The following is a 57,671-nucleotide window of genomic DNA, read 5'->3' on the forward strand; positions in this document are numbered from 1 at the left end:
CACTTCCTGATCGGACTTGAAGTCCTTCATGGTCTGCTTGCCCTCGGCCCTGGGGACGAGCTGGAGCAGTGCGTTGCCGTCAGCCATCGTTGGCCTCCTTCAGGACCGTGGCGAGCTGTTCCGCCTTGAACGGCATGCCGTTGACCTGGTTGTACGACGCCGCGTCGACCAGGTACTTCGCCCGGATCAGGGTGGCGAGCTGCCCGAGGTTCATCTCGGGGATCACCACCTTGTCGTACCTCTCCAGCACCGCGCCGAGATTGGACGGGAAGGGGTTGAGATGGCGCAGGTGGGCCTGCGCGATCCGGCCGCCCTCCTTGCGGATCCGGCGCACGGCGGCGGTGATGGGGCCGTACGTCGAGCCCCAGCCCAGCACCAGCGTCTTCGCGCCGTCCGGGTCGTCGACCTCCAGGTCGGGGACGTCGATGCCGTCGATCTTGGCCTGCCGGGTGCGGACCATGAAGTCGTGGTTGGCGGGGTCGTAGGAGATGTTCCCGGTGCCGTCCTGCTTCTCGATGCCGCCGATGCGGTGCTCCAGGCCCGGCGTGCCCGGCACCGCCCAGGGCCGGGCGAGGGTGTGCGGGTCGCGCTTGAACGGCCAGAAGACGTCGGTGCCGTCGTCCAGCGTGTGGTTCGGACCCTGCGCGAACCGCACCGCGAGATCCGGCAGCCCGTCCACCTCGGGGATCCGCCAGGGCTCCGAGCCGTTGGCCAGATAGCCGTCGGACAGGAGGAAGACCGGGGTGCGGTAGGTGAGCGCGATCCGTGCCGCCTCCAACGCCGCCTCGAAGCAGTCCGCCGGGGTGCGCGGGGCGATGACCGGGACCGGTGCCTCACCATTGCGCCCGTACATGGCCTGCAGCAGGTCGGCCTGCTCCGTCTTGGTCGGCAGACCGGTGGAGGGACCACCGCGCTGGATGTCCACGACCAGCAGCGGCAGCTCCAGGGAGACCGCCAGGCCGATCGTCTCGCTCTTGAGCGCCACACCGGGACCGGACGTCGTCGTCACCGCGAACGAACCGCCGAACGCCGCGCCCAGCGCCGCACCGATCCCGGCGATCTCGTCCTCGGCCTGGAAGGTCCGCACCCCGAAGTTCTTGTGCCGGCTCAGCTCGTGCAGGATGTCCGAGGCCGGGGTGATCGGGTACGAGCCCAGGAAGAGCGGCAGGTCCGCCCGCCGGGACGAGGCGATCAGGCCGTAGGCCAGCGCCAGGTTCCCGGAGATGTTGCGGTAGGTGCCGGGCGGGAACGCCGTCGCCGCCGGTGCCACCTCGTAGGAGACCGCGAAGTCCTCCGTCGTCTCACCGAAGTTCCAGCCCGCGCGGTAGGCCGCGATGTTGGCCGCGGCGATGTCGGGCTTCTTCGCGAACTTCGACTTCAGGAACTTCTCCGTGCCCTCCGTGGGCCGGTGGTACATCCAGCTCAGCAGCCCGAGCGCGAACATGTTCTTGCTGCGCTCGGCCTCCTTGCGGCTGAGGTCGAACTCCTTGAGGGCCTCGACGGTCAGCGTGGTCAGCGGCACCGGATGCAGGTGGTACCCGTCCAGCGAGCCGTCCTCCAGCGGAGAGGTGTCGTAGCCCACCTTCTGCATCGCGCGCTTGGTGAACTCGTCCGTGTTGACGATGATCTCCGCGCCGCGCGGCAGGTCTCCCACGTTCGCCTTCAGCGCGGCCGGGTTCATTGCGACCAGCACGTTGGGGGCGTCGCCCGGCGTCAGGATGTCGTGGTCCGCGAAGTGCAACTGGAACGACGAGACGCCCGGCAGGGTGCCGGCGGGTGCCCGGATCTCGGCCGGGAAGTTCGGCAGCGTCGACAGGTCGTTGCCGAACAACGCCGTCTCCGAGGTGAAACGGTCCCCGGTGAGCTGCATCCCGTCGCCCGAGTCCCCCGCGAACCTGATGATCACCCGGTCCAGCCGACGGACGTCCTTCGCCCCGACCGGTTTGCGCTGCGCTCCCACGACGGTCTCGTCGGTTCCGTCGGCCTGCTCCGCTGGGCTGCTGACCTGGCTGGTCACTGAACTGGACCTCCCTCGGGACGGCTGTCCGGGGACTGGTCTCCCACCGACCGTCCCGGGATCAACCCTACGTCCGCACGCCGTGACTTCCGGTGGACATTCGCATGATGGACATGACTTCGAGATGGCCCGCAGCCCTGGAATCCCAAGGATTTCCCGCCTCCCGACACTGGTGGGGACGCCGCCTGTCCGCGCTTCGGTTTCTCATTCGTCCGGATGAGTACCCGACCCGCCGAGCCGGTCAACCGCTTCCGGTACGTGAGCCACTCGTGTCAGGAATTGAGATAGGTGAGCACAGCGAGCACCCGCCGGTGATCACCGTCGCTCGGGGACAGACCCAGCTTCATGAAGATGTTGCTGACGTGCTTCTCCACGGCACCGTCGCTCACGACCAACTGCCGGGCGATCGCGGAGTTGGTCCGGCCCTCGGCCATCAGCCCCAGCACCTCGCGCTCCCGCGGAGTGAGCCCCGCCAGCACGTCCTGCTTGCGGCTGCGCCCGAGGAGCTGCGCGACCACCTCCGGGTCCAGCGCCGTACCCCCCTCCGCCACACGGACCACCGCGTCCACGAACTCCCGCACCTCGGCCACCCGGTCCTTGAGCAGATAACCGACGCCCCGACTGGAACCGGCCAGCAGCTCCGTGGCGTAGCGCTCCTCCACGTACTGGGACAGCACCAGCACGCCGAGGCCGGGATGCGCCTTGCGCAGCCGTACCGACGCGCGCACCCCCTCGTCGGTGTGCGTGGGCGGCATCCGTACGTCCGCCACCACGACGTCCGGCAGCTCGCCCTGCGCGTCCAGCTCGGTGATGGTCTTGATCAGTGCCTCACCGTCGCCGACACCGGCGACGACGTCGTGCCCACGGTCGGTCAGCAACCGGGTCAGCCCCTCTCTGAGCAGCACTGAATCCTCGGCGATGACCACCCGCACCCTGTCCTCCACGATCCTCGGTCCCCCACAGCCTGTGCACCTCACGATCCGCGCGGCACACGCCGCGTCCACGAACCGTCCGTGCGACAGGTCCAGCATTCCAGCATCGGAGGCCGAACGCCCTCGGGCAACGGGAAGAGAACGGGAAGTCCGGGGTGTCAGTCCGGGTTCGGCCGCTCGGTGGCCGATTTTCGCCTGCGCACCCCTGCGCACCCCTGCGCACCCCTGCACACGCCGCCGCACGCCGCCCGCCCCCGCGGGCGCGTGCAGGATCCGGGTCCGGCTCGGTCCGGGTCCAGGTCCGGATCCGGGTCCAGGTCCAGGTCCAGGTCCGGGTCGGTCTACCTGGTGACCGGCTCGGTCCGCCACGGCAGCTCCGCCGTGACCCGCGTCGGCCCTCCGGCCGGGGAGTCCACCACGAGGATCCCGTCCACCGCGTCGAGCCGCTCCGCCAGTCCGGCCAGCCCGGACCCGGCGGACGCGTCCGCACCGCCCATGCCGTTGTCCACGACCTGGAGCATCAGCCGGTTCTCCACCCGCCACACCTCCACGGCGGCCGACGTGGCCCGCGCGTGCTTGCTTATGTTCTGGAGCAGCTCCGAGACGGTGAAGTAGGCGATGCCCTCGATCGCCGACACCGGCCGCTCCGCCAGGTCCACCTCCACCCGCACCGGCACGGCGCAGCGCGAGGCGACCGCCGACAGCGCCGCGTCCAGACCGCGGTCGGTCAGTACGGCGGGGTGGATGCCCCGGGCCAGGTCCCGCAGCTCCTGGAGGGCCGTCTTCACCTCGCCGTGCGCCTCGTCGACCATGACGGCCGCGGCCCGGGGGTCTTCCCTCAGCTTCTCCTTGGCCAGGCCCAGCCCCATGGCCAGGTTGACCAGGCGGGCCTGCGCCCCGTCGTGCAGGTCGCGCTCGATGCGCCGCAGGTCGGCCGCGGCCGTGTCGACCACGGCCCCCCGGTCCGACTCCAGCTCCACGACGCGCGTCGCCAGCCGCGACGGTCCGAGCAGCCCGTGCACCATGACCCGGTCCACCATCGTCAGCGCCCGCACGAGCCACGGCGTCGCCAGGGTGAACAGCAGCCCGACCAGCGCGGTCACGGTGATCTCGAAGGGGTTGTCCAGGTAGACCTGGTGCGTCTCGTCGCCGTATAGCTGGAGCCCGTCCTGGCCGGCGTACATCGGGAACACCCAGAACCACAGCGGATACGTCAGCATCGTCCAGCCGGTCGTCCAGACGGCCACGGAGACGACGAAGGAGAACACGGCCCAGGGAAACTGCAGCAGCGCGTACAACAGGCTCCGCCAGGAGGTGCCGCTCTTGAGCACGGCCCCCATCCAGCCCATCGCGCCCTGCTTCTTCAGCCGCAGCGGTTCCGGGTCGGACACCTGGAGCCCCAGCAGGGCGCGCGCCCGCACCCGCTCCATCGCGCCAAAGCCCCGGCACCCGGCGAGTGCGGCCGCCAGCACCGGCACACCCAGGAACGTCACCAGCAGGCCCGCTCCCAGCGACATCATCGTGACGGCGTACGTGAAGAGCAGGATGCCGACCGGCAGACCCACCAGGACATAGCCGAACTCTCGCCAACTGCGTGCTTCGAACGGTGCCCGCAGTCCCGCCGGCAGCCGGTGGCGACGCGCCCCGGTGTCCCCGGGAATGCCGGACCCGCCCCCGAGCCCGTAACTCTGTCCGTATTCCGTGGCCATCGGTGCCGTCCTTCTCCTCGTCCTAAGGCTGTGCTGTCGTAACTCCACCCTCGTCGACCGCGCCGTTCCGGCCAATGGAGCTCGTCGGCGTCTGGAGAGGGGGGTTTTCCCTACCCCTGGGCCTGGGACGTGGACCCGGGACCCGGACCCGGGGGTACGGAGTGGTTCGGGGCTTCAGCTACTTCGTGGCGGAGGTACGGGAGGTGCCCGAGGACGCGTCGGCTTCCGTGCGGTCCCGCCACGGCAGCTCGGCCGTGATGGAAGTCGGGCCGCCCTGCGGCGAGTCGACGACGAAGAGACCGTCGACGGCGGACAGCCGGTCGGCGAGGCCCTTCATCCCCGTACCGCCCTCGAGGCTCGCACCCCCGTGGCCGTCGTCTCCCACCTGTATGAGCAGTCGGTCGGACGACCGCCACACCTCCACGGAGGCGGACCTCGCCCCACTGTGCTTGCTGACGTTCTGGAGCAGCTCCGAGACGGTGAAGTAGGCGATGCCCTCGATGGCCGCCGCGGGGCGCTCCGTCAGGTCGACGGTCACCCTGACCGGCACGGTGCAGCGGGAGGAGACCGAGGAGAGCGCCGCGTCCAGGCCGCGGTCGGTGAGGACGGCCGGATGGATGCCGCGGGCCAGGTCCCGCAACTCCTGCAGGGCCAGCTTCACCTCGCCGTGCGCCTCGTCGACCATGGTCGCCGCCGCGTCGGGATCCTCCAGGAGCTTCTCCTTGGCCAGGCCCAGCCCCATGGCCAGGTTGACCAGGCGGGCCTGCGCCCCGTCGTGCAGGTCGCGCTCGATGCGCCGCAGGTCGGCCGCGGCCGTGTCGACCACGACCCCCCGGTCCGACTCCAGCTCGGCGATCCGCCGCTCCAGCTCGTCGGAGGGGGACAGCAGCGCGCGCACCATCGCCCGGTCGGCGTTGGCCAGGCCCCGCGCGATGAACGGCAGGACCGGCCACAGCAGGAACAACGACGTCAGCGTGACGACGAAGGTGAGAACCCCCCAGGGGAACCGGATGAAGTCGTACAGAACGGTGCGCCAGCCCACCGGGTCCTTCAAGGACATCCACAACTGCGAGAAGAAGCCGCCATTCCCCCGCAAGGGCAGCGGGCTCGGCTCGTCCACCCGTACTCCGAGCAGCGCCCGGGCCCGCGCCCGCTCCAGCTTGCCCAACTGCCTGGCGCCCAGCAGGCCGGCCGCCAGCAGCGGGAGCCCGATCACCGTGAGCGTCAACCCGACGCCCACGGCCAGCATCGTCACGACGTAGGTGAATCCGATCAGCGCCGCCGGGAGATTCGCCAGCAGGTGGGCGATCTCCTTCCAGGTGTGCCGGTCGTAGGCGAACCGGGCCGGCGGCAGGTGGCCACCGGTCGCCCCACCGGCGAGCCCGGTGGGGGTCGAAGTCGAGACGTGTTCGGTCATACGAGCCAGCGTGCCGTGCGGCGAGACGCCGCGCCATGAGGCGGACCGCCGGGATGAACTGAGGAAAACCCCACCCCCGCGTCCCAAGGTACGACGGGCTGCTTACCGTCTCTTTATCAGGCCCTAGACTCCCGTCCGTACAGATCGTCGAACAGCAGCGTTCACGACAGGGAGCGAGGAACGCACGTGCCGGAACCGACCGTCGGGCTCGCCGCGGACTATTTCCAGTCCTACTCGGTCGTCGGCCTGCTCGCCGTCGTGGGGGTGCTCTTCGTCGCCGTCGCCTTCGGTGCCGGGCGCCTGCTGCGGCCGGTGGTCCCGACGCCCGAGAAGCTGCTGACGTACGAATGCGGCGTCGACCCCGTCGGCGAGGGCTGGGCACACACCCAGGTCCGCTACTACGTGTACGCGTTCCTCTACGTCATCTTCGCGGTCGACTCGATCTTCCTCTTCCCCTGGGCGACGGTCTTCGCCGACCCTGGTTACGGCGCGACGACCCTCGTGGAGATGTTCATCTTCCTCGGCTTCCTCGCCGTGGGTCTGTTGTACGCATACAAGAAGGGCGTCCTGTCGTGGACGTGAACCCCGCCGCACCCGTCCCCGCACCCGTCCCCGCACCCGTGCCGCTCCCCGAGCCCAAGCGGCTGGGCACCCTCGCACGCCTCGCCCCGGAGCCGATGAAGGTCGTCCTGAACTGGGGCCGCCGCTACTCCCTGTGGGTCTTCAACTTCGGCCTCGCCTGCTGCGCGATCGAGTTCATCGCCGCGTCGATGGCCCGCCACGACTTCATCCGGCTCGGCGTCATCCCGTTCGCGCCGGGCCCCCGCCAGGCCGACCTGATGGTCGTCTCGGGCACGGTGACCGACAAGATGGCCCCTGCCGTCAAGCGGCTGTACGAGCAGATGCCCGAGCCGAAGTACGTCATCTCCTTCGGGGCCTGCTCCAACTGCGGCGGCCCCTACTGGGACTCCTACTCCGTGACGAAGGGCGTCGACCAGATCATCCCCGTCGACGTCTACGTTCCCGGCTGCCCGCCGCGCCCCGAGGCGCTGCTCCAGGGGATCCTCAAGCTCCAGGAGAAGATCGCGCGGGAGTCGCTGGGGGAGCGGTACGGCACCCCGCCCCGGCCGTCGACGGCCGCGCTGCAGAGCGGCCTGGTGCGACCGCCGGCCTCAGACACGACCCCGGATACGACCCCGGATACGGCCCCAGACACGGACACGGACACGGACTCGGGAGAGGGCCGATGACCGCGGTCGGCTGGCTGCCCGCCGACGTCGGGGAACTGTTCGGTACGGAGGCCACGGCCGAGGAGTCGTACGACGTCCTGACCGTGGACGTGCCGCCGGCGTCCTGGATCTCCGCCCTGGAGACCGCGCGTGACCGCCTGGGCTGCACGTACTTCGACTGGCTGAGCGCGGTCGACGAACCGGGCACCGGGTTCCGCGTCGCGGCCCATGTCGTGGCGCTGGGACCGGTCCGCCGGCTGCTGCTGCGTACGACGGTCCCGCACGAGGCCCCGGTCCTGCCCACCGCCGTCGCGGTGTACGCGGGCGCGGCCTGGCACGAGCGCGAGACCCACGAGATGTTCGGCGTCGCCTTCGAGGACCACCCCGCGCTGGAGCATCTGCTCCTGCCGGAGGGTTTCGAGGGTCACCCGCTGCGCAAGGACTTCGTCCTCGCCGCCCGCGTCGCCAAGGCCTGGCCGGGTGCCAAGGAGCCCGGCGAGTCCGATCACGGCGGCCCCCGTCGCCGCCAGATGCTGCCGCCGGGCGTCCCCGACCCCAACGAGTGGGGTCCGCTGAAGGGCCAGCTACCCCCCGCTCCGGCCCGCCCGGCACGCGGTGCGGGGCGGGCGGCGGGGGAGCGTCCGGCCCGCGCGGCAGGCGAACGTCCGGCCCGCCGTGCCCGCACGGCCGCCGAGGGCTCCGTCGGCCAGACGGCGCCCGGCACCGAACCCCCGGCCACTCCGCGCCGTACCCGCACGGCCGCCGAGGGCTCGGCCAGCCAGACCTCCCCGGGCGGCCAGGACTCCCCGGCCGCCCCGCCCCCGGCGGCACCGGCGCCCCGGCGGTCGCGCAGTGCGAGCCAGGGTTCCGCGTCCCAGCGAGCGTCCGGCCCGGCGGACGAACCCACCGCCGAGTCGGACGCCGGGCAGCAGCAGGGCGTCGCCGACTCCGGTGCCCCGGCGGGTCGGCCGGACGTCTCCGGCGGCGGGCCGTCGGACCACGTGGGCTCCGGCCCAACCCCCCGGGGCGACGACGACACCGCCCCCTCCTCGCCCGCCGGGGAACCGGCCCCGGAGCCGACGCCCTCGACACCGCGCGGCATGGACGCGCCGTGGCACCACGCCCGCCCGGCGTTCGACGAGCCTGCCGAAACCGGGCCCGGAAGCGAGCCCGGCCCCTCCGAAGAGCCGGACGCTCCCAAGGACCGTGCCGTACCCGACGAGCCGGACGCTCCTGCCGAGCCGGACGTTTCCGCCGGGCCGGACGCTCCCCAGGAATCCGACACCTCCGACGAGACCGACACCCCCAGGAAACCCCCGAACTCCCCAGGAGGCCCGCAGTGAACGACGCGCTCGACGTCACGCTGCGGCTCCTGGTCGTCTTCGTCGTCTTCCTCGCCTTCCCCCTGATCGTCGGTCAGACCGAGCACAAGGTGATGGCCCACATGCAGGGCCGCCTGGGTCCGATGTACGCGGGCGGCTTCCACGGCTGGGCCCAGCTCGTCGCGGACGGCGTGAAGTTCGCGCAGAAGGAGGACGTGGTCCCCGCCGACGCGGACCGCCGCATCTTCCAGCTCGCCCCCGCCGTGGCCCTGTTGCCGTACCTCCTGGTGCTCCTGGCCATTCCCGTCGGGCCCGGAGAGGGCGCGGTCGGTCAGGTCGTCGACGCGGGCGTCTTCTTCGTCCTCGCCGTCATGGGCGTGGGAGTCCTCGGCTCGCTCATGGCCGGCTGGTCCTCCGCCAACAAGTTCTCCCTCCTCGGCGGCCTGCGTACCGCCGCCCAGCTCCTCGCGTACGAACTCCCGATGCTGCTGACCGCCGCCTCCGTGGCGATGGCGGCCGGCACCGTCTCGCTCGTCGGTATCCTCGACGCCTTCGAGTGGTGGTGGCTGCCCTGGCAGATCGTCGGCGCGATCGTCTTCTTCGTCGCGGGGCTGGCCGAACTCCAGCGGCCCCCCTTCGACATGCCGGTCGCCGACTCGGAGATCATCTTCGGTGCCTACACCGAGTACACCGGCCTGCGCTTCGCTCTGTTCCTCCTCGCCGAGTACGCCGGAATCGTCGTCCTGTGCGGCCTGACCACCGTCCTCTTCCTGGGCGGCTGGCACGGCCCCTGGGGTGCCGACGGCCTCGGCTGGGTGTGGACCCTGCTGAAGGCGGCCGTCCTCGCCTTCGTCGTGATCTGGCTGCGCGTGACCTACCCGCGCCTGCGTGAGGACCAGCTCCAGAAACTGTCCTGGACGGTCCTTGTCCCCCTCTCCCTCGCCCAGATCGCCCTCACCGGCATCGTCAAGGTGGTGATCGCGTAATGGCCCCCGTCCCCGGCAGCGGCCTGGCCAAGGGCCTGGCCGTCACCCTGCGCACGATGACGCGGAAGACCGTCACCCAGCAGTACCCGGACGCCCAGCCGGAACTCCCGCCCCGCAGCCGCGGCGTGATCGGCCTGTTCGAGGAGAACTGCACGGTCTGCATGCTGTGCGCCCGCGAGTGTCCCGACTGGTGCATCTACATCGACTCCCACAAGGAGACGGTCCCGGCGTCCACGCCCGGGGGCCGCGACCGCAGCCGCAACGTCCTCGACCGTTTCGCCATCGACTTCGCCCTGTGCATGTACTGCGGTATCTGCATCGAGGTCTGTCCTTTCGACGCCCTGTTCTGGTCCCCGGAGTTCGAGTACTCCGAGACCGACATCCGTGAACTCACCCACGAACGCGACAAGCTCCGCGAGTGGATGTGGACGGTCCCGGCCCCGCCCGCCCTCGACCCCGGCGCGGAGGAACCCAAGGAACTCGCCGCCGCCCGCAAGAGCGCCGACAAACTGGCCGCGCAGCAGGAGGCGGCCGGGGAGACCGCGTCCCTCGCCGACGAGCAGGCCCGTGCCGCCGAGCAGCCCACCCGCCCGGCGGGCGACTCCAAGCAGCAGACGGACCAGCCCGAGCAGGAGGGCCCGGAATGACCCTCGCAGTGACCGTCGGCCACCTCGCCGCGGACTCGACGACCGCGGCTGGCGCATCGCACGGCTTCCTCTCCCCGACCGGTGTCGAGATCGTCTTCCTCCTCGTCGGTCTGGTCACCCTCGGAGCCGCCGTCGTCACCGTCACCACCCGCCAGCTCGTACACGCCGCGCTGTGGCTGGTGGTGGCCCTCGGCGGCCTCGCCGTCGAATACCTCCTGCTCACCGCCGAGTTCATCGCCTGGGTCCAGGTCCTCATCTATGTCGGTGCCGTCGTCGTCCTCATCCTTTTCGGTCTGATGCTGACCAGAGCCCCCATCGGCCGTTCCCCGGACGCCGACTCCGGCAACCGCTGGGCCGCCCTCACCGTCGCCGTGGCTTCCGCCGCGGCGCTGGTATGGGTCGTCGTCGACGCCTTCCGCACCACGTGGATCGACTTGGACGGCCCCGCCGCCGGCTCCACCGCAGTCACCGGAGCGAGCCTCTTCCAGAACTGGGTCCTTCCCTTCGAGGCCCTCTCCGTCCTCCTCCTCGCCGCCCTGGTCGGCGCCATCGTGCTGTCCCGCAAGGCCAAGGCGGACCGGGCGGCCGACGGCGCCCGGACCGGCACGGCACGGACAGCCCACGCCGACCGGCAGCCGGACGCCGACCGGCAGCCGGACGCCGACCGGCAGCCGGACGCCGACCGGCAGCCGGACGCCGACCGGCAGTCCGACGCGGACCCCGGTACCGACGCGGACCCCGGTACCGACGCGGACCGGGGTACCGACGCGGACCGCGGTACCGACGCCGACGGTGCCGACAAGGATGGTGTCCGCTGATGCACCTCGCCTATCCGGCCGTCCTCTCCGCCCTCCTCTTCTGCACGGGCCTCTACGGCGTCCTCGCCCGCCGCAACGCGATCCTGGTCCTGATGTCGGTCGAGCTGATGCTCAACGCCGTCAACCTCAACCTGGTCGCCTTCGACGTCTGGCTCAGCAAGGCCGCGGAAGAGACCCTGCACTCCGGCCAGGCCCTGACCCTGTTCACGATCGCCATCGCGGCCGCCGAGATCGGCATCGGCCTGGCGATCGTCCTCGCCGTCCACCGCAACAGCGGCACCTCGGACATCGACAAGCTTCGCGACACCGCCGAGGGTCACGAACCGGACGGACCCGACACCGAGACCCCCGCGACCGGGACGGCCGAGAAGGCTGAGGCCACCGCGTGACCACGACCACCCTCGCCGTACTCGTCCCCCTCCTTCCCTTCCTCGGGGCAGCCGCCGGCCTTCTGCTGGGCCGGTCGGCGCCCGGGTTCGTCCGCCCCCTCGCCGTCCTGCCGACGCTGGCGGCCCTCGTCCTCGCCGTACTCGTCGCGGCCCGCCAGGGCGGTGACCGGGCCGTCGACGCCGCCACCGAACTGACACCCACCGGTTCGGTCCCCGTCGAACTCGCCCTGCACATCGACGGCTTCGCCGCCCTCGCCGCGGTCCTGGTCGGCTGCGTCGCCGGCTGCGTGCAGATCTACTCCATGGGCTACCTGCGCGACGACCCGCGCTACGCCTCGTACGCCGCTCTCGTCTCGCTGTTCACCTCCGCCATGTTCCTCGTCGTCTACTCCGGCGACCTGATGGTGCTGCTGGTCGGCTGGGAGATCATGGGCATCTGCTCGTACTTCCTGGTCGGCCACTACTGGGAGACCCCGGAGGCGCGCGCCGCCTCCCTCAAGGCCTTCCTGGTGACCAAGCTCGGTGACGTCCCCTTCCTGATCGGTCTGCTGGCGCTGGCCACCGAGGCCGGCTCCTTTCGCATCACCGAGATCCTGCGTGCGGTGGCGAGCGGATCGCTCGACCACCCGACGCTGATCGTGCTACTGCTCCTGGCCGGTGTGGCGGGCAAGTCGGCGCAGTTCCCGCTGCACACCTGGCTCCCCGACGCGATGGCGGGCCCGACGCCCGTCTCCGCGCTGATCCACGCCGCGACAATGGTCGCCGCCGGTGTCTACTTCGTCGCCCGGCTCCTCCCGCTCTTCGAGGCCTCACGGGCCGCGATGGTCGTCCTCGCCGTCATGGCCGCCGTCACGATGGTCGGCTCGGCGCTCGCCGCACTCGCCCAGGACGACATCAAGCGCGTCCTCGCCTACTCGACGATCGGACAACTCGGCTACATGACCGGCGCCCTCGCCGCGGGAGACCGCGGTGCCGCCGTCTTCCACCTCCTTACGCACGGCGCCTTCAAGGCGCTGCTGTTCCTCGCCGCCGGCGTGATCATCCACGCCGCCGGCACCAATTCGCTGGCCGCCATGTCCCGCATGCACAACCTGCGCGAACGCGTCCCCGACGCCTACTGGACGATGACCGTGGCGCTGCTCGCCCTCGCCGCGATCCCGCCCTTCAGCGGCTTCTTCTCCAAGGAGTCCGTCCTCGGTGTCGCGGAGCACGTCGCCACCGGCCACACCGAGCACGCGCCCGGCGCCGCCGGCTGGACCGTCCTCGTCGCTGGACTGATCACGGCCCTGCTCACCGCCGCCTACGCGACCCGTCTGTGGCTGCTGGCCTTCCGCGGACGCGGCGCCGAGGCCCCCGACCACGGGAGGCAACCGGTGGTCATGAACGCCGTGCTCTGGGTGCTCGCCCTCCCCTCACTCGCGCTGGGCGGGCTCGCCTTCCGCCTGCTGCCCGACTGGTTCGACGGCCACGACCTCACCCCGACCCTCACCACCTCCGTGCTCGGCACGGGAGTGGCCCTGGTCGGCGGCATCGTCACCTATGCCGCCTGGCGTCACACCACGGCGCTCGCGGCCGGCACCCCGCTCGGCGCGGTCGCGGCCCACCCCGAGGGCGACGCCGCCCTGGTGGAGTCCGAGGCCATCGCCAGCCACAGGCCCGCCTACGGAGACCTCGCCTCCGCGCCCGACCCCTCGGATCCGGGACGGCTCCTGCTGGGCCCGATGCACCGGCACGCGGCCGTCGGCTTCCACCTCGACGCGGTGTACACGACCCTCTTCGTCCGCCCGGTCCAGGCCGGCGCGAGCCTCGTCCGGTTCCTCGACCGCGAGGTCGTCGACACCTACGTACGCGCTGCGGGCACCCTGCCCCGGCTGCTCGGGTCCGCCGTGCGACGCGCCCAGACCGGCAATGTGCAGACCTATGTGAGCGCGCTGCTCGCCGGCACCGTCGTCCTCGCGGTCGCCGCCGTCCTCGTCGCCACGGGAGCGTGAGCAGGCGTGATCGATATCAACGAGTCCGTGATGCAGTTCCTTCTCGCGTTCGTCGTCGTCGGCCCGCTTCTCGGCGCCGCCGCCGCTCTTGTGCCGGCCCCGCCCGGGCTGAAGGGGAAGTCCCCCGAGCAGGCCGTACTCCGGCACGGCCTGACCGTCACCGGCGCCGTCCTCATCGCCGCGGTCGTCCTCGTGCTCGGCTTCGACCACGACCATCCGTCGAAGATGCAGGCCAGCACCGACATCAGTTGGATCCCGGCACTCGACGTGCGCATCCACCTCGGCATCGACGGCATCTCCCTCCCCCTGCTGGTCCTGACCGCGCTGCTGACCTTCCTCTGCGCGCTCTACTCGTACTTCAAGCAGCCCCGGGTCCCCAGCCCCAAGGCCTTCGTCGCGCTCCTGCTCGTCCTGGAGTCCGGCACCCTCGCGACCTTCGCCGTCCTCGATCTGATCCTGTTCTTCCTGGCCTTCGAGATGGTCCTCATCCCGATGTACTTCCTCATCGCCCGCTGGGGCGGCGAGGGACGGGCCGCGGCCGCCTGGAAGTTCATCCTCTTCACGCTCCTCGGCTCCGTCGTCATGCTGCTCGGCCTGCTCCTGATCGGAATCACGGCGGGCACATTCGACATGGTGGCACTCGCCACTGACAACGGCCGGTCGCTGACCACATCCGTGCAGGTCATCGCGGTCCTGGCGATCGGGATCGGGCTCGCGGTGAAGACGCCGATGTGGCCGCTGCACAGTTGGCTGCCCGACGCCCACACCGCCGCGCCGACCGTCGGTTCGGTCCTGCTGGCCGGCGTCCTGTTGAAGATGGGGACGTACGGGTTCGTCCGGATCCTGCTCCCGGCCGCGCCGGACGGCTTCCGCGTCTTCGCGCCCTACCTCGCCGCGCTCGCCGTGGTCGGCATCATCTACGGCTCGCTGGCCTGCCTGGCCCTCGCCAAACGGGGCGCGAAGGGCGACCTCAAACGCCTCATCGCCTACTCCTCCGTCGGCCACATGGGCTTCGTCCTGCTCGGCATCGCCACGATGACCCCGACCGGCGTGAACGGTGCCCTGTTCGCCAACATCGCCCACGGCCTCATCACCGGCCTGCTCTTCTTCGTGGTCGGTGCCCTCAAGGACCGCACCGGCACGACCGACCTCGACACCCTCGCCGAGGAGACCGGAGCGGCCCTGTACGGCAAGGCACCGCGCCTCGGCGGCCTGCTCGCCTTCGCCGCGGTCGCCTCGCTCGGCCTGCCGGGCCTGGCCGGATTCTGGGGCGAGATGCTCGCCCTGTTCGGCGCCTTCGACCCGCACGCCGACCTCAGCCGCCCCGCCTTCCTCACCTTCATGGCGATCGCGGCGTTCGGCACGCTGCTGACCGCCGCGTACATGCTGATCGTGGTCCGTCGTGTCTGCATGGGCGCCGTACCGCGGGACGCCCCGGCCCTCACCGACGTACGCACGTACGAGTTCGCCGCCTGGACCCCGCTCGTCGCCCTCACCGTCGTCGCCGGACTGTGGCCCAAAACCCTCCTCGGGCTGACCGACCCGGCCGTGCAGCAGCTCCTCTCAGGAGGCACCCGATGAGCGTCCAGGCCCAGACCCTCGCCGAGCCGTTGTCGCAGCCCCTGGCCCAGAACCTCGTCCAGTCCGTCGACTGGCTCGCCATCGCGCCGCCCACCATCACGGCGCTCGTCGGACTCGTCGTCCTCGTCGCCGACCTCTTCGTCAAGGACGCCCGCAAGTCGCTGCTCGGCTGGATCTCGCTCGCCGGACTCGCCGCCTCCGCCCTCATGCTGCTGCCCCTGGTGAACGACGACCGCTCGACGTTCTGCCTGACCGGCGAGCCCGGCGTCTGCAGCTACACCGCGGACACGTTCACCCTCGCCATCCAGTTCCTGGTCCTCGGCGGCGCGCTCCTGACCGCCCTCCTGTCCGTCACCGCCGTGAAGGACGCCGACCGGGGGCTCCCCGAGGGCGAGTTCTGGTTCCTGCTGCTCTCCTCCGCGGCCGGCGCCGCCCTCCTGCCCGCCTCCCGCGACCTGGCGACCCTCATCGTCGCCCTGGAGGTCGCCTCCCTGCCCGCCTTCGCCCTCGTCGGCCTGCGGCAGGGCGACCGCAGATCCTCCGAAGCGGCCCTGAAGTTCTTCCTGTCCTCGGTCACCGCGACCGCGGTCAGCCTCATGGGCATCAGCTTCGTCTACGCCACCACGGGCACCCTCTATCTCACCCAGGTGGCCGACCGCATCCAGCACGTCGACGGACAGTTCACCACGCTCGCCCAGACCGGCGTCGTCCTCACCCTCGTCGGCTTCGCCTTCAAGACGGCCGCCGTGCCCTTCCACTTCTGGGTGCCCGACACCTACGTGGGCGCCCCCCTGCCGATCGCGGCCTACCTGTCCGTCGTGGGCAAGGCGGTCGGCTTCTCGGGCCTGATCCTCGTCACGGTCGTCGCCCTCCCCTCCTATGCCGACGTCTGGGGCCCGGCCCTCGCGGCTCTGGCCGCGCTCACCATGACCGTCGGCAACGTCGGAGCCCTCCGCCAGCAGGCCACGCGCGCGTACAGCGCGGTACGCCTGCTCGCCTGGTCGTCCGTCAGCCAGGCCGGCTACCTCCTGGTGCCGATCGCCGCCGCCGCGTACTCCGACAACCCCGAGCGCTCGATCGGCTCCACCGTCGCCTACGCCCTCATGTACGCCGTGGTGAACCTCGGCGCCTTCGCGGTCGCCGCACTCGTGGGCCGCACGAGGTCCCAGAACCGCGTGGCCGACTACCGCGGCCTGTACGCGTCCAACCCGCTCACCGCCCTGCTCCTGGCGTTCTTCCTGCTCTGCCTCGCCGGACTGCCGCCCGGCATCATCGGACTCTTCGCCAAGGTCACGGTGTTCTCCGCGGCCGTGGACGCCGGACTCGGCTGGCTGGCCGTCGTCATGGCCGTCAACGTCGTGATCGCGCTCTTCTATTACCTCCGATGGACGGCTCTGCTGTTCCACACGCCCGAGGACGCGACCGTCAGGCACCGCGTCCCCGCCCCCCTCACGGCCGCGATCACCGTGACCGCGGTCCTCGCCGTCGCCCTCTCCGGAGCACCCCAGTTGATCCTGCGCTTCGCCGACACCGGGCTCTTCTGAACGCAGGCGTTCCGGCACGCGCGTGCGGCACCCGGCCTCCACGCGCGCGTGCCGCCCGATGCGGCCGTCACCCGTACGGACCACGTGCGCCGCGCCGGGCGCCGGGGAACTGGTGACCCTCGCCTGGCGTTGACCAGTACGGAAGGGTCCACTGGACGTGTCGCCACGGCACCGGTGGCATCGGAGACCAGCAAGCAACCACAGCGAGCGAGACCAGCAAGCGAAGGGTTCCCCTGCTGCACCACTTGGAGGGCGTACCGTGCACCGCCGGCACAACGGGCTCAGGACCGCAGTCCTCCTCGGAGGACTGTCCGCGCTCATCATCGTCATCGGCAGTTTCTTCGGCCGAGCGGGCCTCGTCGTCGCCGTCCTCGTCGCCCTGGGTACCAACGCGTACGCGTACTGGAACAGCGACAGGCTGGCGCTGCGCGCGATGCGTGCCCGTCCGGTGAGCGAGTTCGAGGCCCCGGCGCTGTACCGCATGGTGCGCGAGCTCTCCACCCAGGCCCGCCAGCCGATGCCCCGCCTGTACATCTCGCCCACGGAGGCGCCGAACGCCTTCGCGACGGGCCGCAACCCGCGCAACGCGGCCGTGTGCTGTACCGAGGGCATCATGCGCCTGCTCGACGAGCGCGAGCTGCGCGGTGTCATCGGGCACGAGCTCAGCCACGTCTACAACCGCGACATCCTGATCTCCTCCGTCGCCGGCGCCCTCGCCTCCGTGATCATGTTCCTGGTCAACTTCGCCTGGCTGATCCCTGTCGGACGGTCCAACGACGACGACGGGCCAGGTCTGCTGGGCATGCTCCTCATCATGCTTCTCGGACCGCTCGCCGCCACCGTCATCCAACTGGCGATCAGTCGCTCGCGGGAGTACGAGGCCGACGTCTCCGGTGCCCAGCTCACCGGCGACCCGCTCGCCCTCGCCGGCGCCCTGCGCAAACTGGAGGTGGGCACGAAGCAGCTCCCGCTGCCCCCGGAACCCCGGATCGAGACCGCCAGCCACATGATGATTGCCAACCCCTTCCGTCCGGGGCAGGGTCTCTCGAAGATGTTCTCCACCCACCCGCCGATGGCGGAGCGAATCGCCCGGCTCGAAAAGATGGCAGGTCGTCAGCAGTGAAGACCATCCTCAACGTCATTTGGCTCGTGCTCAGCGGCTTCTGGCTGTTCCTCGGCTACCTGCTCGCCGGCGCGCTGCTCTGCATCACGATTATCGGAATCCCGTTTGGCATCGCGGCGTTCCGTATCGGTGTCTACGCCCTGTGGCCCTTCGGGTACACGGCGGTCGAGCGCCGCGACGCCGGAGCACCGTCCTGCATCGGAAACGTGCTGTGGCTTGTCCTCGCCGGCTGGTGGCTGGCCATCGGCCACATCGTCACCGGCATCGCGCTGTGCGTCACGATCATCGGCATCCCGCTCGGCATCGCCAACTTCAAGCTGATCCCCGTCTCGCTGCTTCCGATGGGCCGCGAGATCGTGCGCACGGACCAGCCGTTCACGGCCGCCGGCCCCACCCAGCGAACCGGCTGGTAAGAGTCGTCGTTGTCCACAACTTCCGGGTTGTCCACAGGCCCGCTCGGATGTCAGTGACGCCCTGCATCATGAACACATGACCGAGAACGAGCAGTTGCTGGAACGGGTGGCCGCCAAAGCGCGGAACACCCGGCCGTGGGGCTAGGCTTCCCTGCCCGAGCCCGTGGACGGGGCGACGCGGGCCCGCGCCGAGGCCGCGCTGGGCTTCCCACTCCCCTCGCTGCTCACCGAGCTGTACCCGCGCATAGGGGACGGCGGATTCGGCCCGGACTACGGTCTGTTGCCCCTGCTCGACAACCCGCCCTCCGGCGAGCCCGCCGCCGTCGCCCAGTACCTCGCCAACCGCGAGAGCGCCGTGAAGGACCCGGACTGGCCGTGGCCCGAGGGCGTCCTGCCGATATCCCACTGGGGTTGCGCGATGTACGCGTGCGTCGACTGCCGCTCCCCGCAGGCCACCGTTCTCCTCTTCGAGCCCAACGCCGGCGACGCCGACCACGCCTGGTACGTCGACGCCCCGAGCCTCACCGACTGGCTGCGCGCCTGGGTCGACGGCACGGGCTGGTACGAGGAGGCCAACGAAGGTCCGGAGCCGACCCCGTGGACCGACTTCCCCATATGTACCGGGAGACGGCCCGGTACGACGGACAAGGCGCCCGCACGGGCCTCCTGAGACAACCGGCCGGGCCCGCTCCCACCGAGAGACGAGGCGCCGTCGGGCGGTGGACGGCGGGCGCCGGGCGGCAGGCCGTGGGCGCCGCCACGCCACGTCCCCGCCCGCCGCCGCGCCCAACCCCACGCCCGTCGGCGCGCCCCGCCCAGGCCGCCGCCTACCGCGAAACCTGCTGCCCCCGCACCCCGTACGCCACCAAACCCACCGCCAGCACACCCACACCTACGACGACCGACACCACCGGAAGCGAGCACGCGAGCACCACACACCCGATCAGCCCCAGCGCCGGTAGGACCCGCGACGCCCTGGACGGCTCGAGCGTCCAGGCCGAGGCGTTGGCCACGGTGTAGTACGCCAGCACACCGAAGGAGGAGAACCCGATCGCCCCACGTACGTCCACCGTGGCGGCCAGGACCGTGACCACCGCGCCCACCGCCAATTCCGCCCGGTGCGGCACCTGGGAACGCGGGTGCACCGCGGCCAGCGCCTGGGGCAGGTGACGGTCCCGGGCCATGGCCAGCATCGTCCGTGAGACGCCCAGGATCAGCGCCAGCAGAGAGCCCAGCGCGGCCACGGCGGCGCCCACCCGCACGACCGGCGCCAGCCCCGGCAGGCCGGCCGCCCGCACCGCGTCGGCCAGCGGCGCCGTCGCCTGCCCCAGACCGCCCGAGCCCAGTACAGAGAGGACAGCCACCGCGACACACCCGTACACCGCCAGCGTGATGCCCAGGGCCAGCGGGATCGCGCGGGGAATCGTGCGCCGCGGGTCCCGCACCTCCTCACCGAGGGTCGCGACGCGCGCGTACCCCGCGAACGCGAAGAACAGCAGGCCGGCCGCTTGGAGGAGTCCGCCGGTGCCTCCTGACAAGCCGACGTCCAGCCGCCCGGAGTCGGCCCGTCCCGACCCCAGACACACCGCCACCACGGAAGCGAGGACAGCGAGGACCACGGCCACGATCACCCGCGTCACCCAGGCGGACTTCTGAATCCCGCCATAGTTCACCGCGGTCAGCGCCACCACGGCCGCGACCGCCACCACGTGCGCCCGCTCCGGCCAGACGTATGCGCCCACGGTGAGCGCCATGGCGGCACAGGAGGCCGTCTTCCCGACGATGAACGACCAGCCTGCGAGATAGCCCCAGAAATCGCCGAGCCGCTCACGCCCGTAGACATACGTGCCGCCCGAGGCCGGATACCGGGCGGCCAGCCGTGCCGAGGACATGGCGTTGCAGTAGGCGACGACGGCTGCCACGGCGAGGGCCGGGAGCAGCCCCGACCCGGCGGCGCGCGCCGCGGGCGCCAGGGCGGCGAAGACCCCGGCGCCGATCATCGAACCGAGACCCACGACGACGGCGTCGCCCACACCGAGGGTGCGACGCAGCTCCGAACCCGCAGGTGTCATGGCTCGCACCATACTGATCAGCGCAACCACCGGGCGCGGTCGGAACGTCTTGCCCATCAAGAGGACAGAGGACAGAGGACATGAACACCGGGGGAAGAGGCCCACAGCACTGGGACAGTGCGGGCACAGCGAGAAAGGGCAGGATCACGGCATGACCGTCATCGGCTGGATCATCCTCGGACTGTTGGCCGGAGCCATCGCCAAGTTCCTGCTGCCGGGCCGCGACCCGGGAGGTTTCATAGGCACCACTCTCATCGGCGTCGCGGGCGCGTTCATCGGCGGCTGGATATCGGCGCGCTGGCTGGACCACCCGATCAGCAAGGACTTCTACGACGGTGCCACCTGGGCGTCGGCGATCGGCGGTTCCCTGGTGCTCCTGGTCGCCTACCGTCTGCTGTTCGGCAACTCGCGCAACTGAACGCGCGCGGACCGCAGACGAGGGAAGGGTGGGCACCGTCGGGTGCCCACCCTTCCCTCGTCGTCATCCGCTCAACAGGTCACCGGTAGTTCACGAACTGCAGTGCGAACTCGAAGTCCTGGCCCTTGAGCAGGGCGATCACGGTCTGCAGGTCGTCCCGGTTCTTCGAGGAGACCCGCAGCTCCTCGCCCTGCACCTGAGCCTTCACGCCCTTGGGGCCCTCGTCGCGGATGAGCTTGGCCACCTTCTTCGCGTTCTCCTGGGAAATGCCCTCCTCGATCGACGCGAAGATCTTGTACTCCTTGCCGGAGAGCTGGGGCTCGCCCGCGTCCAGAGCCTTCAGCGAAATGCCCCGCTTGATCAGCTTGGACTGGAAGACGTCGAGGACAGCGCTCACCCGGTCTTCGGAGTTGGCCTCCATGAGGATCTTCTCCCCGGACCACGAGATCGAGGCCCCCACGCCCTTGAAGTCGTAGCGCTGCGAGATCTCCTTGGCGGCCTGGTTGAGGGCGTTGTCGACCTCCTGCCGCTCGACCTTCGAGACGATGTCGAAACTGGAGTCGGCCATGTCCTGTGGCTCCTTGTATCTGGGTGCGTGTCGGGCCGCGTATCGGGTCCGTACCGGCGTACATCGGCGGCCGCCGAGCCCGGCGGGGTCCTCGGCCGCGTCCGGACAAGCCTAGTCACCCGCCACGCCCCGAGCGGCGATCAATCGGGTGGCGAAGCACCCCTCCACATCAGGTATCGTTTACGTCGTTGCCACAGAGCACCGCCCAAAAGCGGTTCGACGGGCAGCGAACCCCGGCGGTGTGCCCGAGCGGCCAAAGGGAGCAGACTGTAAATCTGCCGGCTCAGCCTTCCCAGGTTCGAATCCTGGCGCCGCCACACGGGAACGAAAGGGCCCTGTGACCTGCCTGAACAGCAGGTCGCAGGGCCCTTCGTCATGCGTCGGCCGCCCAGCGGGCAGACTGGTGCCATGGCCTCGTCCTCCCGTCGCAGAAACTGCCCCGAGTGCCGTCGCGAGATCGCGGTCGTCGCGGGGCGTTACGCGCGCCATGATCCGCCCGGTGCGCGGGGGAGCGGGGAGCTCGTCTCCTGCCCCGGTTCGCGTCGATCGGCGCAACTCGGTGCGGCGCAGCCGTCCTTGGACGGGTACGTCGTCCCCGAGTTCCCCGGACAGTTGCCCCTGTTCTGACCGTTCGGGCCCAGCGCCGCCCTCAGTTCCCGGCCACCGACTTCACCGCTACCGAAGCGGGCGTCGAACCGCTGATCAGCTCCAGCGTCAGGCCGTTCGTGGCCGGGGTGTCGACCAGTTCCGCCAGGACGGCGGCGACGTCGTCGCGCGGAACGGGGCCGCGGCCGGTGCGCGCCTCCAGGCGGACGAGGCCCGTGCCCGCTTCGTCCGTCAGGGCGCCGGGACGTAGGATCGTCCAGTCCAACGCGTCCAGCGAACCCACGTACGCGTCGGCCTCGCCCTTGGCACGCAGGTAGACGTCGAAGATCTCGTCCCCCTGGTGCCGGGGGTCGGCGCCCATGGACGACACGATCACGAAGCGCCGTACGCCCGCCCGGACCGCCGCGTCCGCGAAGAGGACCGCCGCCGCCTTGTCCACCGTGTCCTTGCGTCCCGCCCCGCTTCCGGGGCCGGCCCCCGCGGCGAAGACCGCCGCGTCCGCGCCCCGCAGCCGTTCCGCCACCTGCTCGACCGGGACCGACTCCAGGTCCAGCACGATCGGTTCGGCGCCGGCCGCCCGCAGATCGTCGGCCTGCTCGGCCTTGCGGATGATGCCCGCCACCTCGTCACCGCGCGCGGCGAGCAACCGCTCGAGCCGCAGCGCGATCTGACCATGACCACCAGCGATGACAATGCGCATGTCTTCGACCGTACGCCCCGACGGCCGCCCGCGCCGCACGACTTCGGCCGCCCGCGCCGCACCATTATTCGCCGTTCGCCGTCGGCGCGACCCGTCCCCCGCCCTGTCCCGTCCTGCGGTTCTCGCCGCCCGCCCCGGCTCGCCTCAGGCCGTGTTCCCGTGCCCGTCCCGCCCGTCGCGTCGCCCTTGCCCGCCGCGCCCCTGCCGGGGCAGCCCCAGGTCCGACGCGGTGGTCGAGTCGCCGTACTCCCGTACCGCGCTGGTCCGTGCAACCACACGCCCCCGGTGCACCACGATCCTGCTGTACGCCAGGGACAGCGCGCCCGCCAGCCGGTCCCCGCGTACGGCGACGAGTTCCGCCGGGAAACCCGCCTCCACCCGTACCTCGGGCAGACCCATGGCCGCCCGCGCCGCCGCGCTCACCGCGTCGTAGGCCTCCTCGGGGCGCAGCCCGTGACGGGAGGCCAGCAGGTACGCCGCCTCCAGGGGGTCCCCGCGCCCGACCGGGTTGGACACGTCCCGCAGCGCACCGCTCCCCGCGGCGACCCGCACCCCGGCCGCCCGCAGCAGCCGTACCGGAGCGGTGCCGTCGGGAAGCTCCACGGCGCCGCAGGCGCCCTGCGGCAGGCAGACCACCGTCACCCCGGCCGCCGCGAGCTGGTCCGCGGCCCGGGAGACCACCTCGGCGGGCAGCTTGCCCAGGCCGTCGCAGGGGCCGAGGGCCACGCCGGGACGCAGCCCGCCCGCCATCGCCGCCAGGCGGGCCAGCCGCGCCGGGTCGGCGGCGTCCGTGTGCAGGTCGACCGGGCAGCCGTGCTCGGCGGCGACCTCCAGGACCGCCTCCACGTACCCCGTCGGATCGGGGTCCAGGTCCGGACACCCGCCCACCACGTCCGCGCCCATCTTGAGCGCGTCCCGCAGCATCGCCAGCCCGTCGGCCCCGGCCACCCCGGTCAGGACCCTCGGCATGGCCACCGCGGTCAGTTCGGCGAGCCCGCGCAGCGAGCGCCGGGCCCGCAGTACGGCGGTCAGCGCGCCCAGCCCCGGAACGTCGCCCACCCGCACGTGCGCCCGTAGCGCGGTGGCCCCGTGTCCCAGTTGGAGCAGGGCGGCCTCAGTGGCCCGGCGCTGGACGTCCTCGGGGTCGTAGGAGACGGGCCCGGGGGCGTCGGCCGTCAGGGCCGTGTCGGCGTGGACGTGGGGATCGACGGGGGCGGGGAGGAGCAGGTAACCGCCGAGGTCCAGGCGGGTGCCGGGACCGGACGCGCGCCCCGGGGTCAGGCTGCCGGCCGTGCCGACCGCCTCGATACGGCCGCCGCAGAGCCGTACGTCCACGGTCCGGCCGTCGGTGAGCCGCGCCCCGCACAGCAGGAGCGAACCGCGGTCGGCGGGGCCCGAGGGGGAGGGCGAGTGGGGCGGCTGCGGCTGACTGTCGGGCATCGCGCTCCTCTGGGCTCGGGGCTGCGCAGTGGGGGACGCAAGATCACGCAGAGTGAGTCGAGCCTAGGACGGTGATCAGCCCGTGGCGCGGAGGAGCGAAATAGTCGTACCGGTGCGGTCTGCCCTCCCGCGGCGGGCGGGACGAGACCGGGGCAGGGGCGGCGAAACGGATTTGGGCGAACGGTGGGCGACCGTGTAATGTCTTCATCGCTCGCCCCAATAGCTCAGTCGGCAGAGCGTCTCCATGGTAAGGAGAAGGTCAACGGTTCGATTCCGTTTTGGGGCTCTGGTGTGAGAGGTTCCCCGTCGCGAGGCGGGGTCCGATCGCATCACAGCGGTGTAGCTCAGTCGGTAGAGCAAGCGGCTCATAATCGCTGTGTCACCGGTTCAAGTCCGGTCACCGCTACTCTCAGTAGCCGATTGCGGGGTCGGTCCTTCAATCGGCTACTCTTTCCTGCGTTAATACAATCAACCCGTCCGTCAAGGAGCACTCACGTGGCTGCCACCGACGTCCGCCCGAAGATCACGCTGGCCTGCGTGGAGTGCAAGGAGCGGAACTACATCACCAAGAAGAACCGGCGTAACAACCCGGACCGACTGGAGATGAAGAAGCACTGCCCGCGTTGCAACGCGCACACCGCGCACCGCGAAACGCGATAGACACAGGCTCGTACACGAGGCCGTCCCCGAGGCTTGGGGGCGGCCTCGTGTCGTTGTCACCGCCACTCGTTGGCCAAGACACCCGTTGGTCGAGCCACTCGTTGGTAAGGCCACTCGTCGGCACAGCCGCGAAGAGCAGCAGCAGGAGGTTGCCAGCCCATGGCGCTCGACCAGACGTTCGTGGGGCGGACCTATCCGCCGACCGCGCCCTACGAGGTGGGCCGGGAGAAGATCCGTGAGTTCGCGGAGGCGGTGGGGGACACCAACCCGGCGTACACCGACGCGCAGGCCGCGAAGGTGCTCGGCCACTCCGATGTGATCGCTCCGCCGACGTTCGTGTTCTCGATCACGTTCAAGGCGGCCGGTCAGGTCATCGAGGACCCGCAGCTCGGCCTGGACTACGGCCGGGTGGTGCACGGCGACCAGAAGTTCGCCTACGCCCGTCCGGTGCGTGCCGGCGACCGACTCACGGTCACCTCCACCATCGAGGCGATCAAGTCGATGGCGGGCAACGACATCCTGGACATCCGCGGCGAGGTCCACGACGAGGCCGGCGAGCACGTCGTGACCGCCTGGACCAAGCTCGTGGCCCGCGCGGCCGAGGAGGCGTGAGCATTCCATGACGCATCCCACGAATCCCACGACGCATCCCATGACGCGCCCCGCGACGGCGAAGATCGCGTGCAGCGACGTCGAGGTCGGCACCGAACTGCCCGCGCAGAGCTTCCCCGTGGACCGCGCCACGCTCGTGCGGTACGCGGGTGCCTCCGGCGACTTCAACCCGATCCACTGGAACGAGAAGTTCGCCAAGGAGGTCGGCCTGCCGGACGTCATCGCGCACGGCATGTTCACCATGGCCGAGGCGATCCGCGTCGTCACCGACTGGACCGGGGACCCGGGCGCGGTCGTGGAGTACGGCGTCCGCTTCACCAGGCCCGTCGTCGTCCCGAACGACGACCGGGGTGCCGTGATCGAGGTCAGCGGCAAGGTGGCGGCCAAGCTCGACGACAACACCGTCCGCGTCGACCTCACGGCCACCAGCGCCGGCCAGAAGGTTCTCGGCATGTCCCGGGCGGTCGTGCGACTGGGCTGACCGGCCTGTTCGGTCCCGCCTGCTCCGCTCACGAGAGGCCGCAGGGGTAAGGGGCGTTCTGTATGGAGGACGCCCCTTACCGCTTCGCGATCCCGTCCCGCCGCCGTACCGACGGCGCGGCCGCCCTCGTACTGACCGAACGAGACAGAACGCTGCACAGGACACGAGAGGAGGATCCTCCCTTGGGCCGTGCCGAACCGGCCCCCGCAGGCACCGCAGGCACCGAGGCACCGAGGCCCTCAAGGACTTCGTCTCACTTCGTCCCGCTCCGGCACCCGCATTGACCGAAGAACGCCCGGCCGTCCGGTCGGGGCGTTTCCCGCTGCCCGGCGCTGTCAGTGGCGTCTCGTAGTCTTGAGCGCGTGCAGGAACTCCACGACGCTCCCCTCGCCCCGCTGACCACCTTCCGACTAGGAGGACCGGCGACCCGGCTGGTCACGGCCACGACCGACGCCGAAGTGATCGCCGCCGTCCGCGAGGCCGACGACACCGGCACCCCCCTGCTGCTCATCGGCGGCGGATCCAACCTGGTCATCGGCGACAAGGGCTTCGAGGGCACCGCCCTGCACATCGCCACCCGAGGCCTCCTGCTCGACGGCACCACGCTGGAGCTGGCGGCCGGCGAGATCTGGACCGACGCCGTCGCTCGCACCGTCGAGGCCGGCCTGGCGGGTGTCGAGTGCCTGGCCGGCATCCCCGGCTCGGCGGGCGCCACGCCCATCCAGAACGTCGGCGCGTACGGCCAGGAGGTGTCCTCCACGATCACCGAGGTGATCGCCTACGACCGTAGGTCCCGCGAAACGGTCGCCCTCTCCACCACCGACTGCGGCTTCTCCTACCGCCACAGCCGCTTCAAGGCCGAGCCCGAGCGGTACGTCGTCCTGCGGGTCCGCTTCGAGCTGGAGGACGCCGGCGGCCTCTCCGCGCCGTTGCGCTACGCCGAGACGGCCCGCGCCCTCGGCGTCGGGGCGGGCGACCGGGTGCCGCTGACGACCGCCCGGGAAACCGTGCTGAAGCTGCGCGCGGGGAAGGGGATGGTGCTGGACCCCGAGGACCACGACACCTGGTCGGCCGGGTCGTTCTTCACCAACCCGATCCTCACGGACGAGGAGTTCGCCGCGTTCCGCTCGCGCGCGGCCATGCTCCTCGGGGACGCCGTGGAGCCGCCCGCCTTCCCGGCCGGTGAGGGCCGCGTCAAGACCTCCGCGGCCTGGCTGATCGACAGAGCGGGCTTCACCAAGGGCTACGGCACCGGCCCCGCCCGCATCTCCACCAAGCACACCCTCGCCCTCACCAACCGCGGCGAGGCGACCGCGGAGGACCTGCTCGCCCTGGCCCGCGAGGTCGTCGCCGGGGTCCAGGACGCCTTCGGCGTCACGCTGGTCAACGAACCGGTGACGGTCGGCGTGAGCCTGTGACCGCAGGCGGCAGCGCAGGCAGTACCGGCAGTACGGGCACTACTGGCAGTACTGGCAGTACAGGCCCTCAGTAGGCCACCCCTACGCCCTGCTTCACCGTCCCCGTGTCCTCGGTCATGGCGAGCATCGCGTGGGCGACGTCGGCGCGGCCGATGAAGCGCCCCTTGGACGGAAAACCGCCGATCACCGTCCGGTACCGGCCCGAGAGCGGTTTGTCCTGCAGCCGCGGCGGCCGGACGGCGGTCCAGTCCGTGGCGCTGCGCGCGATCTCCGCCTCCATGGCACGCAGGTCGGCGTAGATGTCCTTGAGGACGGCGGATACGACGCCGCGCGCGGCCCGGTCCAGCAGTCCCGCGTCCTGCGCCTCCGGCCCGACCGGAGCGGCACTGACCACCACCAGCCGGCGCACACCCTCCGCCTCCATCGCGCCGAGGACCGTACGGGTCAGCCTGGTCCCGACCCCGGCGTCGGCGCGGCTGCGGGCGCCGAGCCCGGACAGCACGGCGTCCCGGCCGGCCACCGCGGACTGCACCGCCGCCGGATCGCCCAGGTCCGCCCGGAACACCTCCAGGCGCTCCCCGTCCACGTGCAGCCGCGCGGGATCCCGTACGACGGCCGTGACCCGATGCCCGGCGCCGAGCGCCTGCCGGACGATCTCCTGACCGATGCCCCCGGTGGCACCGAACACGGTGAGTTCCATGACGTACTCCCTTCCACGCGGCGCGGTGTGGCCGCCCAGGGTGGGTGAGTACTCACTCACCCCCATCTCCTCTAGAGTGAGTAAGTACTCACCCACTAGTCAAGCCCCGACTGGAGCAGCCATGCCGCCCGCCAAGCCGGCCCGGGAGCGCATCCTGGACGCCGCCCATGAGCTGATGCTGACCGTCGGGCTCGCCCGCGCCACCACCAAGGAGATCGCAAGGGTGGCCGACTGCTCCGAGGCCGCGCTGTACAAGCACTTCGCGAGCAAGGAGGAGCTGTTCATCCGGGTCCTCTCCGAACGGCTCCCGAGGCTGACCCCCTTGCTCCGGGGCCTCACGGCCGAGCCCGGACGGGCCCCGCTCGAAGAGAACCTCACGGAGATCGCCCACCAGGCCGCGCTCTTCTACGAACAGAGCTTCCCGATCGCCGCGTCGCTGTACGCCCAGACGCAGCTCAAGCGCCGCCACGACGAGGCGATGCGCGAGCTGGGCACCGGCCCGCACCTGCCGATCGAGGGCCTCGACACGTATCTGCGGGCGGAGCAGGCCGCGGGCCGCGTCAGCGCCGACGCGGACACCTTCGCGGCCGCGTCGCTCCTGCTGGGGGCCTGCGCGCAGCGGGCGTTCGCGTACGACGCGACCCCGACCGGCGTACGCCCGCCGGCCGACGCCTTCGCACGCCGCCTGTCCCGAACGCTCCTCGCCGGGCTCCGCTGACCACCGAACCCCAAGCCCGAACTCCAGGCCGGACCCCAAGCCCGAACCCCACGCCCGAACCCCACGCCCGAACCCCCGCACCCCCGTGCGCCCCGCCCGCCTACGCCGTCAGCCAGTCGTCCACCCCCGCCAGCAGCTTCCCCTTGACCTCCTGCGGCGCGGCCGACCCCCGCACCGACTGACGCGCCAGTTCCGCCAGCTCCGCGTCGGTGAACCCGTGGTGCTCCCGCGCGATCCCGTACTGGGCCGCCAGCCGGGCCCCGAACAGCAGCGGATCGTCCGCGCCCAGCGCCATCGGCACCCCCGCATCGAACAGCCTCCGCAGCGGCACGTCCTCCGGCTTCTCGTACACACCGAGGGCGACATTCGACGCCGGACACACCTCGCACGTCACCTGCCGGTCGGCGAGCCGCTTCAGCAGTCGCGGATCCTCCGCCGCGCGTACGCCGTGCCCGATCCGGTCGGCCTCCAGGTCGTCCAGACAGTCCCGCACCGACGCAGGACCCGTCAGCTCACCCCCGTGCGGCGCGGACAGCAGCCCGCCCTCCCGCGCGATCGCGAACGCCCGGTCGAAGTCACGGGCCATCCCCCGGCGTTCGTCGTTCGACAGCCCGAAGCCGACCACGCCCCGCTCCGCGTACCGCACCGCCAGCCGCGCCAGCGTCCGCGCGTCCAGGGGGTGCTTCATCCGGTTCGCGGCCACCAGCACCCGCATCCCGATCCCGGTGTCCCGCACGGTCGTCTCCACCGCGTCCAGGATGATCTCCAGCGCCGGAATCAAGCCACCCAGCCGCGGCGCGTAGGACGTCGGATCGACCTGGATCTCCAGCCACCCCGACCCGTCCCGCAGATCCTCCTCCGCGGCCTCCCGCACCAGCCGCTGGATGTCCTCCGGCGTCTGCAGACACGACCGCGCCGCGTCGTACAGCCGCTGGAAGCGGAACCAGCCCCGCTCGTCGGTCGCCCGCAGCTTCGGCGACTCCCCGCGGCTCAGTGCGTCGGTCAGCGTGTCGGGCAGCCGCACGCCGTGTTTGTCGGCCAGTTCCAGCAGGGTCGTGGGCCGCATCGATCCGGTGAAGTGCAGGTGGAGATGGGCCTTGGGCAGTTCAGAGACATCACGTACACGCGCCATTTGTTGATCCTGCCGCACGACACGCCCGGTCCGACAGCACTTTCCCCGTACGTGGTCTTGCTCGCACAAACAACGCACAACCAAACAGGGGCCGCACCTCGACGCCGAGGTGCGGCCCCTGCCGGGAAACGAAGGGGAGGAGGGGGCGGTCAGTCCCGCGCCTCCGCCAGCAGCTTCTGGATCCGGCTCACGCCCTCGACGAGGTCCTCGTCCCCGAGCGCGTACGACAGCCGCAGGTACCCGGGCGTACCGAACGCCTCACCCGGTACCACCGCGACCTCGGCCTCCTCCAGGATCAGCGCGGCCAGCTCGACCGAGTTCTGCGGACGCCTGCCGCGGATCTCCTTGCCGAGCAGCGCCTTCACCGACGGGTAGGCGTAGAACGCGCCCTTGGGCTCCGGGCACAGCACGCCGTCGATCTCGTTGAGCATCCGCACGATGGTCTGGCGGCGCCGGTCGAAGGCCTCCCGCATCTTCGCCACGGCGTCCAGGTCGCCGGAGACCGCGGCGAGCGCGGCCGCCTGGGACACGTTGGCCACGTTGGACGTCGCGTGCGACTGGAGGTTCGTCGCGGCCTTGACGACGTCCTTCGGGCCGATGACCCACCCGACCCGCCAGCCGGTCATCGCGTACGTCTTCGCCACACCGTTGACCACGATGCACTTGTCGCGCAGCTCGGGCAGCAGCGCCGGCATGGACACGGAGAAGGCGTCGCCGTAGACGAGGTGCTCGTAGATCTCGTCGGTCAGCACCCACAGACCGTGCTCGACGGCCCACGTGCCGATCGCCTCGGTCTCGGCCTCGCTGTACACGGCCCCCGTCGGGTTCGACGGCGACACGAAGAGGACGACCTTGGTCTTCTTGGTGCGCGCGGCCTCCAACTGCTCCACGCTCACCCGGTAGCCGGTCGTCTCGTCGGCGACGACCTCGACGGGCACACCGCCGGCCAGCCGGATCGACTCGGGGTACGTCGTCCAGTACGGCGCCGGGACGATGACCTCGTCGCCCGGGTCGAGGATCGCGGCGAACGCCTCGTAGATGGCCTGCTTGCCGCCGTTGGTGACCAGGATCTGCGACGGGTCGACCTCGTACCCGGAGTCGCGCAGCGTCTTCGCGGCGATCGCGGCCTTCAGCTCGGGCAGTCCGCCGGCCGGCGTGTAGCGGTGGTACTTCGGGTTCTTGCACGCCTCGACGGCGGCCTCGACGATGTAGTCCGGCGTCGGGAAGTCGGGCTCACCCGCGCCGAAGCCGATCACTGGACGCCCGGCGGCCTTGAGGGCCTTCGCCTTGGCGTCCACGGCGAGGGTCGCGGACTCGGAGATCGCGCCGATGCGGGCGGAGACCCGGTGCTCGGTGGGAGGGGTTGCAGGGCTCATGGCCCCATCGTTCCAGACCGGAAACTTCCCCGGCACACGGGTTTCACGGACTGAACAGGACTGGCCCCCGGACCGGCACCGGACCGGCACCGGGCCGGGACCGGACCGGTGCAGGACCGGGTGGGGGCCCTGAACATCAGTCCGGACGTGCTTTCTGTTCGACGCCCGGCCCCTGAACACGTACACTCTCACCTCGTTGGCCTTCACTGGCCCGCGATCATCCGGCGCACACCAAGCGTCCGGGCGGATGCGGTACGTTGGGGGACACACAAAGGGTCGTAGCTCAATTGGTAGAGCACTGGTCTCCAAAACCAGCGGTTGGGGGTTCAAGTCCCTCCGGCCCTGCTACACACGCCTTCGCCAGGATGTGTGCGCATGTACGTACAGCAATGCACCGCCGTGCGGCTCCAACCGGGCGCGGCACGGCCACGACCCGGAATCAGGTGAGGACGAGTGACGGACGCCGTGGGCTCCATCGACATGCCTGATGCCCAGGACGAGGCGCCGGACTCCAAGAGGAAGTCGCGCAAGGGCGGCAAGCGAGGCAAGAAGGGCCCGCTGAAGCGGCTCGCGCTCTTCTACCGCCAGATCGTCGCGGAGCTGCGCAAGGTTGTCTGGCCCAGCCGCAACCAGCTAACCACGTACACCACCGTGGTGATCATCTTTGTGGTCATCATGATCGGCCTGGTGACTCTGATTGACTATGGCTTCTCTCACGCCGCCAAGTACGTCTTCGGCTGAGTCGAGAGCGAAGGGCGCCGAGGTACCCGGCGCCCCTTTCGCGTGTTCCACCCCTATGTATCCAGGAAGAAGCAGCCACAGTGTCTGACCCGAACGTGAACGACGCCATCGAGCCGGTCGAGTCCGTCGAGGACGAGCCCGGCACCGTCGAGGGCGCCGACAACGAGGACACCGAGGCCTCCGCCGAGGCCGAGGCTGCCGACGACACCGTCGTCGCGGAAGCGGAAGCTGACGCGGAGGCCGAAGCGGACGTGGACGAGACCGCGGAGCCGACCGAGACCGCGGACGTGGACGAGACCGCGGACGCGGACGACGTGGAGGCCGTCCAGGCCGAAGCGGAGGCCGAGGAGCCCGAGCCCGAGCTCGACCCGATCGACAAGCTCCGCCAGGAGCTGCGCGTCCTCCCCGGCGAGTGGTACGTCATCCACACCTACGCCGGTTACGAGAACCGCGTGAAGACCAACCTCGAGCAGCGTGCCGTCTCGCTGAACGTCGAGGACTTCATCTTCCAGGCCGAGGTGCCGCAGGAAGAGGTCGCGCAGATCAAGAACGGCGAGCGCAAGACGATCCGTCAGAACAAGCTCCCCGGCTACGTGCTGGTGCGCATGGACCTGACGAACGAGTCCTGGGGTGTCGTCCGCAACACCCCCGGCGTCACCGGCTTCGTCGGCAACGCCTACGACCCGTACCCGCTGACGCTGGACGAGATCGTCAAGATGCTCGCCCCGGAGGCCGAGGAGAAGGCCGCCCGCGAGGCCGCCGAGGCCGAGGGCAAGCCGGCTCCGCAGCGCAAGGTCGAGGTCCAGGTCCTGGACTTCGAGGTCGGCGACTCGGTCACCGTCACCGACGGCCCGTTCGCGACGCTGCAGGCCACGATCAACGAGATCAACGCCGACTCGAAGAAGGTCAAGGGCCTCGTCGAGATCTTCGGCCGCGAGACCCCGGTCGAGCTGAGCTTCGACCAGATCCAGAAGAACTGATCCTTCGGGTATCTGTACTTCCGGCCAGGTCAGACAGGCTCCCAAGGCCTGTCTGACCTGCTCGGTTTTTAGCCGCGCAGGAGTACCCGTTAGGGTTATGCGGTTGCCTTCGGGCAGTGGAACGTGAAAGCGCCTAGTGCGCACGACAATCGACAATGAAATGGGAGAGGACCCGAAATGCCTCCCAAGAAGAAGAAGGTCACGGGGCTCATCAAGCTCCAGATCCAGGCCGGTGCCGCGAACCCGGCTCCGCCGGTCGGCCCCGCGCTGGGCCAGCACGGCGTCAACATCATGGAGTTCTGCAAGGCCTACAACGCCGCGACCGAGTCGCAGCGTGGCTGGGTCATCCCGGTGGAGATCACGGTCTACGAGGACCGTTCCTTCACCTTCATCACCAAGACCCCGCCGGCCGCGAAGATGATCCTCAAGGCCGCGGGCGTGGAGAAGGGCTCCGGCGAGCCGCACAAGACCAAGGTCGCGAAGATCACGCGTGACCAGGTCCGTGAGATCGCCACCACCAAGATGCCCGACCTCAACGCCAACGACCTGGACCAGGCGGAGAAGATCATCGCCGGTACCGCTCGTTCCATGGGCGTCACGGTCGAGGGCTGACCTCCACCCCCGTAAGCCAGCCACGCGGCGGTAGCCGCAAGGTCAGGACAGTGTGGCAGGGCCGGCTCGGCCCGCACCACGACTCCTCAGAAGCCAACAGGAGCAGTAGTGAGCAAGCGCAGCAAGTCTCTCCGCGCTGCGGACGCCAAGATCGACCGGGACAAGCTCTACGCCCCGCTCGAGGCCGTGCGTCTCGCCAAGGAGACCTCCACGAGCAAGTTCGACGGCACCGTCGAGATCGCCTTCCGCCTGGGTGTCGACCCGCGCAAGGCCGACCAGATGGTCCGTGGCACCGTGAACCTCCCGCACGGCACCGGTAAGACCGCCCGGGTCCTGGTCTTCGCGACCGGTGACCGTGCCGAGGCCGCGACCGCCGCGGGCGCCGACATCGTCGGCTCCGACGAACTGATCGACGAGGTGGCGAAGGGCCGTCTGGACTTCGACGCCGTCGTCGCCACCCCGGACCTCATGGGCAAGGTCGGCCGCCTCGGCCGCGTGCTCGGTCCCCGTGGTCTCATGCCGAACCCCAAGACCGGCACCGTGACCCCGGACGTGACCAAGGCCGTCACCGAGATCAAGGGCGGCAAGATCGAGTTCCGCGTCGACAAGCACTCGAACCTGCACTTCATCATCGGCAAGACGTCGTTCGACGACGCCAAGCTGGTGGAGAACTACGGCGCGGCGCTGGAGGAGATCCTCCGTCTGAAGCCGTCCGCCGCCAAGGGCCGCTACATCAAGAAGGCCGCCATCAGCACCACGATGGGCCCCGGCATTCCGCTCGACTCCAACCGCACCCGCAACCTCCTCGTCGAGGAGGACCCGGCCGCGGTCTGAGCGAGCAGCTCGCCCCACCGGTTCACGGGCCCCGCACCTTCCGAGGTGCGGGGCCCGTCCCTTTTCCCGGCGCCCTGGGTTAGCGTGCGGGCAGCGAGCGGACTCGCGCATGGGGCGCAAGGGCCGTACGGGGCGCAAGGGGTGGGCGGATGACGGGCACGAGGGCACGCCGTACGGTCGTCTCGATCGCGGTGTCGGCCGCGCTGGCGTGCGGCACCGCCTGCACCGCCTCCGGAGGATCCACCGGCTCCACGGACTCCACCGGCTCCACCGCGCCGCCCGCGTCCACCGCGCCGCCCGCCGCCACCCCACCGCGCTCCGCCCCACCGCGCTCCGCCCCGCCGTCCTCCGGCCCCGCGTCCTCGGACCCCCCGGCCCTCACCGGCCCCTCGGCCGAGTCCCTGCGCGCGGTGGAACGGGCCACCGGGCGGGCGGGTTCGGCGCGGGTGGAGTCCACCACCGTGATGGGCAGCGAGCTGTCCCTGGAGGCCACGGGCGCCCTCGGCTGGCGCGACGGTCTCACCGGCACCCTGACCATCACGTACACCGGCGGCACGACCGCCGAGACCATGCGCCGCCTGGGCACCGAGGCGATGGAGGCCCGGTATCTGCCCGACGCCTACTACGCCAGGATGGGCGACGAGTTCGCCGACCGGATGGGCGGCCGGCACTGGATCAAGTACGTGTACGCCGACCTGGAGGACCTCGGCGGCGGCGCGGGTGCCGGGTTCGCGGACCAGATGCGCAGCACCACGCCCCACCAGGCGGTGAAGCGGCTGCTGGCCTCCGGCACCGTACGCGAGGTCGGCGAGGAGACGACGCGCGGCCGGCGCACCACGCACTGGTCGGGCAAGGTGGGCGGGGCCACCGCCCAGACGGTCGACATCTGGGTGGACGACCGCGACCTGCTGGTCAAGAAGGTCGAGCGAGGGCGGACGGAGACCGGGGAGCTGACCCAGACCGCCTACTACAGCGACTACGGCGTGGCCGTCTCCGCCAAGCGCCCTCCGGCCGCCGACACGGCGGACTTCAAGGAACTGCTGGCAGCACAGGGCCGTTAAGAACGGTCCTGGCACAGAAATCACAAGATCGTTCGAACCGATTCGGATATGCTCGCGTCCTTTGTTGTGGAGAGCTGCTGTGGAGCAGCGGTGTGTCTCCTGTGCTCCCGTGCTCCCGTGCTCCTGCGCTTCTGTGCTCCTTTGTTCCTTTGGTTCCTTGAATCCCGTGGGGGGAATTCCATGAAGACTTCCGTACGCGTGCCCGTGGGCGCCGGACTGGTCGCCCTGCTGCTCGCCGCCGGGGCGGTGGGCTGTGCCGGCGAGGACAAGACCGACAAGGCGGACCGGTCCCCGGACATGACCCCGGCCGCTGCCGTCGCCAAGGCCGCGAAGAACACGGAGGAGATCGACTCCCTCCGCTACCGCATGACCGGCGAGGTCCCCGAGGAGGGGCGGGTCAAGGCCGAGGCCCAGATGCAGATCAAGCCCGAGCTCGCGATGAGCATGAAGATGACGGCGCTCGACCAGGGAGCCGGCGGCACCGCGGAGATCCGGCTCGTCGACAACGCCATGTACATCGGCGGCGGCCCCCAGGCAGCCAAGGAGATGGACGGCAAGAGCTGGATCAAGTTCGACCTGTCCGCGATGGGCGCCGGCGACGAGCTGAACCAGTTGGCCGGCGCCTCCCAGGCCGACCAGAACCCGGCGGCCGAGTCCACCTTCCTCACCGGGGCCAAGGACGTCGAGAAGGTCGGCACCGAGACCGTCGAGGGCGTGAAGACCACCCACTACAAGGGCACGGTCACCCTGGCCGACCTGGAGAAGTCCCTCGGCGACGAGGACAAGGCCACCCGGGACAAGCGCCAGAAGAGCATCGAGCAGTACGAGAAGATGGGGCTCGACAAGCTCACCATGGACATGTGGGTCGACGGCGACGACCAGACCAAGCAGTTCCGCATGCGCGGCGAAGCCGACAAGGGCCCGATGGACATGACCATCACCTTCCTCGGCGTCAACGAGCCCGTGAAGGTCACCGCCCCGCCGGCCAAGGACACCGCCGACCTGGCCGAGATGATGAAGGGGGCCCAGCAGGGCTGAGGCGGCCGCGCCCGGCCCGTCGGGTCGCCGCAGGGGCGGATTTGCTCGACACTGCCCCGTTCACGTACGCTTCCACAGAAGCCAAAGACCGCTGGTCGTTGCCGTGTGCTCGCGAGAGGACATGGTGGCCGAAGGATCCGCTGAACTGCGGACGACCCGCGCAGGTGACTGTGGATGAGCTCCCGTCAGTCCGCGCCTCGTGCGTGCGGCGAGCGGTCGAGCCACGCCCCGTGCGCCTGCGCCGGGGCGTTTCGTTTGCCCAGTCCTCCTTCGGGTCCGCGCGGTCCGAATCACCCGGAAGGAGGCCGAGGCTCTATGGCAACGCCCGAAAAGGCTGCCGCGGTTGCCGAGCTGACGGACAAGTTCCGCAGCTCCAACGCCGCCGTGCTGACCGAGTACCGCGGTCTCACCGTGGCGCAGCTCAAGACGCTGCGCCGGTCGCTCGGTGAGAACGCCCAGTACGCCGTGGTGAAGAACACGCTGACCAAGATTGCGGCCGACGAGGCCGGGATCACGCTCGACGACCAGCTCTTCGCTGGTCCGACGGCCGTCGCCTTCGTCACCGGTGACCCGGTGGAGTCGGCGAAGGGTCTGCGCGACTTCTCCAAGGACAACCCGAATCTCGTCATCAAGGGCGGTGTCCTTGACGGCAAGGCGATGACCGCCGACGAGATCAAGAAGCTTGCGGACCTCGAGTCCCGCGAGGTTCTGCTCTCCAAGCTGGCGGGTGCCTTCAAGGGCAAGCAGACTCAGGCTGCTCAGCTCTTCCAGGCGCTTCCCTCGAAGCTCGTCCGCACCGTGGACGCGCTCCGTGCCAAGCAGGACGAGCAGGGCGGTGCCGAGTAATTCGGCTCGCTTTCCGATCCTCGCCGCATGAACCGCATGAGGTGAGGGTCGACGCGGGCCCGACGTACGCCCGCCTCACCCCGTACATCCGGCACCTGCCGAATTAGTGGAAGGACCGCCATCATGGCGAAGCTCAGCCAGGACGACCTGCTCGCCCAGTTCGAGGAGATGACCCTCATTGAGCTCTCCGAGTTCGTGAAGGCCTTCGAGGACAAGTTCGACGTCACCGCCGCCGCCGCGGTCGCCGCCGCCCCGGTCGGCCCCGCCGCCGTGGTCGAGGCCGAGGCCGAGCAGGACGAGTTCGACGTCGTCCTCACCGGTGCCGGCGACAAGAAGATCCAGGTCATCAAGGTCGTGCGCGAGCTGACCTCCCTGGGTCTGAAGGAGGCCAAGGACCTCGTGGACGGCGCCCCGAAGCCCGTCCTCGAGAAGGTCGCCAAGGACGCCGCCGAGAAGGCCGCCGAGTCTCTCAAGGGCGCCGGCGCCTCGGTCGAGGTCAAGTAACACCGCACGGGTAACACCGCACGGGTAACCCGTGCGGGTACCACGGGTAACACCGCACGGGCACCACGGACTCCGAGAGGGTCTGTAACGCCCGGGCCCCGAAGAGCGATCATCCATCCGGGTGGTCGCTCTTCGGCGTATCCAGGGTCCGGCTGCGGCTGCCTTGCACGCGTGACGGTGAAGAGTAGGGTGATCTTCGTCGTGCCGTCGCCGGGGCCCTGAGAGCCCCCTGGCGGCAACCGGTTTGGGCAAGGGGGGCCTTGACGAACCGCACGCAGCGCGCGATTCTCAGGGCGTCGTCACAAGGATCCGAATCCGAGGCATGGATCGACGGCGAAGAGGGCAGTATCTGGGTGCGTTGAGGGCGAGGCCTTGCCGCACAGGTGGTGAGAACAACGAGGAGCGAACACGGTTGCAGAGAACCGCACTGGACATCAGTGTGCCAAGTGGCTACACTGACCCTTTGCGCTGCCTGTTAGCTGCCCCCTGCCCGTCACCAGGGGTCCGCCCTCGCCCGAGCACTGACGACCAGAGCATGCCTGACCTGGCTCTTTAGCCACATCAGGCACCCCCTGTCTCCGTGCACGGAAGAGGGACCGGTACGCGCGTAGTGAGTCCGAGCCCTCGGAAGGACCCCCTCTTGGCCGCCTCGCGCAATGCCTCGACCGCGAATACGAACAACGCTGCCAGCACCGCCCCGCTGCGCATCTCCTTTGCAAAGATCAAGGAGCCCCTCGAGGTTCCGAACCTTCTCGCGCTGCAAACCGAGAGCTTTGACTGGCTGCTCGGCAACGACGCCTGGAAGGCTCGCGTCGAGTCGGCTCTGGAGTCCGGTCGGGACGTCCCCACCAAGTCCGGTCTGGAAGAGATCTTCGAGGAGATCTCGCCGATCGAGGACTTCTCCGGGTCGATGTCGCTGACCTTCCGCGACCACCGTTTCGAGCCCCCGAAGAACAGCATCGACGAGTGCAAGGACCGCGACTTCACGTACGCGGCCCCGCTCTTCGTCACCGCCGAGTTCACCAACAACGAGACCGGCGAGATCAAGTCCCAGACGGTCTTCATGGGCGACTTCCCGCTCATGACCAACAAGGGCACCTTCGTCATCAACGGCACCGAGCGTGTCGTCGTGTCGCAGCTCGTCCGTTCGCCGGGTGTCTACTTCGACTCCTCCATCGACAAGACGTCCGACAAGGACATCTTCTCCACCAAGATCATCCCGTCCCGGGGTGCCTGGCTGGAGATGGAGATCGACAAGCGCGACATGGTCGGTGTCCGCATCGACCGCAAGCGCAAGCAGTCCGTGACCGTCCTGCTCAAGGCCCTCGGTTGGACGACCGAGCGGATCCTCGAGGAGTTCGGCGAGTACGAGTCCATGCGCGCCACCCTGGAGAAGGACCACACCCAGGGCCAGGACGACGCGCTGCTCGACATCTACCGCAAGCTGCGTCCGGGCGAGCCCCCCACGCGTGAGGCCGCGCAGACGCTGCTCGAGAACCTCTACTTCAACCCGAAGCGCTACGACCTCGCCAAGGTCGGCCGCTACAAGGTGAACAAGAAGCTCGGCGCCGAGGAGCCCCTGGACGCCGGCGTCCTCACCACCGACGACGTCATCGCCAGCATCAAGTACCTGGTGAAGCTGCACGCCGGTGAGACCGAGACGATGGGCGAGTCGGGCCGGGAGATCGTCGTCGAGACCGACGACATCGACCACTTCGGCAACCGCCGCATCCGTAACGTCGGCGAGCTGATCCAGAACCAGGTCCGTACGGGTCTCGCCCGTATGGAGCGCGTCGTGCGTGAGCGCATGACCACCCAGGACGTCGAGGCGATCACGCCGCAGACCCTGATCAACATCCGGCCGGTCGTCGCCTCCATCAAGGAGTTCTTCGGCACCAGCCAGCTCTCCCAGTTCATGGACCAGAACAACCCGCTGTCGGGCCTGACGCACAAGCGTCGTCTCAACGCGCTCGGCCCGGGTGGTCTCTCCCGTGAGCGGGCCGGCTTCGAGGTCCGTGACGTCCACCCGTCGCACTACGGCCGCATGTGCCCGATCGAGACGCCGGAAGGACCGAACATCGGTCTGATCGGCTCGCTCGCCTCGTACGGCCGGATCAACCCGTTCGGCTTCATCGAGACGCCGTACCGCAAGGTCGTCGACGGCCAGGTCACGGACGACGTGGACTACCTGACCGCCGACGAGGAGGACCGCTTCGTCATCGCGCAGGCCAACGCCGCGCTGGGCGAGGACATGCGGTTCTCCGAGGCCCGCGTCCTGGTCCGCCGCCGTGGCGGCGAGGTCGACTACGTCCCCGGTGACGACGTCGACTACATGGACGTCTCGCCGCGCCAGATGGTGTCGGTCGCGACCGCGATGATCCCGTTCCTCGAGCACGACGACGCCAACCGCGCGCTCATGGGCGCGAACATGATGCGTCAGGCCGTGCCGCTCATCAAGAGCGAGGCCCCGCTCGTCGGCACCGGCATGGAGTACCGCTCCGCCGCCGACGCCGGTGACGTGGTCAAGTCCGAGAAGGCGGGTGTGGTCCAGGAGGTCTCCGCGGACTACATCACCACCACCAACGACGACGGCACGTACATCACGTACCGCCTGGCCAAGTTCTCCCGGTCCAACCAGGGCACCTCGGTCAACCAGAAGGTCGTCGTCGCCGAGGGCGACCGGATCATCGAGGGCCAGGTCCTGGCCGACGGTCCGGCCACCGAGAACGGCGAGATGGCGCTCGGCAAGAACCTGCTGGTCGCGTTCATGCCGTGGGAGGGTCACAACTACGAGGACGCGATCATCCTGTCGCAGCGCCTCGTGCAGGACGACGTCCTCTCCTCGATCCACATCGAGGAGCACGAGGTCGACGCCCGTGACACCAAGCTCGGCCCCGAGGAGATCACCCGGGACATCCCGAACGTCTCCGAGGAGGTCCTCGCCGACCTCGACGAGCGCGGCATCATCCGCATCGGTGCCGAGGTCGTCGCCGGCGACATCCTCGTCGGCAAGGTCACGCCCAAGGGCGAGACCGAGCTGACCCCCGAGGAGCGCCTGCTCCGCGCGATCTTCGGCGAGAAGGCGCGCGAGGTGCGCGACACCTCCCTCAAGGTCCCGCACGGCGAGATCGGCAAGGTCATCGGCGTCCGCGTCTTCGACCGCGAGGAGGGCGACGAGCTTCCCCCCGGTGTGAACCAGCTCGTGCGCGTGTACGTGGCGCAGAAGCGCAAGATCACCGACGGTGACAAGCTCGCCGGCCGCCACGGCAACAAGGGCGTCATCTCCAAGATCAACCCGATCGAGGACATGCCGTTCCTCGAGGACGGCACGCCCGTCGACATCATCCTGAACCCGCTGGGTGTCCCGTCCCGAATGAACCCGGGACAGGTCCTGGAGATCCACCTCGGCTGGCTCGCCAGCCGCGGCTGGGACGTCTCCGGCCTCGCGGAGGAGTGGGCCGAGCGGCTCCAGGTCATCGGCGCCGACAAGGTCGAGCCCGGCACCAACGTCGCCACCCCCGTCTTCGACGGTGCGCGCGAGGACGAGCTGGCCGGCCTGCTCCAGCACACCATCCCGAACCGCGACGGCGAGCGCATGGTGCTCCCGTCCGGCAAGGCGCGGCTGTTCGACGGCCGCAGCGGTGAGCCGTTCCCGGAGCCGATCTCGGTCGGCTTCATGTACATCCTCAAGCTGCACCACCTGGTCGACGACAAGCTGCACGCCCGGTCGACCGGCCCGTACTCGATGATCACCCAGCAGCCGCTGGGTGGTAAGGCCCAGTTCGGTGGCCAGCGCTTCGGTGAGATGGAGGTGTGGGCGCTGGAGGCTTACGGCGCCGCGTACGCCCTCCAGGAGCTGCTGACCATCAAGTCCGACGACGTGACCGGCCGCGTGAAGGTCTACGAGGCCATCGTCAAGGGCGAGAACATCCCTGAGCCCGGCATCCCCGAGTCCTTCAAGGTGCTCATCAAGGAGATGCAGTCCCTGTGCCTCAACGTGGAGGTGCTGTCCTCGGACGGCATGTCCATCGAGATGCGTGACACCGACGAGGACGTCTTCCGCGCGGCGGAGGAGCTCGGCATCGACCTGTCCCGGCGCGAGCCGAGCAGCGTCGAAGAGGTCTGACGGGAGTCAGGCGGGGCCTGTCACCCACAGGCCCCGCCGATCCCGCGACCCCCGTTTCAGACCACAGACTTACAACCCTGAGAGGGATTGACGCATAGTGCTCGACGTCAACTTCTTCGACGAGCTCCGGATCGGTCTGGCCACCGCTGACGACATCCGTCAGTGGAGCCACGGCGAGGTCAAGAAGCCCGAGACGATCAACTACCGCACGCTCAAGCCCGAGAAGGACGGACTCTTCTGCGAGAAGATCTTCGGTCCGACCCGGGACTGGGAGTGCTACTGCGGCAAGTACAAGCGGGTCCGCTTCAAGGGCATCATCTGCGAGCGCTGCGGCGTCGAGGTCACTCGCGCCAAGGTGCGCCGTGAGCGGATGGGCCACATCGAGCTGGCCGCTCCCGTCACCCACATCTGGTACTTCAAGGGCGTCCCGTCGCGCCTCGGCTACCTGCTCGACCTCGCCCCGAAGGACCTCGAGAAGGTCATCTACTTCGCGGCGTACATGATCACGTTCGTGGACGAGGAGCGCCGCACCCGCGACCTGCCCTCGCTGGAGGCCCACGTCTCCGTCGAGCGCCAGCAGGTCGAGCAGCGCCGCGACTCCGACCTCGAGGCCCGCGCCAAGAAGCTCGAGACCGACCTGGCCGAGCTCGAGGCCGAGGGCGCCAAGGCCGACGTGCGCCGCAAGGTGCGCGAGGGCGCCGAGCGCGAGATGAAGCAGCTCCGTGACCGTGCGCAGCGCGAGATCGACCGCCTCGACGAGGTGTGGAGCCGGTTCAAGAGCCTCAAGGTCCAGGACCTCGAGGGCGACGAGCTGCTCTACCGCGAGCTGCGCGACCGCTTCGGCACCTACTTCGACGGCTCGATGGGCGCCGCCGCGCTGCAGAAGCGCCTGGAGTCCTTCGACCTCAACGAGGAGGCCGAGCGCCTCCGCGAGATCATCCGTACCGGCAAGGGCCAGAAGAAGACCCGTGCGCTCAAGCGCCTCAAGGTCGTCTCCGCGTTCCTGCAGACCAGCAACAGCCCCAAGGGCATGGTCCTGGACTGCGTGCCGGTCATCCCGCCGGACCTGCGTCCGATGGTGCAGCTTGACGGTGGCCGCTTCGCGACCTCCGACCTGAACGACCTGTACCGCCGCGTCATCAACCGCAACAACCGCCTGAAGCGGCTTCTCGACCTCGGCGCGCCCGAGATCATCGTGAACAACGAGAAGCGCATGCTCCAGGAGGCCGTCGACGCGCTCTTCGACAACGGCCGCCGCGGCCGCCCGGTCACGGGCCCCGGCAACCGTCCGCTGAAGTCGCTGTCCGACATGCTCAAGGGCAAGCAGGGCCGCTTCCGTCAGAACCTGCTCGGCAAGCGAGTCGACTACTCGGCGCGTTCCGTCATCGTCGTCGGCCCGCAGCTCAAGCTGCACCAGTGCGGTCTGCCCAAGGCCATGGCGCTGGAGCTCTTCAAGCCGTTCGTGATGAAGCGCCTGGTCGACCTGAACCACGCGCAGAACATCAAGAGCGCCAAGCGCATGGTCGAGCGCGGTCGTACGGTCGTGTACGACGTGCTCGAAGAGGTCATCGCGGAGCACCCGGTTCTGCTGAACCGCGCGCCCACCCTGCACCGCCTCGGCATCCAGGCCTTCGAGCCGCAGCTCGTCGAGGGCAAGGCCATCCAGATCCACCCGCTCGTCTGCACCGCGTTCAACGCGGACTTCGACGGCGACCAGATGGCCGTGCACCTGCCGCTGTCCGCGGAGGCGCAGGCCGAGGCCCGCATCCTGATGCTGTCCTCGAACAACATCCTCAAGCCGGCCGACGGCCGTCCGGTGACGATGCCGACCCAGGACATGGTCCTCGGTCTGTTCTTCCTCACCACCGACTCCGAGGGGCGTGGCCCCAAGGGTGAGGGCCGTGCCTTCGGTTCCGCCGCCGAGGCGATCATGGCGTTCGACGCGGGCGACCTGTCGCTCCAGTCGAAGATCGACATCCGCTTCCCGGTGGGCACCATCCCGCCCCGCGGCTTCGAGCCGCCGGCCCGCGAGGAGGGCGAGCCGGAGTGGCAGCAGGGTGACACCTTCACCCTGAAGACCACGCTGGGCCGCGCGCTCTTCAACGAGCTGCTGCCCGAGGACTACCCGTTCGTCGACTACGAGGTCGGCAAGAAGCAGCTCTCCGAGATCGTCAACGACCTCGCCGAGCGCTACCCGAAGGTCATCGTGGCGGCGACGCTCGACAACCTGAAGGCGGCCGGTTTCTTCTGGGCCACCCGTTCCGGCGTCACCGTCGCCATCTCCGACATCGTCGTTCCCGATGCGAAGAAGGAGATCGTCAAGGGCTACGAGGCGCAGGACGAGAAGGTCCAGAAGCAGTACGAGCGCGGTCTGATCACCAAGGAAGAGCGCACGCAGGAGCTCATCGCGATCTGGACCAAGGCGACCAACGAGGTCGCCGAGGCGATGAACGCGAACTTCCCGAAGACCAACCCGGTCTCCATGATGGTGAACTCGGGTGCTCGCGGAAACATGATGCAGATGCGTCAGATCGCGGGTATGCGTGGTCTGGTGTCGAACGCCAAGAACGAGACGATTCCCCGTCCCATCAAGGCGTCCTTCCGTGAGGGCCTGTCCGTGCTGGAGTACTTCATCTCCACGCACGGTGCCCGTAAGGGTCTGGCGGACACCGCGCTGCGGACCGCCGACTCGGGTTACCTCACGCGTCGTCTGGTCGACGTCTCCCAGGACGTCATCATTCGCGAGGAGGACTGCGGCACCGAGCGCGGTCTCAAGCTGCCGATCGCCACGCGCGACGCCGACGGCACGCTGCGCAAGGCCGAGGACGTCGAGACCAGCGTGTACGCCCGCATGCTCGCCGAGGACGTCGTCATCGACGGCAAGGTGATCGCGCCGGCCAACGTCGACCTCGGTGACGTGCTGATCGACGCCCTGGTCGCCCACGGCGTCGAGGCGGTCAAGACCCGTTCGATCCTGACCTGCGAGTCCCAGGTCGGCACCTGCGCCATGTGCTACGGCCGTTCGCTGGCCACCGGCAAGCTGGTCGACATCGGTGAGGCGGTCGGCATCATCGCCGCCCAGTCCATCGGTGAGCCCGGCACCCAGCTCACGATGCGTACCTTCCACACCGGTGGTGTGGCCGGTGACGACATCACCCAGGGTCTGCCGCGTGTCGTCGAGCTCTTCGAGGCCCGTACCCCGAAGGGTGTCGCCCCGATCTCCGAGGCCTCCGGCCGCGTCCGGATCGAGGAGACCGAGAAGACCAAGAAGCTCGTCGTCACCCCGGACGACGGCAGCGACGAGACGCCGTTCCCGATCTCGAAGCGTGCCCGTCTCCTGGTCGGCGAGGGCGATCACGTCGAGGTGGGCCAGAAGCTCACCGTGGGTGCCACCAACCCGCACGACGTGCTGCGCATCCTGGGTCAGCGTGCCGTCCAGGTCCACCTGGTCGGCGAGGTCCAGAAGGTCTACAACTCGCAGGGCGTGTCGATCCACGACAAGCACATCGAGATCATCATCCGGCAGATGCTGCGCCGCGTGACGATCATCGAGTCCGGCGACGCCGAGCTGCTGCCCGGCGAGCTGGTCGAGCGCACGAAGTTCGAGACCGAGAACCGTCGTGTGGTCCAGGAGGGCGGTCACCCGGCCTCCGGTCGTCCGCAGCTCATGGGTATCACCAAGGCCTCGCTGGCGACGGAATCCTGGCTGTCGGCCGCCTCCTTCCAGGAGACGACCCGAGTCCTGACGGACGCGGCGATCAACGCCAAGTCCGACAGCCTCATCGGCCTCAAGGAGAACGTCATCATCGGCAAGCTCATCCCGGCCGGTACGGGCCTGTCCCGCTACCGCAACATCCGGGTCGAGCCGACCGAGGAGGCCAAGGCCGCGATGTACTCGGCCGTCGGCTACGACGACATCGACTACTCGCCGTTCGGCACGGGCTCCGGCCAGGCCGTTCCGCTGGAGGACTACGACTACGGTCCGTACAACCAGTAGGCCGGTAGGCCAGTAGGCGAGTCGCCTGAGAAGGCCGCTACGACCGAAGGGCGGTCACCCCGGAAGGGGTGGCCGCCCTTCGGCGTTGCCGTGCGAGTGGGGGCGGGCCTACGGCACGCCCAGTTCGAAGATGACGTAGTGCGCGTACCAGCCGGAGGCGATCGCGGCCGTGGTGAAGAAGACCACCAGGCTCGGCGGCTTCAGGCGGCTCAGGGCCGCGGCCGGGGCCAGGAGCAGGGGGAAGGCGGGCAGCAGATAGCGCATGGTGTTGCCGAACATCTGCTGGGTGCCCAGGACCGTGACGATCGTCGCCACGGTGTACGCGACGAGCACCAGCGGGGGCTTCTTGCGCAGCATCAGGGCGATGAGGAAGGGCAGCGCCAGCACGAGCTGGAGGGAGAGCAGGTCCGGGGTGGAGAAGGCGAAGTGGTAGTCGCCGTGGCCCACCGCGAGGTTGCGCAGCACGTCCCAGGTGTAGGCGCCGTAGTCGAAGAAGTGCGCCCAGCCCTCGCGCTGGAGCGTGAAGTACGCCGTGGCCTCGCCCGTGCTGTAGCCGATCCAGGCGATGTAGGAGAGCAGGCCGAGGGGTGCGACGAGCATCGCGTACACCGGGCCCCGTACGCCGTGCTCGCGCCGGGACCCGGGGCGGGCGAGGGTCACCAGGGCTGCGAGGCCCACGGCGCCTATGAGCACGGCGGAGGTGGGGCGGTTCAGGCCGGCGGTGAAGGCGAGCAGGCCGGCCGCCAGCCAGCGCCGGGTCATCACGGCGTAGCAGGCCCAGGCGGCGATGGCGACGAACAGGGACTCGGAGTACACCGCCCACTCGACGCCCGCGCCGGGGGCCACCGCCCACAGCCCGGCGGCGATGGTGCCCGCCCGCGCGCCCGCGATCAGCGAGATCACGGCGTAGATCCCGGCCGCGGCGACGAACGACGACAGGACGGAGACCAGGATGCCGGAGCCGTACAGGCCGAGGCCGGTGGATTCCGAGACCATGCGGATCAGGGCCGGGTAGAGCGGGAAGAACGCGACCGAGTTCTGCTCGACCGTGAACAGGCCGTCCGTGTCGAGGTGGACCAGGGAGGGGCTGTAGCCGTGTTCGGCGACCTGGAGGTACCACCAGCCGTCCCAGGTGGCCAGGACGTCCCACCAGTGGGCGCCGCCGCCGAAGCGCGGGTTCTTCTCCCGGAAGTCCCCGGCGTACGTCAGCAGGGAGGCGAAGACGCCGAGGCCGACGAGCTTGGTGACGCCGTAGAGGAGCAGCGGGGCCAGGTAGGGCCGGGCGCCGGCCGGCAGGGCCGGGGGCCAGGTCCGCCAGGAGCGCTCCCGGTGGTCGCCGGGCCCCCGTTGCGCCGCGTCGGCCGGCCCGTCGGTCATCGCGTCGTCGGCAGCCGTGTCCATGGCTGTCATCCCCCTCGGGCCACCCTCAACCGTCAATTGCTGCCATAAGATCGCACAAGAGTCGCACATCTGTACTCAAGATCACGGGGAGGGGAGGGGAGGCGCGGTGCCCGAGGAAGAGGAACAGGAAAAGGGACGGAACGCGGAGCGGCGAGAACCGGTCGTTGAGCAGATCGTTGAACGGATCGTTGAACCGGTCGTACTGTCGGTCGTCATTCCGATGTTCAACGAGGAAGAGGTCCTGCCCGCGCTGGTCAGCAGGCTGCGTCCGGTCCTGACGGGGCTGGGCGTCCCTCACGAGGTCGTCGCCGTGGACGACGGCAGCGGCGACCGCACGCCGGAGCTGCTCGCCGCCTTCCGGCTGGGCTGGCCGGAACTGCGCGTGGTCGCGCTGCGGCGCAATTCCGGCCACCAGGCGGCCCTGACCGCGGGGCTCGACCGGGCGCGCGGCGCGTACGTGGTGAGCCTGGACGCCGATCTGCAGGATCCGCCGGAGAAGATCCCCGACATGCTGGCGCTGGCTCGCGCGCAGGGGCTGGACATCGTCTACGGCGTGCGCGCCGACCGCAGCAGCGACTCCGGGTTCAAGCGGTGGTCGGCGGGCGTCTACTACCGCCTCATGCGACGCCTGGCGGGCCCCACGGTCCCCGCGCAGGCGGGCGACTTCCGTCTGCTCAGCCGGGCCGCCGTGGACGCCCTGAAGGCCCTGCCGGACCAGCAGCGGGTCTACCGCCTGCTGGTGCCGTGGCTGGGCTTCCCGAGCGGGCAGGTGACGTACGAGCGCGCTCCGCGCACGGCGGGCCGTACGAAGTATCCGCTGGGCCGGATGATCCGCCTCGCGGTCGACAGCGTCACCGGGTTCTCCGCGGCCCCGCTGCGCATCGCGACCTGGCTGGGCGCCGGTGCCTTCGTGGTCTGCCTGGGGCTGCTGGTCTACACGCTGACCGCTTTCGCGCTGGGCCGCACGGTCCCCGGCTGGACCTCGCTCTTCACCGGCCTGGTCTTCATCGGTGCGGTGCAGCTCATCTGCGTCGGCCTGCTCGGTGAGTATGTCGGGCGCATATACACGGCGGTGCAGAACCGGCCGACGTACTTCGTCCGCCACGACACGGCGACGGCCGAGCCCGGCACCGCCCCCGCCCCTGCTCCCGCCGCTGCTCCCGCCCCTGCCTCCGACCCCGCCCCCGACGAGCCGCGCGTCCCGCTGCCCCGGGCCTGACTCGGGCCCCGGGGCCTGACTCGCCCATTTGTTTTGACCGCAGCGAATGCGGTAGGTACGCTCAGACCTTGTGCCTGGGGTGTGCCCTGGCCCTCGTGCGTGCCTACAACCGCACCGGGGCCGTGTGTGGCCACCGCAAATCGCGCCTCCTTCCGCCTCGCGGCCGGAGTCCGCGGCTTCGACACACCCGACCGCGTGGGTCGGCGAAGTTCCAGGTTAGCTTCACCATTCGGCACACAGAAACCGGAGAAGTAGTGCCTACGATCCAGCAGCTGGTCCGGAAGGGCCGGCAGGACAAGGTCGAGAAGAACAAGACGCCCGCACTCGAGGGTTCCCCTCAGCGCCGTGGCGTCTGCACGCGTGTGTTCACGACCACCCCGAAGAAGCCGAACTCGGCCCTGCGTAAGGTCGCGCGTGTGCGTCTGACCAGCGGGATCGAGGTCACCGCTTACATTCCGGGTGAGGGGCACAACCTGCAGGAGCACTCCATCGTGCTCGTGCGCGGCGGCCGTGTGAAGGACCTGCCCGGTGTTCGCTACAAGATCATCCGCGGTTCGCTCGACACCCAGGGTGTCAAGAACCGCAAGCAGGCCCGCAGCCGCTACGGCGCCAAGAAGGAGAAGTAGAAATGCCTCGTAAGGGCCCCGCCCCGAAGCGCCCGGTCATCATCGACCCGGTCTACGGTTCCCCTCTGGTGACCTCCCTCATCAACAAGGTGCTGATGAACGGCAAGCGCTCCACCGCCGAGCGCATTGTCTACGGCGCCATGGAGGGACTGCGCGAGAAGACCAGCAACGACCCGGTCATCACGCTCAAGCGCGCGCTCGAGAACATCAAGCCGACCCTCGAGGTCAAGTCCCGCCGTGTCGGTGGTGCGACGTACCAGGTGCCGATCGAGGTCAAGCCCGGCCGCGCCAACACCCTCGCGCTGCGCTGGCTCGTCGGTTACTCCCGCGCCCGTCGCGAGAAGACCATGACCGAGCGTCTGCTCAACGAGCTCCTCGACGCCTCCAACGGCCTCGGTGCCGCTGTGAAGAAGCGCGAGGACACGCACAAGATGGCCGAGTCCAACAAGGCCTTCGCGCACTACCGCTGGTAGTCGCTCCCCACATCGAGACCGAGAGAAGACCGAAGCCTTATGGCTACCACTTCACTTGACCTGGCCAAGGTCCGCAACATCGGGATCATGGCCCACATCGACGCGGGCAAGACGACCACCACCGAGCGGATCCTGTTCTACACCGGCGTTTCGTACAAGATCGGTGAGGTCCACGACGGCGCCGCCACGATGGACTGGATGGAGCAGGAGCAGGAGCGTGGCATCACGATCACGTCTGCCGCCACCACCTGTCACTGGCCGCTCGAGGACAACGACTACACGATCAACATCATCGACACCCCGGGGCACGTCGACTTCACCGTAGAGGTGGAGCGTTCCCTGCGGGTGCTCGACGGTGCCGTGACCGTGTTCGACGGTGTCGCCGGTGTCGAGCCGCAGTCCGAGACGGTGTGGCGTCAGGCCGACCGTTACGGCGTGCCCCGCATCTGCTTCGTGAACAAGCTGGACCGCACCGGCGCCGAGTTCCACCGCTGCGTGGAGATGATCTCGGACCGCCTGGGCGCCCAGCCGCTCGTCATGCAGCTCCCGATCGGTGCCGAGGCCGACTTCAAGGGCGTCGTGGACCTGGTCCGCATGAAGGCGCTCGTGTGGTCCGCCGAGGCGGCCAAGGGCGAGATGTACGAGACCGTCGACATCCCGGCCACGCACACCGAGGCCGCCGACGAGTGGCGCGGCAAGCTGGTCGAGGCCGTCGCGGAGAACGACGACGAGATCATGGAGCTGTTCCTGGAGGGCCAGGAGCCCACCGAGGAGCAGCTCTACGCCGCGATCCGCCGCGTCACCATCGCCTCCGGCAAGTCCAGCGGCACCACGGTCACCCCGGTGTTCTGCGGCACCGCGTTCAAGAACAAGGGCGTCCAGCCCCTGCTCGACGCGGTCGTGCGCTACCTGCCGACCCCGCTCGACGTCGAGGCCATCGAGGGTCACGACGTCAAGGACCCCGAGGTCGTCGTCAAGCGCAAGCCGTCCGAGGACGAGCCGCTCTCCGCGCTCGCGTTCAAGATCATGAGCGACCCGCACCTGGGCAAGCTCACCTTCGTCCGGGTGTACTCCGGCCGCCTGGTGTCCGGCACCGCCGTGCTGAACTCCGTCAAGGGCCGCAAGGAGCGCATCGGCAAGATCTACCGCATGCACGCCAACAAGCGTGAGGAGATCGAGGCGGTGGGCGCCGGCGACATCGTCGCCGTGATGGGTCTGAAGCAGACCACCACGGGTGAGACGCTGTCCGACGACAAGCAGCCGGTCATCCTGGAGTCCATGGACTTCCCGGCGCCGGTCATCCAGGTCGCCATCGAGCCCAAGTCGAAGGGCGACCAGGAGAAGCTCGGCGTCGCGATCCAGCGGCTGGCCGAGGAGGACCCGTCCTTCCAGGTCCACACGAACGAGGAGACGGGCCAGACCATCATCGGTGGTATGGGCGAGCTGCACCTCGAGGTGCTGGTCGACCGTATGCGCCGTGAGTTCAAGGTCGAGGCCAACGTCGGCAAGCCGCAGGTCGCGTACCGTGAGACGATCCGCAAGACCGTCGAGCGCGTGGACTACACCCACAAGAAGCAGACCGGTGGTACCGGTCAGTTCGCCAAGGTGCAGATCGCGATCGAGCCGATCGAGGGCGGCGACGCGTCGTACGAGTTCGTGAACAAGGTGACCGGTGGCCGCATCCCGAAGGAGTACATCCCTTCGGTGGACGCCGGTGCGCAGGAGGCCATGCAGTTCGGCATCCTGGCCGGCTACGAGATGACGGGCGTGCGCATCACGCTCCTCGACGGTGGCTACCACGAGGTCGACTCCTCCGAGCTCGCCTTCAAGATCGCCGGTTCGCAGGCCTTCAAGGAGGCCGCGCGCAAGGCTTCGCCCGTGCTCCTCGAGCCGATGATGGCCGTCGAGGTCACCACGCCCGAGGACTACATGGGTGACGTCATCGGCGACATCAACTCCCGCCGTGGCCAGATCCAGGCCATGGAGGAGCGGATGGGTGCCCGCCTCGTGAAGGGCCTCGTGCCGCTGTCGGAGATGTTCGGCTACGTCGGAGACCTCCGCAGCAAGACGTCGGGTCGCGCAAGCTACTCGATGCAGTTCGACTCCTACGCCGAGGTTCCCCGGAACGTCGCCGAGGAGATCATCGCGAAGGCCAAGGGCGAGTAACGGACTACTCCGTTCAACGGACCCCGTAAACACGCTTTAGGCTTGACCCCGGAGCCTGCATGGGGCATTCCGCCGCAAACCCGGCGGAATGCCCCGGCACCCGGGCTTTCCAGCAAAGATCACCTGGCGCCGATGAGTAAGGCGTACAGAACCACTCCACAGGAGGACCCCAGTGGCGAAGGCGAAGTTCGAGCGGACTAAGCCGCACGTCAACATCGGCACCATCGGTCACATCGACCACGGTAAGACGACCCTCACGGCCGCCATTACCAAGGTGCTGCACGACGCGTACCCCGAGCTGAACGAGGCCTCGGCCTTCGACCAGATCGACAAGGCTCCCGAGGAGCGCCAGCGCGGTATCACGATCTCGATCGCGCACGTCGAGTACCAGACGGAGACGCGTCACTACGCGCACGTCGACTGCCCCGGTCACGCGGACTACATCAAGAACATGATCACGGGTGCGGCGCAGATGGACGGCGCCATCCTCGTGGTCGCCGCGACCGACGGCCCGATGCCGCAGACCAAGGAGCACGTGCTCCTGGCCCGCCAGGTCGGCGTTCCGTACATCGTCGTCGCCCTGAACAAGGCCGACATGGTGGACGACGAGGAGATCCTGGAGCTCGTCGAGCTCGAGGTGCGTGAGCTGCTCTCCGAGTACGAGTTCCCGGGTGACGAGCTGCCGGTCATCAAGGTCTCCGCCCTGAAGGCCCTCGAGGGCGACAAGGAGTGGGGCAACTCGGTCCTCGAGCTCATGAAGGCCGTGGACGAGGCCATCCCGGAGCCCGAGCGCGACGTCGACAAGCCGTTCCTGATGCCGATCGAGGACGTCTTCACGATCACCGGTCGTGGCACCGTCGTCACCGGTCGTATCGAGCGCGGCATCCTCAAGGTCAACGAGACCGTCGACATCATCGGCATCAAGCAGGACAAGACCACCACCACGGTCACCGGCATCGAGATGTTCCGGAAGCTCCTCGACGAGGGCCAGGCCGGTGAGAACGTCGGTCTGCTGCTTCGCGGCATCAAGCGCGAGGACGTCGAGCGCGGCCAGGTCATCATCAAGCCGGGCTCGGTCACCCCGCACACCGAGTTCGAGGCGCAGGCCTACATCCTGTCCAAGGACGAGGGTGGCCGCCACACGCCGTTCTTCAACAACTACCGTCCGCAGTTCTACTTCCGTACGACGGACGTGACCGGCGTCGTGACCCTCCCCGAGGGCACCGAGATGGTCATGCCGGGTGACAACACCGAGATGAAGGTGGAGCTCATCCAGCCCGTCGCCATGGAAGAGGGCCTGAAGTTCGCCATCCGCGAGGGTGGCCGGACCGTGGGCGCCGGCCAGGTCACCAAGATCAACAAGTAGGCTCCGCCTGCTTGTCGGTCGGTCGGTCGGTCGGTCCTACCCGGCCTGGCCTGACCTGACGACCTGGCATGGGCCGACATTGGCTGATGCCTGAAAGGGCCCGTACGACTTCGGTCGTACGGGCCCTTTCGCTGTCCCCTTCCGGTCACTCACGGATGGTTGCCGGCTCCACCGGGCGGCGTCGCAGCGTCAGGGCCGCGGGTGCGACCGACGCCGCCACGGTGAGGACCGCGCAGGCACCCGCGGTCGTACCGACGGCCGCCCACGGCAGCACCGGCGCGACGGGTACCGAGAGCAGGCCCAGCGCCGCCGACATCCCTGCCAGGTTGAGCCCGGTGACGACAAGACCCAGCAGCGCGCCGACCGCGACGACCGTCAGCGACTCGGCGCCGACCAGGCGGAGCACCTGGCCTTTGGTGGCCCCGGCCAGCCGCAGCACCGCGAGGTCGCGGGCCCGGTCGGAGGTGGCCATCAGCATCGTGTTGACCAGCGAGATGGCGGTGTAGAGCAGGGCGATGCCGAGGACCAGGAGGAAGCCGAGCCGGGTCGTGCCGCTGGTCTGGGGCCGGGCGGCCGCGATCCACTCGTCCCCGGTCGACACCTGCCCGCCGGCCGGTCCCACCGCTTCCCGCAGCCGGTCGGCCACCGCGTCGGCGTCGGCGCCGTCCGTGAGGGCGACGTCCACCCGGTCGACCGGGGCGCGGGGCGCGTTGGCGGGGGTGACGTAGACGCCGTTGCCGCCGGTGCCGGTGTGCATCACCGCGGCGATGCGCAGTGTCTTCTCCGTGCCGTCGCCGAGCCACACCCGCACGTTCCGGCCGACCGTGTGCTCTTCCCACTCCTCGTTCACGATGATCGAGTGGTCGTCCAGGTCGGTCGCCCTCCCCGCCGCGAGCGGCAGCCGGGTGGTGGCGGTGAGCGCCTCCGGGTCGGCGACGGCGCGGGCGTCGGACCTGATGAGTGCCACGTCGTCCTCCAGGACGTACACCGCGCTCGACGAGGACGGTGAGATCTCCGTCCCGGGGATCGCGCGCAGCCGGTCCAGGGTCCGGCGGTCGAGGCCCGTGCTGTCGAGTCCCGTACGGTCGAGTCCCGTATGGCCGACGCCCGTGCCGTCGAGGCCCGTGCCGCCGTCGCCGGGTGCGGTGATCACGAAGGCGGCGACGGTCCGCTCGCGCGTCTCGGTGGCCTTCGCCTCGTTGAGGGTCGCGGTGGCACCGAGCAGTGATCCCGTGAGGGCGACCGTGACCAGCACCGGTGCGGCGACGGCCGCGGTACGGCGGACACCGGCGGCCGCGTTCTCGCGCACCAGCATGCCCGTGGCGCTCGGCAGGCGTGCCGGGAGCCGGGTCAGTGAACGGGTCAGCGGGCGCACCACGACCGGTGCCAGCAGCGCGACCGCGGTGATCAGCAGCATCGGCCGGCTCACGTAGGTCTTGCGGTGCAGCAGGTCGCCGGGGTCGCCGGCCAGGGAGACGCCCAGCGTCACCAGCGCGGTCAGCAGCAGCCCCGCGCCGCACAGCCACCGGCCCCGGGTCATCGTCCCGGCGTCCACGGAGGCTTCGCGCAGCGCCTCGACGGGACCGGTCCTCCCCGCCCGCCACGACGCCGCGAACGCGCCGCACAGGGCGACGGCGAGGCCCGTCCAGAAGGCCACGTGGTACGGCCAGGTCTGGTCGCCGATGCTGAACCAGGCCGGTGCCAGGCCGTCGTCGACCACCCGTGCCGCCAGGTGCGGGGCTCCGTACGCGCCGAGCACGCAGCCGGCCGCGGAGGCGAGCACGCCGACGCCGAGGGCCTCGGCCAGCACCGTCCGGCGGAGCTGCCCAGGCGTCGCCCCGGCCGTGCGCAGCAGCCCGAACTCCCGGCGCCGCTGGGCCACCGCGAAGGCGAAGGTGGACGCCACGACGAACACCGACACGAACGCGGTGACGCCGCCGGCCGTGCCGAACAGGGCGTTCAGCGCGGTCAGCGCCTCGCGGTCCCGGTCGGGATCGGCGTCGGCGTACCGCCGGTCGTCCCCGGTGAGCACCCGCACACCCGCGCTGCCGCGCACGGCGTCCCGCACGGCGTCCCGTACGTCGGACGCCTCCGCGTCGACCGTCAACTGAACGCTGACCGGGTCGAGCCGGGCGGCCCGCGCGTCGGTGAAGAAGACGGCGTCCTCGAAACCGAGGCCGCGCACGGTGCCCACGACCCGCAGGGTGCCCCGGTCCGTGCGCACCCGATCGCCCGGCGCGGCCCAGCCGCCGGTGACGACCACCTCGTCGGCGGCACGCGGCGCGCGGCCCGCGTCGATCCGGTACGGGGCGAAGGCGGCGGTGGACCAGGGGTGACCCACCAGGTCACCGGGCACGCTGCGGCCGTGAACGTCTCGGCCGTGATCGCCCTGGCCGTGCACGTCCCGGCCGTGGACGCGTACCGGGAAGGACCGGTCCACGACGACCGTGCCGAGCCGCTCCAGCCGGGCCACGACCGCGCCGGGCACGGCACGGGGCCGTGCCAGCTCCTCCGTACGCTCACCGACGGGCGTCGGCACCCGCAGGGTGTCCTGCCCCCGGACCACGACCGGCGCCGCGGCGAACCGCTCCGGCACCCGCTCGGGCGCGTCCAGCGACGAGGCCAGCGCCAGCCCCGTCACGGCGAGCAGCGCGACCCCCAACGCCAACGCGACAAAACTGCCGACGAAGCTGACCCAACGGGTGCGCATCGTGCGCAGGGCGATGCTCAGCATGGCGCGTTCTCCGGGGCGGCGGGGGAGGCGTTCGGTGGGGTCGGTCGGGGGATGCGCGGGCGGGTGCGCATCGTGGGCAGGACGGCGCTCAGCACGGTGCTGTCTCCAGTCCGGTCAGGCGGGCGGCGATGGTGTCGGCGCCCGCGCCGGTCAGGTCGCCGCTCACGTGGCCGTCGACGAGGAAGACCACGCGGTCGGCGTAGGCGGCGGCGACCGGGTCGTGCGTGACCATGACGACGGTCTGGCCCCCGTCGTCGACCATGCCGCGCAGCAGGCTCAGCACCTCGCGGCCGGTGCGCGAGTCCAGGGCGCCGGTCGGCTCGTCGGCGAACAGCACCGCGGGGCGGGTGATCAACGCGCGCGCCAGAGCGACGCGTTGCTGCTGGCCGCCGGACAACTGCGTGGGCCGGTGCCGGGCACGGTCACCGAGGCCGACCTGCCGCAGCACCTCGCGCACCCGGCCGCGAGGAGGCCGGCGCCCGGCCAGGCGCAGCGGAAGCGCCACGTTCTGCTCGGCGGTCAGCGACGGCAGCAGGTTGAACGCCTGGAAGACGAAGCCGACGTGTTCACGGCGCAGCAGGGTCAGCCGCCGCTCGCTCAGTCCGGTCAGCTCGGTGCCGCCGACGACCACCGACCCCGACGTGGGCCGGTCCAGGCCGGCGGCGCACTGCAGGAGGGTCGACTTGCCCGACCCGGAAGGGCCCATGACGGCCGTGAACGTCCCCCGGGGGAAGGCGACGGTGACCTCGTCGAGGGCCGTCACCCCGCTGTCGCCCGACCCGTACCGTCGGCTGACGGACCGCAGCCGTATCGCGTCGTCATCATGTGTCCCCATGTCCCCATGTCCCCACTCGTCGGGTGCCGTCTGCTTCACTGACCGGCACCACGAAACCGCCCGCGGCCACCCCGGCGCAGTGCGGCAGGGGCGAGAACCGGGGTAGGGCAGGCCATACCCCCAAGACGCCCACTGGACCGATGGCCCCGCCGCGCGCACGGGTTCTACGGTGATCCGCATGCACCCCCGCTCCCGCTCCCGCCCACGCGACCTGTGGCAGGCCCTGTCCGCCCGCGGCTGCGGCTACCTGCTGTCGGAGTGGCCCTGGCGCGCGGTCGCCTACCTGGTGACCGGCGCACTGGCCGGCGCCCTGGCCCTGGTGGTGATCACGGCCGCGGTCGCCCTCGCAGGAGTACTCGCCGTCGTCCTGGTGGGCCTGCCCCTGCTGGTGCTCACCGCCCTCGTGGGCATCCCCGTGGCCCGGCTGGAACGGCACCGGCTGCGCCTGATCGACCGTGCCCCCGCCCCCGCCCGCCCCGTACGGCAGCCGCCCGCCACCGGCCCGTGGGCCTGGCTGACCACGCGCCTGCGGGAGCGGGCGACCTGGCGGGAACTCGGCCACGCCCTGCTGTTCGCCCTCCTGCTGTGGCCGCTGGACGCCCTGGTCGTCGTGCTCGTCCTGGCGGTACCCCTCTACCTGGCCGCGACCCCGCTGCTGATGGCCACCGTCGGCGGCGGTGAGGAGGCGAAGGTCCTCAAGCAGTGGACGGTCACCACCTGGCCGACCGCACTCGGCGTCGCGGTGCTCGGACTGCTCCTCCTCGCCCTGGGCGCCTACGCGCTGGGCCTGGCCGCGGGCGCGCGGGCCGAGCTGACCCGCGTCCTCGTGGGCACCCCGCGCGAGGGCGGCCCGGACACCAGGGTCGTCGAACTCGCCCGCTCCCGCGTGCGGTTGGTGGACGCCTTCGAGGCCGAGCGGCGCCGCATCGAACGCGACCTGCACGACGGCGCGCAGCAGCGCCTCGTCGCCCTGACGATGACCCTCGGCCTGGCCCGCCTGGACGCGCCGCCCGGCCCGCTCGCCGACCAGCTCGCCAAGGCGCACGGCGAGGCGGCCCGGGCCCTGGAGGAACTGCGCGAGCTGATCCACGGC

49 protein-coding genes, 4 tRNA genes and 1 pseudogene (1 of these 54 cut by a window edge) are annotated in these 57,671 nt (G+C 70.0%); 40 read left to right on the forward strand and 14 right to left on the reverse strand.

Annotation, left to right across the window (positions count from 1 at the left end; genetic code table 11):
* Positions 1-79: 79 nt before the first annotated feature.
* The 4 genes from KUM40_RS34460 to KUM40_RS34475 form a co-directional block, all read right to left on the reverse strand.
* Positions 80-2,017, reverse strand: a complete 1,938-nt coding sequence (locus tag KUM40_RS34460; RefSeq protein ID WP_217170228.1) for a 2-oxoacid:acceptor oxidoreductase subunit alpha — start codon at positions 2,015-2,017, stop codon at positions 80-82.
* Between the two features lie 272 nt (positions 2,018-2,289).
* Positions 2,290-2,949, reverse strand: coding sequence for a response regulator transcription factor (locus KUM40_RS34465; protein WP_308401300.1), 660 nt, complete (start codon positions 2,947-2,949; stop codon positions 2,290-2,292).
* A gap of 341 nt (positions 2,950-3,290) precedes the next feature.
* The gene (locus KUM40_RS34470; protein ID WP_217170230.1) at positions 3,291-4,658 is read right to left on the reverse strand and encodes a sensor histidine kinase; all 1,368 of its coding nucleotides are present in this window, start codon (positions 4,656-4,658) and stop codon (positions 3,291-3,293) included.
* A gap of 178 nt (positions 4,659-4,836) precedes the next feature.
* Entirely contained in the window at positions 4,837-6,075 is a 1,239-nt protein-coding gene (locus tag KUM40_RS34475) for a sensor domain-containing protein (protein WP_217170231.1), read from the reverse strand.
* Between the two features lie 186 nt (positions 6,076-6,261).
* On the opposite strand from KUM40_RS34475, the gene KUM40_RS34480 reads away from it, so the two are divergent.
* The 13 genes and pseudogenes from KUM40_RS34480 (at position 6,262) to KUM40_RS34540 (ending at position 18,788) form a co-directional block, all read left to right on the forward strand.
* The gene (locus KUM40_RS34480; protein ID WP_217170232.1) at positions 6,262-6,657 is read left to right on the forward strand and encodes an NADH-quinone oxidoreductase subunit A; all 396 of its coding nucleotides are present in this window, start codon (positions 6,262-6,264) and stop codon (positions 6,655-6,657) included.
* A complete protein-coding gene (locus KUM40_RS34485) occupies positions 6,648-7,325 on the forward strand; it encodes an NADH-quinone oxidoreductase subunit B (protein WP_217170233.1) in 678 nt (225 codons plus the stop codon). The genes KUM40_RS34480 and KUM40_RS34485 overlap by 10 nt, the downstream gene beginning before the upstream one ends.
* A complete protein-coding gene (locus KUM40_RS34490) occupies positions 7,322-8,647 on the forward strand; it encodes an NADH-quinone oxidoreductase subunit C (RefSeq protein ID WP_217170234.1) in 1,326 nt (441 codons plus the stop codon). Before KUM40_RS34485 ends, KUM40_RS34490 begins: the two co-directional genes overlap by 4 nt.
* Positions 8,644-9,612 carry a complex I subunit 1 family protein gene (locus KUM40_RS34495; protein ID WP_217170235.1) on the forward strand — a complete coding sequence of 323 codons (969 nt, stop codon included), beginning with the start codon at positions 8,644-8,646 and terminating at the stop codon, positions 9,610-9,612. Before KUM40_RS34490 ends, KUM40_RS34495 begins: the two co-directional genes overlap by 4 nt.
* Positions 9,612-10,259: an NADH-quinone oxidoreductase subunit I gene (locus tag KUM40_RS34500; RefSeq protein WP_217170236.1), complete on the forward strand. Its 648-nt coding sequence runs from the start codon at positions 9,612-9,614 to the stop codon at positions 10,257-10,259. Before KUM40_RS34495 ends, KUM40_RS34500 begins: the two co-directional genes overlap by 1 nt.
* The gene (locus tag KUM40_RS34505) at positions 10,256-11,077 is read left to right on the forward strand and encodes an NADH-quinone oxidoreductase subunit J (RefSeq protein ID WP_217170237.1); all 822 of its coding nucleotides are present in this window, start codon (positions 10,256-10,258) and stop codon (positions 11,075-11,077) included. The genes KUM40_RS34500 and KUM40_RS34505 overlap by 4 nt, the downstream gene beginning before the upstream one ends.
* A complete protein-coding gene (gene nuoK / locus KUM40_RS34510) occupies positions 11,077-11,466 on the forward strand; it encodes an NADH-quinone oxidoreductase subunit NuoK (RefSeq protein ID WP_217170238.1) in 390 nt (129 codons plus the stop codon). The genes KUM40_RS34505 and nuoK overlap by 1 nt, the downstream gene beginning before the upstream one ends.
* Positions 11,463-13,457, forward strand: a complete 1,995-nt coding sequence (locus KUM40_RS34515) for an NADH-quinone oxidoreductase subunit L (RefSeq protein WP_217170239.1) — start codon at positions 11,463-11,465, stop codon at positions 13,455-13,457. The genes nuoK and KUM40_RS34515 overlap by 4 nt, the downstream gene beginning before the upstream one ends.
* A gap of 6 nt (positions 13,458-13,463) precedes the next feature.
* Positions 13,464-15,038 (forward strand): NuoM family protein, encoded by a 1,575-nt coding sequence (locus KUM40_RS34520; protein WP_217170240.1) that lies wholly within the window; start codon positions 13,464-13,466, stop codon positions 15,036-15,038.
* Positions 15,035-16,582: an NADH-quinone oxidoreductase subunit N gene (locus KUM40_RS34525; protein ID WP_217170241.1), complete on the forward strand. Its 1,548-nt coding sequence runs from the start codon at positions 15,035-15,037 to the stop codon at positions 16,580-16,582. The genes KUM40_RS34520 and KUM40_RS34525 overlap by 4 nt, the downstream gene beginning before the upstream one ends.
* A gap of 259 nt (positions 16,583-16,841) precedes the next feature.
* Positions 16,842-17,705: a zinc metalloprotease HtpX gene (htpX, locus tag KUM40_RS34530; protein WP_217170242.1), complete on the forward strand. Its 864-nt coding sequence runs from the start codon at positions 16,842-16,844 to the stop codon at positions 17,703-17,705.
* Positions 17,702-18,118: a YccF domain-containing protein gene (locus KUM40_RS34535; protein WP_217170243.1), complete on the forward strand. Its 417-nt coding sequence runs from the start codon at positions 17,702-17,704 to the stop codon at positions 18,116-18,118. Before htpX ends, KUM40_RS34535 begins: the two co-directional genes overlap by 4 nt.
* Before the next feature lie 76 nt (positions 18,119-18,194).
* Positions 18,195-18,788, forward strand: a pseudogene (locus tag KUM40_RS34540) (SMI1/KNR4 family protein).
* A 157-nt stretch (positions 18,789-18,945) separates the two neighbouring features.
* On the opposite strand, the gene KUM40_RS34545 reads toward KUM40_RS34540, so the two are convergent.
* Complete coding sequence (locus KUM40_RS34545; RefSeq protein WP_217170244.1) at positions 18,946-20,190, reverse strand: APC family permease; 1,245 nt, start codon at positions 20,188-20,190, stop codon at positions 18,946-18,948.
* A 151-nt stretch (positions 20,191-20,341) separates the two neighbouring features.
* Here KUM40_RS34545 and KUM40_RS34550 point away from each other — a divergent pair, with 151 nt between their 5' ends.
* Positions 20,342-20,608, forward strand: a complete 267-nt coding sequence (locus KUM40_RS34550) for a GlsB/YeaQ/YmgE family stress response membrane protein (RefSeq protein WP_217170245.1) — start codon at positions 20,342-20,344, stop codon at positions 20,606-20,608.
* Between the two features lie 79 nt (positions 20,609-20,687).
* Here the strand turns inward: KUM40_RS34550 and KUM40_RS34555 are convergent, their stop codons facing one another.
* Positions 20,688-21,176, reverse strand: coding sequence for a YajQ family cyclic di-GMP-binding protein (locus tag KUM40_RS34555; protein WP_217170246.1), 489 nt, complete (start codon positions 21,174-21,176; stop codon positions 20,688-20,690).
* Positions 21,177-21,411: 235 nt separating this feature from the next.
* Between KUM40_RS34555 and KUM40_RS34560 the strand changes: the two genes are divergently transcribed.
* Together KUM40_RS34560 and KUM40_RS41810 are read left to right on the forward strand one after the other, a co-directional pair.
* Positions 21,412-21,493 (forward strand) — tRNA-Tyr (locus KUM40_RS34560).
* 91 nt (positions 21,494-21,584) lie between these two features.
* Positions 21,585-21,803: a hypothetical protein gene (locus KUM40_RS41810; RefSeq protein ID WP_254396087.1), complete on the forward strand. Its 219-nt coding sequence runs from the start codon at positions 21,585-21,587 to the stop codon at positions 21,801-21,803.
* 22 nt (positions 21,804-21,825) lie between these two features.
* On the opposite strand, the gene KUM40_RS34565 is transcribed toward KUM40_RS41810, so the two are convergent.
* Positions 21,826-22,482: an NAD(P)H-binding protein gene (locus KUM40_RS34565; protein ID WP_217170247.1), complete on the reverse strand. Its 657-nt coding sequence runs from the start codon at positions 22,480-22,482 to the stop codon at positions 21,826-21,828.
* A gap of 144 nt (positions 22,483-22,626) precedes the next feature.
* A complete protein-coding gene (locus tag KUM40_RS34570) occupies positions 22,627-23,922 on the reverse strand; it encodes an amidohydrolase family protein (protein ID WP_217170248.1) in 1,296 nt (431 codons plus the stop codon).
* A gap of 213 nt (positions 23,923-24,135) precedes the next feature.
* Between KUM40_RS34570 and KUM40_RS34575 the strand changes: the two genes are divergently transcribed.
* The 6 genes from KUM40_RS34575 to KUM40_RS34600 all read left to right on the forward strand — a co-directional run bounded on the left by KUM40_RS34575 (position 24,136) and on the right by KUM40_RS34600 (position 27,093).
* A tRNA-Thr gene (locus KUM40_RS34575) sits at positions 24,136-24,208 on the forward strand.
* A gap of 47 nt (positions 24,209-24,255) precedes the next feature.
* Positions 24,256-24,328, forward strand: a tRNA-Met gene (locus KUM40_RS34580).
* A gap of 89 nt (positions 24,329-24,417) precedes the next feature.
* Positions 24,418-24,582, forward strand: coding sequence for a 50S ribosomal protein L33 (gene rpmG / locus KUM40_RS34585; RefSeq protein ID WP_003948671.1), 165 nt, complete (start codon positions 24,418-24,420; stop codon positions 24,580-24,582).
* Between the two features lie 159 nt (positions 24,583-24,741).
* A complete protein-coding gene (locus KUM40_RS34590) occupies positions 24,742-25,194 on the forward strand; it encodes a MaoC family dehydratase N-terminal domain-containing protein (RefSeq protein WP_217170249.1) in 453 nt (150 codons plus the stop codon).
* A 40-nt stretch (positions 25,195-25,234) separates the two neighbouring features.
* Positions 25,235-25,675, forward strand: coding sequence for a MaoC family dehydratase (locus tag KUM40_RS34595; RefSeq protein ID WP_217170308.1), 441 nt, complete (start codon positions 25,235-25,237; stop codon positions 25,673-25,675).
* Between the two features lie 338 nt (positions 25,676-26,013).
* Entirely contained in the window at positions 26,014-27,093 is a 1,080-nt protein-coding gene (locus tag KUM40_RS34600) for a UDP-N-acetylmuramate dehydrogenase (protein WP_217170250.1), read from the forward strand.
* A 67-nt stretch (positions 27,094-27,160) separates the two neighbouring features.
* Here the strand turns inward: KUM40_RS34600 and KUM40_RS34605 are convergent, their stop codons facing one another.
* Complete coding sequence (locus tag KUM40_RS34605; RefSeq protein ID WP_217170309.1) at positions 27,161-27,793, reverse strand: NAD(P)-dependent oxidoreductase; 633 nt, start codon at positions 27,791-27,793, stop codon at positions 27,161-27,163.
* A 121-nt stretch (positions 27,794-27,914) separates the two neighbouring features.
* Here KUM40_RS34605 and KUM40_RS34610 point away from each other — a divergent pair, with 121 nt between their 5' ends.
* The gene (locus tag KUM40_RS34610) at positions 27,915-28,511 is read left to right on the forward strand and encodes a TetR/AcrR family transcriptional regulator (protein WP_217170251.1); all 597 of its coding nucleotides are present in this window, start codon (positions 27,915-27,917) and stop codon (positions 28,509-28,511) included.
* 100 nt (positions 28,512-28,611) lie between these two features.
* Here the strand turns inward: KUM40_RS34610 and KUM40_RS34615 are convergent, their stop codons facing one another.
* Positions 28,612-29,643: an adenosine deaminase gene (locus KUM40_RS34615; RefSeq protein ID WP_217170252.1), complete on the reverse strand. Its 1,032-nt coding sequence runs from the start codon at positions 29,641-29,643 to the stop codon at positions 28,612-28,614.
* 149 nt (positions 29,644-29,792) lie between these two features.
* Positions 29,793-31,019, reverse strand: a complete 1,227-nt coding sequence (locus KUM40_RS34620) for a pyridoxal phosphate-dependent aminotransferase (RefSeq protein WP_217170253.1) — start codon at positions 31,017-31,019, stop codon at positions 29,793-29,795.
* 272 nt (positions 31,020-31,291) lie between these two features.
* On the opposite strand from KUM40_RS34620, the gene KUM40_RS34625 reads away from it, so the two are divergent.
* The 11 genes from KUM40_RS34625 to KUM40_RS34675 all read left to right on the forward strand — a co-directional run bounded on the left by KUM40_RS34625 (position 31,292) and on the right by KUM40_RS34675 (position 45,758).
* Positions 31,292-31,364: transfer RNA gene (locus tag KUM40_RS34625), tRNA-Trp, on the forward strand.
* Positions 31,365-31,472: 108 nt separating this feature from the next.
* Positions 31,473-31,760 (forward strand): preprotein translocase subunit SecE, encoded by a 288-nt coding sequence (secE, locus tag KUM40_RS34630; protein WP_052839543.1) that lies wholly within the window; start codon positions 31,473-31,475, stop codon positions 31,758-31,760.
* A gap of 80 nt (positions 31,761-31,840) precedes the next feature.
* On the forward strand, positions 31,841-32,740 hold the full coding sequence (gene nusG / locus KUM40_RS34635) for a transcription termination/antitermination protein NusG (RefSeq protein ID WP_217170254.1): 900 nt from the start codon (positions 31,841-31,843) through the stop codon (positions 32,738-32,740).
* Between the two features lie 177 nt (positions 32,741-32,917).
* On the forward strand, positions 32,918-33,352 hold the full coding sequence (rplK, locus tag KUM40_RS34640; RefSeq protein WP_003974315.1) for a 50S ribosomal protein L11: 435 nt from the start codon (positions 32,918-32,920) through the stop codon (positions 33,350-33,352).
* 108 nt (positions 33,353-33,460) lie between these two features.
* Positions 33,461-34,186, forward strand: coding sequence for a 50S ribosomal protein L1 (gene rplA / locus KUM40_RS34645; protein ID WP_217170255.1), 726 nt, complete (start codon positions 33,461-33,463; stop codon positions 34,184-34,186).
* A gap of 149 nt (positions 34,187-34,335) precedes the next feature.
* Positions 34,336-35,247 carry a hypothetical protein gene (locus KUM40_RS34650; RefSeq protein ID WP_217170256.1) on the forward strand — a complete coding sequence of 304 codons (912 nt, stop codon included), beginning with the start codon at positions 34,336-34,338 and terminating at the stop codon, positions 35,245-35,247.
* 180 nt (positions 35,248-35,427) lie between these two features.
* Positions 35,428-36,285: a DUF1396 domain-containing protein gene (locus tag KUM40_RS34655; protein WP_217170257.1), complete on the forward strand. Its 858-nt coding sequence runs from the start codon at positions 35,428-35,430 to the stop codon at positions 36,283-36,285.
* 315 nt (positions 36,286-36,600) lie between these two features.
* Entirely contained in the window at positions 36,601-37,131 is a 531-nt protein-coding gene (rplJ, locus tag KUM40_RS34660) for a 50S ribosomal protein L10 (RefSeq protein WP_217170258.1), read from the forward strand.
* A 123-nt stretch (positions 37,132-37,254) separates the two neighbouring features.
* The gene (gene rplL, locus KUM40_RS34665) at positions 37,255-37,635 is read left to right on the forward strand and encodes a 50S ribosomal protein L7/L12 (RefSeq protein ID WP_217170259.1); all 381 of its coding nucleotides are present in this window, start codon (positions 37,255-37,257) and stop codon (positions 37,633-37,635) included.
* 640 nt (positions 37,636-38,275) lie between these two features.
* Positions 38,276-41,761, forward strand: coding sequence for a DNA-directed RNA polymerase subunit beta (gene rpoB / locus KUM40_RS34670; RefSeq protein WP_217170260.1), 3,486 nt, complete (start codon positions 38,276-38,278; stop codon positions 41,759-41,761).
* 97 nt (positions 41,762-41,858) lie between these two features.
* A complete protein-coding gene (locus KUM40_RS34675) occupies positions 41,859-45,758 on the forward strand; it encodes a DNA-directed RNA polymerase subunit beta' (RefSeq protein ID WP_217170261.1) in 3,900 nt (1,299 codons plus the stop codon).
* A 108-nt stretch (positions 45,759-45,866) separates the two neighbouring features.
* On the opposite strand, the gene KUM40_RS34680 is transcribed toward KUM40_RS34675, so the two are convergent.
* On the reverse strand, positions 45,867-47,159 hold the full coding sequence (locus KUM40_RS34680) for a glycosyltransferase family 39 protein (RefSeq protein ID WP_217170310.1): 1,293 nt from the start codon (positions 47,157-47,159) through the stop codon (positions 45,867-45,869).
* A gap of 172 nt (positions 47,160-47,331) precedes the next feature.
* On the opposite strand from KUM40_RS34680, the gene KUM40_RS34685 reads away from it, so the two are divergent.
* The 5 genes from KUM40_RS34685 (at position 47,332) to tuf (ending at position 53,009) form a co-directional block, all read left to right on the forward strand.
* Positions 47,332-48,378: a glycosyltransferase family 2 protein gene (locus tag KUM40_RS34685; protein ID WP_308401301.1), complete on the forward strand. Its 1,047-nt coding sequence runs from the start codon at positions 47,332-47,334 to the stop codon at positions 48,376-48,378.
* Between the two features lie 254 nt (positions 48,379-48,632).
* On the forward strand, positions 48,633-49,004 hold the full coding sequence (gene rpsL / locus KUM40_RS34690) for a 30S ribosomal protein S12 (protein WP_003948652.1): 372 nt from the start codon (positions 48,633-48,635) through the stop codon (positions 49,002-49,004).
* Between the two features lie 2 nt (positions 49,005-49,006).
* Positions 49,007-49,477, forward strand: coding sequence for a 30S ribosomal protein S7 (gene rpsG / locus KUM40_RS34695; protein ID WP_031045724.1), 471 nt, complete (start codon positions 49,007-49,009; stop codon positions 49,475-49,477).
* Between the two features lie 39 nt (positions 49,478-49,516).
* Entirely contained in the window at positions 49,517-51,643 is a 2,127-nt protein-coding gene (fusA, locus tag KUM40_RS34700) for an elongation factor G (RefSeq protein ID WP_217170262.1), read from the forward strand.
* A 172-nt stretch (positions 51,644-51,815) separates the two neighbouring features.
* Positions 51,816-53,009, forward strand: coding sequence for an elongation factor Tu (gene tuf, locus KUM40_RS34705; protein WP_217170263.1), 1,194 nt, complete (start codon positions 51,816-51,818; stop codon positions 53,007-53,009).
* Positions 53,010-53,154: 145 nt separating this feature from the next.
* Here tuf and KUM40_RS34710 read toward each other — a convergent pair whose 3' ends face one another.
* Both KUM40_RS34710 and KUM40_RS34715 read right to left on the reverse strand, forming a co-directional pair.
* On the reverse strand, positions 53,155-55,743 hold the full coding sequence (locus KUM40_RS34710; RefSeq protein WP_217170264.1) for an FtsX-like permease family protein: 2,589 nt from the start codon (positions 55,741-55,743) through the stop codon (positions 53,155-53,157).
* 88 nt (positions 55,744-55,831) lie between these two features.
* Positions 55,832-56,578 carry an ABC transporter ATP-binding protein gene (locus KUM40_RS34715; RefSeq protein ID WP_217170265.1) on the reverse strand — a complete coding sequence of 249 codons (747 nt, stop codon included), beginning with the start codon at positions 56,576-56,578 and terminating at the stop codon, positions 55,832-55,834.
* Positions 56,579-56,756: 178 nt separating this feature from the next.
* On the opposite strand from KUM40_RS34715, the gene KUM40_RS34720 reads away from it, so the two are divergent.
* Positions 56,757-57,671, forward strand: partial view of a sensor domain-containing protein gene (locus KUM40_RS34720; RefSeq protein ID WP_217170266.1) — the 5' portion only. The gene runs 438 nt beyond the window's last position; 915 of the gene's 1,353 nt are visible here — the first part of the coding sequence; the start codon lies at positions 56,757-56,759; the stop codon falls past the right edge of the window.

Source organism: Streptomyces sp. AC512_CC834, assembly GCF_019049325.1.
Classification (GTDB): domain Bacteria; phylum Actinomycetota; class Actinomycetes; order Streptomycetales; family Streptomycetaceae; genus Streptomyces.

What these genes read in the sequence shown, in the direction of transcription:
- KUM40_RS34470 (WP_217170230.1), bottom strand. Translation starts at nt 4,658, where the DNA reads ATGGCCACGGAATACGGACAGAGTTACGGGCTCGGGGGCGGGTCCGGC.
- KUM40_RS34475 (WP_217170231.1), bottom strand. Translation starts at nt 6,075, where the DNA reads ATGACCGAACACGTCTCGACTTCGACCCCCACCGGGCTCGCCGGTGGG.
- KUM40_RS34490 (WP_217170234.1), top strand. Translation starts at nt 7,322, where the DNA reads ATGACCGCGGTCGGCTGGCTGCCCGCCGACGTCGGGGAACTGTTCGGT.
- KUM40_RS34500 (WP_217170236.1), top strand. Translation starts at nt 9,612, where the DNA reads ATGGCCCCCGTCCCCGGCAGCGGCCTGGCCAAGGGCCTGGCCGTCACC.
- KUM40_RS34505 (WP_217170237.1), top strand. Translation starts at nt 10,256, where the DNA reads ATGACCCTCGCAGTGACCGTCGGCCACCTCGCCGCGGACTCGACGACC.
- nuoK (WP_217170238.1), top strand. Translation starts at nt 11,077, where the DNA reads ATGCACCTCGCCTATCCGGCCGTCCTCTCCGCCCTCCTCTTCTGCACG.
- KUM40_RS34525 (WP_217170241.1), top strand. Translation starts at nt 15,035, where the DNA reads ATGAGCGTCCAGGCCCAGACCCTCGCCGAGCCGTTGTCGCAGCCCCTG.
- KUM40_RS34545 (WP_217170244.1), bottom strand. Translation starts at nt 20,190, where the DNA reads ATGACACCTGCGGGTTCGGAGCTGCGTCGCACCCTCGGTGTGGGCGAC.
- KUM40_RS34550 (WP_217170245.1), top strand. Translation starts at nt 20,342, where the DNA reads ATGACCGTCATCGGCTGGATCATCCTCGGACTGTTGGCCGGAGCCATC.
- KUM40_RS34555 (WP_217170246.1), bottom strand. Translation starts at nt 21,176, where the DNA reads ATGGCCGACTCCAGTTTCGACATCGTCTCGAAGGTCGAGCGGCAGGAG.
- KUM40_RS41810 (WP_254396087.1), top strand. Translation starts at nt 21,585, where the DNA reads ATGGCCTCGTCCTCCCGTCGCAGAAACTGCCCCGAGTGCCGTCGCGAG.
- KUM40_RS34565 (WP_217170247.1), bottom strand. Translation starts at nt 22,482, where the DNA reads ATGCGCATTGTCATCGCTGGTGGTCATGGTCAGATCGCGCTGCGGCTC.
- KUM40_RS34570 (WP_217170248.1), bottom strand. Translation starts at nt 23,922, where the DNA reads ATGCCCGACAGTCAGCCGCAGCCGCCCCACTCGCCCTCCCCCTCGGGC.
- KUM40_RS34590 (WP_217170249.1), top strand. Translation starts at nt 24,742, where the DNA reads ATGGCGCTCGACCAGACGTTCGTGGGGCGGACCTATCCGCCGACCGCG.
- KUM40_RS34595 (WP_217170308.1), top strand. Translation starts at nt 25,235, where the DNA reads ATGACGCGCCCCGCGACGGCGAAGATCGCGTGCAGCGACGTCGAGGTC.
- KUM40_RS34605 (WP_217170309.1), bottom strand. Translation starts at nt 27,793, where the DNA reads ATGGAACTCACCGTGTTCGGTGCCACCGGGGGCATCGGTCAGGAGATC.
- KUM40_RS34610 (WP_217170251.1), top strand. Translation starts at nt 27,915, where the DNA reads ATGCCGCCCGCCAAGCCGGCCCGGGAGCGCATCCTGGACGCCGCCCAT.
- KUM40_RS34615 (WP_217170252.1), bottom strand. Translation starts at nt 29,643, where the DNA reads ATGGCGCGTGTACGTGATGTCTCTGAACTGCCCAAGGCCCATCTCCAC.
- KUM40_RS34620 (WP_217170253.1), bottom strand. Translation starts at nt 31,019, where the DNA reads ATGAGCCCTGCAACCCCTCCCACCGAGCACCGGGTCTCCGCCCGCATC.
- rplK (WP_003974315.1), top strand. Translation starts at nt 32,918, where the DNA reads ATGCCTCCCAAGAAGAAGAAGGTCACGGGGCTCATCAAGCTCCAGATC.
- KUM40_RS34650 (WP_217170256.1), top strand. Translation starts at nt 34,336, where the DNA reads ATGACGGGCACGAGGGCACGCCGTACGGTCGTCTCGATCGCGGTGTCG.
- KUM40_RS34655 (WP_217170257.1), top strand. Translation starts at nt 35,428, where the DNA reads ATGAAGACTTCCGTACGCGTGCCCGTGGGCGCCGGACTGGTCGCCCTG.
- rplJ (WP_217170258.1), top strand. Translation starts at nt 36,601, where the DNA reads ATGGCAACGCCCGAAAAGGCTGCCGCGGTTGCCGAGCTGACGGACAAG.
- rplL (WP_217170259.1), top strand. Translation starts at nt 37,255, where the DNA reads ATGGCGAAGCTCAGCCAGGACGACCTGCTCGCCCAGTTCGAGGAGATG.
- KUM40_RS34680 (WP_217170310.1), bottom strand. Translation starts at nt 47,159, where the DNA reads ATGGACACGGCTGCCGACGACGCGATGACCGACGGGCCGGCCGACGCG.
- rpsG (WP_031045724.1), top strand. Translation starts at nt 49,007, where the DNA reads ATGCCTCGTAAGGGCCCCGCCCCGAAGCGCCCGGTCATCATCGACCCG.
- fusA (WP_217170262.1), top strand. Translation starts at nt 49,517, where the DNA reads ATGGCTACCACTTCACTTGACCTGGCCAAGGTCCGCAACATCGGGATC.
- KUM40_RS34710 (WP_217170264.1), bottom strand. Translation starts at nt 55,743, where the DNA reads ATGCTGAGCATCGCCCTGCGCACGATGCGCACCCGTTGGGTCAGCTTC.
- KUM40_RS34715 (WP_217170265.1), bottom strand. Translation starts at nt 56,578, where the DNA reads ATGGGGACACATGATGACGACGCGATACGGCTGCGGTCCGTCAGCCGA.